This window comes from Cylindrospermopsis sp. CR12 (assembly GCF_001432185.1).
Lineage (GTDB): Bacteria > Cyanobacteriota > Cyanobacteriia > Cyanobacteriales > Nostocaceae > Raphidiopsis > Raphidiopsis raciborskii.
On record NZ_LMVE01000042.1, the window covers coordinates 112,627 to 169,567 of the forward strand.

A 56,941-nucleotide genomic window follows, 5' to 3' on the forward strand; every position below is an offset into this window, starting at 1 on the left:
TAGAGACTTGAATGGCGATCGCACTTTTGCTGGATTTGGTAAATATCATACTAGGGAGTTTGCTGACACCTGCTTAAAGGCCAGTGATTTACCTGAAGAGTTGTTTAACGAAGCGGATTTTTTAGTCTTGGGAACATTAGAATTGGCCTACCCCGAAAGTGAAGCCGCTACTCATCAAGCTTTAAAACTAGCGGAACGGTATGACTTAAAGATTATTTTGGATGTGAATTGGCGACCTGTGTTTTGGCAAGACAGCGAGTTAGCAAAGCAGAAGATTCACCAAATATTACCCAATTGTGATTTTATCAAGCTGACTAAAGAAGAGGGCGAGTGGCTATTTAATACTAGTGATGCCGGGGCAATTACTTATAGAATTAACTCTTTAGAAGGGGTTTTAGTAACAGATGGAGAAAATGGTTGTTCCTATTGTTTGGCGGAAAATGAGGGCAAACTACCAGCCTTTTCCGTACCCGTGGTGGATACCACTGGTGCGGGAGATAGTTTTTTGGCTGGGTTTGTCCATCAGTTAAACCAGTATGGCATTCAAGCTTTAAGCGATCCGCAAATTGCCAAATCTGTTATTACCTATGCCAGTGCGGTAGGTGCCCTGACTACTATCAACCCAGGAGCGATCGCATCTCAACCAACTGCACAGGAAGTAGAGACTTTTCTCCATCGATTTAACCCCGAATGACAACGATTGCTCTACCCCCTGGACTGACCACTTCTTCTGTAGTCGTGCGTTCTTCAATGGGAAGTAAACCAGGACGGCGATCGAAGATGACTAACCAACCTGTATGGAGTCCCAGTCCCGCGAGATATTTGTCTAACTGTTGGAGTCCCTGGGGGAGTGGATCTTTCTTACCCGGTTTCCACACCTTCAGTTCCATCCCCATCACCACTGCACCGTAGCGCAAACAAATATCCATGCGACCTGAGCCGATCGCGTACTCCCGCTCTAACCTACCGCCACCATTCAGTACGCGATGCAAAAACGCCATTAACACCAGATGAGGAGCAATTTCATGGTAAGGCGCACTTTTCAAAAGAGGTTCCCCATGTTGTCGCCAAAAGTCCAGAAAAGACCCCAGTAGTGCCTCTGGATTCAGGCTACGATCAGGGTTTAGCCAATGGGGATTAAGAGAAGGTGCAGGTAAGGAAGCAGTGGTTACATAAGCCAGCACCCTGGGAATAATCTCTTTGTAAATTGGGTTAGCTACTTGCAAGCCACTGCCATTTTGCAAGCGGCAAAGTCCTAAATCCAGTAACAGTTGTACATCATCCTCTGGTATATTCCCCAGTTCATCACCAGATAACATGGGTTCAAAAATAGCCTGAATTTCAGGCTCTCGCAACCGCTTCACTAAGCTATCTAGGTGGGTTTCTTGACGTTGAATAATCAATTCCTTCGCCTGAGCAACCTCTGCAACGGTAATGGGCTGAGTGGGATCAGTGACTAAGACTTCCACCAGTTGACGAGCGATCGCATTGACTAACCAGGGTTGCCCTTGGGTTAAATGAAACACTAACGCCACGGCTTCTGGTAAAAACACCTGTCCCGTTGCGTCCGTGTGTTGCTGGTAGAGAGTAGTCACCTCTGAAAGGGTGAAGTTACTGAGGGTAAAGGACTCTAGTTTTATATTAAAGGGGCTAGCAGTATTGAGGCGAAAACTACCACCAGAAGCAACCTTGTAATCCCGTACATCTCGCACCCCAATCAAGGCTAGGGAATGGGGAAAACCGTGGGGACGGAGGGGAAAACCGGCTCGTAACTGTCGCAGCACTGTAATCAGGGTTTCATCTTCCAGACTGTCAATTTCATCTAAAAAGACCACCAGAGGACGAGGAGAAGCGAGAGTCCAAGCCTGAAGATAGGTTTTAATATCCAAATCACTGGGGTCAAGTAAACCCATTTCTTCTTGAATGTCTCGCAACTTGGGTGGTTGTAGTTCCCCAGGTAAAGTTACCTTAGTCGTGCCAATCCAACTCCGAATAATATATTTTTCAGCCAGTATAGGGTCATGTTTGAAGGCGGATCCGGTTTCTACTGACAGAACAATCGCTGTGTAGTTACCACTTTCTGTTAACTGCTGTGCGAGGGTCATCATAGCAGTGGTTTTTCCCGTTTGACGGGGAGCATGAATGACAAAATAACCTCGCTGATCAATCAGGTTCCCTAAGGTGGGAAGACGATCGAGGGATGAAAGCATATAGTGGATGTCGGATTGGCAGGGGCCAGCGGTGTTAAAGTGTTTGGGCATGGTTTAGCAATGTCGATGACAAACTTCTACTAATGTGCTGGTAAAATTAGGATAGGAAATAGCTGCTGCTTCAGCACGATGAATGGTAGTAGTACCAAGAGCATTTAAAGCTGCGATCGCCAAACTCATGCCTATTCTATGATCTGTATAACTATCCACCTCTGTACCCACTAAATTAGTACCGCCAGTAATTTCCATACCATCAGGTAACTCAGTTACCCTAGCACCCATTTTATTCAACTGTTGTGCCATTACAGTAATGCGATCGCTCTCCTTGACTCGCAACTCTGCTGCATCTCTTATTATAGTTGTTCCCTTAGCAAAGGTAGCAGCAACGGACAAAATAGGAATTTCATCAATTAGTCTAGGTATAATATCGCCAGCAATGGTACAACTTTGTAGTTGACTAGAGCGCACATGCAAATCAGCAACAGGTTCTCCTGCGACTTCCCGCTGATTTTCTAATTGGATATTTGCTCCCATAATAGTCAAAGCTTCCAGAATTCCTGTGCGGGTGGGATTGACACCCACATTTTCTACCACTAAATCAGATCCAGGAACAATAGATCCAGCAACCAACCAAAAAGCAGCAGAGCTGATATCACCAGGAACAATCACCTTCTGACCATAAAGTTTAGCGTTACCCGTAATAGTCACACTATTGCTTCCTGGGTCTATGGTTAAATCCGCTCCAAAAGCCTTTAACATTCGTTCACTGTGATCTCGAGATAAAGCTGGCTCTGTTACCGTAGTTTTTCCTTCCGTGTTCAAACCAGCAAGAAGAATACAAGATTTGACCTGAGCTGAAGCAATGGGGGAGTGATAATGGATGGGTTTAAGAGATTGCCCTTGAATAGCTAAAGGTGCTAAAGTATTACCCTTTCTACCCCAGATTTGAGCTGACATTTGTTGTAAAGGCTTGACCACACGGGACATGGGACGCGATCGCAAGGAATCATCACCAGTCACAGCGAAAAATCTGCCAGGATGGGAAGCTAACAAACCCAACATTAGGCGAATAGTCGTACCCGAGTTGCCCGCATTTAAAACATCGAGAGGTTCTTGGAAATTCCCTAAACCAATACCCTTAACCCGCACCAACTGGGTGTTCAAATCAGAAATTTCCGCACCCAGAGAACGAAAACAGCTGGAGGTGCTGCGGGGATCCTCACCCAATAGCAGTCCTTGAATTTCCGTTTCTCCCTCAGCAATAGCTCCCAACATCAAAGCGCGATGAGAAATAGACTTATCACCGGGAACCTGAATGCGACCTTGTAGAGACAAATCGGAATCAGATCTGTGAATAATTAAGTTATGAGAACCAGTTTCTTGAGTTTCTAAGGTTATAATATCAGCTGACATTAGAGTACACTAGCTTTGGAATAGGTGGGAATTTTTCAGTCGCTTCTGTTGCTGTCACTGGTAAATTCCTCCCCAATATCCTACCCCTTTTTAGGTCCTAGTATCCAAGTTTCTAACAAAACATGCTCTCCCATATAGCTGCGGCGATTGATCATGCTCACTCATCACCACAAACCCGTTTGTTTATCTATTATTTCCACCGATTTACCAGTTTGGTCAGTGGTGGAAACTCCTGCTACCCTATATCAAAAAGATAGTGAAAGGTTTCACCTACTTCTAACAGCACCCCCCTTAATTAGTTGTGAAGCAGACAATATGTCCACTACGGAAAATGCGATCGCTCCCATCCACAAACATTTGCAAACCCCTCCCAGTCCCAGAGTTTTATGGTTAGAGATTTCACCCTACCGAATAACCATGACCATGCAGGGTAATACTCAAATCAGTTACAGGCATTTTTGGGAGAAAGGGGTTTATGGAATTAGTCGCTATTGGCTACCTCTGGAATCTTTACAACCATGCCAACCCATTCGCTTACGTAATTTTACCACTAATCTAAAATTAACTGGAAAAATTTTGCCAGAAAATTTACGGATTGAATATGAATTGTGGTCGCAAAAGTTGCAATTGGGTCGATACATTCTCAACTTGGAAATTCATCATTGATCTGTTCATATGACACCAGAAGTTAAAATGGATAGATTTAATTACATTGCAAAGTATAAAAGCAATCAATTGATTTACGGTCATGGAAACACAGCAGTAGTAACTGGTTGGACCGTAAAAGAAGCCCTATGTAAACGTCTACAACCATCCGAGTATGCAGTTATTGGACAGTTGTACTCACCAACTAGGGGGATAAATATATTAGTTCGCAATTTGTTGTTAAATCCCCATGTGCACTATTTAATAGTTATAAATGCTACTAAAGAAGATAAAAATGCTGGTGCTATAGAATGTTTGCTAGATTTTTTTGCTCATGGTGTGGAAGAAAATTTTAGTGCTAGTGGTCGCAGGTCTTGGGTAATTTGCTCTTCTATTACTGGATATATAGATATTGATATTGACCTGAATGCTTTAGAAAAACTACGTCACAGTATAGAGGTAGCAACAGCAAAATCAATTTCCCTAGCGGTGGAAAAAATTAAATATTACGCCCAAAAACCTATGATTGCTCCTTGGGGTATGGCACTAGAATTTCCCATATCTCAGTTTGAAACCACAATTTTACCGGGGGTACGCTACGGCCATAGAATAGAAGGTAAAACCATAGCTGAAACCTGGGTGAAGATTATCCATCGGATTAAAACCACAGGGATAATTAGACCTAGTGCTTATGATAGTCAATGGCAAGAATTAATCGATTTAATGGCAATTATCACCGATGAACCTGATGATTTTTATTTTCCTGAGCCTAATTATTTACCCATCGAAAGAAGCTATTTACCAGAATATATTTCCCAGGTTTTAGATGATGCTCATGACCAAGAAGGTGTCAAATATACTTATGGGAAAAGATTACGTTCTTGGTTTGGCAAAGACCAAATTCAACAGGTCATTGATAAATTAATTAATGATCCTGATTCTGCTAGAGCAGTCATGTCTTTATGGGATGCGGTCAAGGATGAGCATGACAGTCCACCCTGTTTAAATCATATTTGGGTGAGAATAGTAGATGATCAATTATCTCTAACAGCAACATTCCGTAGTAATGATATGTTTTCTGCTTGGCCAGCCAATGGGATGGGATTAAGAGCTTTACAAAAATATATTTATGATGGCATTGTCCGGGGATCTGATATTCATCAGAACCTCCAACTTGGACCGTTAATTACTGTTAGTCAAAGTGCTCATATTTATGATGAATGCTGGGAACATGCAGAAAATGTAATTGCTTCCCACTACCACAAAATATGCCAAAAAAAGGATTACTATGACCCAGCTGGCAACTTTATTATTTACCTCCAAAATGGTAGCATTATAGTGGAGCATACTACTCCTAATTCAGGCGAAGTAGTTAATTGTTATTCTGGTAAATCCTCCACTCAACTCTCCCGAGAAATAACATTAAATTCTCCCGGACTACAAGTTGACCACGCTATGTATTTGGGTTCGGAATTACAAAAGGCCGAAATAGCTCTATCCAGTGACTATCACCTGATTTATCAACAGGATAAACCCTTGAAGTTTAGTCTGAACCCGGCTTAAACCTGATAGTATTCCCTATACCATTTAACAAACTGTCTCACTCCCACCTCGATAGGAGTATCAGGCTTAAAGTTAACGTCTTGAATTAAATCATCAACATCCGCATAGGTGATAGTCACATCTCCAGGTTGTAGGGGTAGCATATTTTTTTTGGCTTTTATCCCTAGGCACTGTTCTATAACTTCAATGAAGTGCATTAACTCTACCGGACTGTTATTGCCAATATTATATATTTTGTATGGCGCTCTACTGCTACCAGGATCAGGAATATCACTAACCCAGTTAGGATTGCTTTGAGGGATAGTATCTATAACTCTTACTACCCCTTCGATAATATCATCAATATAAGTGAAGTCACGCTTCATTTTACCATAATTAAAAACATCTATGGGCTGTCCGGATAAAATAGCTTTGGTAAATGAAAAGTAGGCCATATCTGGCCTTCCCCAAGGACCATAAACAGTAAAGAAGCGTAGTCCAGTAATGGGTAATTCATACAGATGACTGTAAGTATGTGCCATTAGCTCATTAGCTTTTTTAGTAGCTGCGTATAAACTAATAGGATGATCCACATTGTCATGGGTAGAAAATGGTATTTTGGTATTAGCTCCATAAACAGAGCTAGAGGAAGCAAATACTAAGTGTTTCACTCCATAGTGACGACAAGCTTCTAAAACATTAGTAAATCCTATGATATTACTATCAATATAAGCGTGAGGATTTTTTATGGAATATCTGACCCCAGCTTGAGCTGCTAGATTAACAACCACATCAAATTGGTGTTGGGCAAATAAATTGTTGACCCTCTCGCGATCAGCTAAATCTAGGGGGATGAAGCTAAATAGTTTATTGTGGGGTTCTAATTGCACCAATCGAGCTTGTTTTAAAGATACATCGTAGTAGCTGTTCAGATTGTCAATTCCTACCACATAGTCACCCCGATTTAATAGGTAGTTACTCAGATGGAATCCAATAAAGCCTGCTGCGCCAGTAACTAAGATTTTCATAATACTTCCTAATGATAATAATGGTTATCCCCCATGAACATAGATATTGTTATTATATGGTTTAATTGTTATATACTTATATACCCCCAGGGGAATTCGAATCCCCGTTACCTCCGTGAAAGGGAGATGTCCTAGGCCTCTAGACGATGGGGGCGCTGGACTTCACTCTTATTAACCTACCCTATTATTTCGGGAATGTCAACTAGTTTAAGAAAAATTTTTTTTGCTAACTTTTTTGGGTAAGAGTAAACCTCTTAATTGCAGCAATTGCACATCTTTCAATCCAAGATTTCCTCACATTTCCGACATAATATGCCCAGCGGGTGGCTAAATCCGGAAAAAACATGTAATATAGGGAGCCAAGTAGAAAAAACGCCCTCGGATTCGTCATGACGGGAATGTTATTTAGACTTGTAAACTTACACTTGTAACTATTGAAGAGGTTAATTAAAGGATTTTGAGGCCAAGATCACAAAATCCACAACATGGAAACATCTTTTCAAATCACTTTACAAATGGTACTAACGGTTCTGGTAGGTATTAGTGCCCAGGTGATGGCTGCACACTTCCGTCTGCCAAGTATCGTACTACTACTCCTCTTGGGCATCATCCTGGGTAATGATGGTGTGGGAATATTACATCCTCAATTATTAGGTATCGGATTAGAAGTGATTGTCTCCCTAGCAACGGCAATCATCTTATTTGAAGGTGGACTGAAATTGGACTTCCGTGAGGTGGGTAGGGTTTCAGTGAGTTTGCAACTGTTAGTAACCCTGGGGACTTTAATTACCTTGCTGGGTGGGAGTATGGCAGCCCATTGGCTAGGAGAATTTCCCTGGAACTTGGCCTTTCTTTACGCCTCCATAGTTGTAGTTACTGGACCAACTGTTATTGGACCATTAGTTAAACAAATTAATGTAGATAAGCAAGTTGCTACCCTATTAGAAGGGGAAGGGGTTTTAATTGATCCTGTGGGGGCAATTTTGGCTTATGTGGTGCTGGATACCATTGTTAATGGCGATCCGGATCCCATGGGAGCAATTATGGGTCTAATAATGCGACTGGGTGTGGGAGGGATTATTGGAGTTCTAGGCGGTTTAGTCATGAGCATGGTCTTCAAACGTGCCAACTTCCTCTCCTTTGAACTGAAAAATCTGGTAGTTTTAGCATTGCTATGGGGTCTGTTTACCATGGCGCAAGCCATCCGCAGCGAATCTGGGGTAATGACCACAGTTGTAGCGGGTGCGGTATTTGCTAACTCATCCGTTCCCGAAGAACGCTTATTACGCAGCTTTAAAAATCAACTGACAATTCTGGGCGTTTCCGTACTGTTTATTTTATTGGCAGCGGATTTATCTATTGCTAGTGTTTTTGCCCTAGGTTGGGGCAGTTTATTTACCGTCCTGGTATTAATGTTTGTAGTGCGTCCAATTAATATTCTTTTGTGTACTTGGAATAGTGGTCTGAATTGGCGGCAAAAGTTGTTTTTAAGTTGGGTTGCTCCCAGGGGAATAGTTTCCGCCTCTGTAGCTTCATTATTTGCCATTTCCCTAACCCAACATGGAATTAATGGTGGAGATGCCATTAAGGCTTTAGTATTTCTGACTATTATTATGACTGTTTTTTGTCAGGGTTTAACAGCTTCATGGCTCGTGAAATGCCTAGGAATTACTTCAGAAAATTTAACAGGAGCCTTGATAGTTGGCTGTAATCCCCTCAGTTTGCTGATTGCTCGCTTTTTCCAGGAACGGGGAGAGAAGGTAGTAATAATTGATACTGATTCAGAATATTTAGCTCAGGCGGAAGCTCAAAACTTGCCTGTGGTTGTGAATAGTGCTTTAGATGCTCAGGTTTTAGAAAATGCGGGTATTGCTAAAATAGGTACATTCATAGCAATGACTAACAATGGAGAAGTGAATTTTGTTTTGTCCCAGCGGGCAGCAGAAGAGTTCAATCCACCTCGAGTTTTGGCCATATTCCCCCGAGATCCTCATGGTAATGTTTCAGTTCATAGTAGGGTCAGTCAGGCTTTTGTTTCTGACCTACCAATAAAAACCTGGAATGAGTATTTGAGCGGTGGTAGGGTGAAATTGGGAAATACAACTTTAAACGAAGAAGAATTTGAAAGTCAACAGCAGCATATTCAGGAAAAGATTCGCACTGGCGTACTAGTGCCCTTGTTATTGGAAAGAGAAGAAAGGTTACAGGTAATATCGGTGAATGAAACTTGGGAAGTGGGCGATCGCATTATTTATCTGTTGTATGATTCCCGACCAAGTCTGTTAAAACTTCTCTCTGGATCCAGTCAGTCCGGGGTTTTAGCCTTAGAAACTTTACCAGAGGTGGAGGAAAAAATGCCTATGAGCAAATTCTTTTGATAGGTTGATAGGTGGACAGTTATTATTTGTAGAATAGATGAAGCCACATTTGGAAAATGGGAATATAATTTAAGAAATCAAGTTTCTAGTTGGGCATGGCACAAATGGCTGTGACTGCAAACCCCAAGTAAGTTATGTTAGTTGCCCGCCTTTTGCCTGCTGGAACTAGCTGACAGCAACTAAGTCGAGTGAACGATTCAGATTATGTCTTACGTCTCCGTCCTGAAAAGCATTCCAGAAATATTAGGCCAGCCCACAGGAATAGCTGCCATAGCTTCTCTTGGTATCCATGGGGCTATTGCCTTGATTGTGCCATTAATGCCCATTGATTCTAATCACAATCAGACTGCACGAACTGACACGACTAAGGCTGTGGGACTAATGGAATTGAGTCCTGCTGACCAAAATAGACTGCCACAGTCTACTTCAGCCCAAATAGCCGCCCAGCTCCCCCAACTGGCCTTACAATCCCAAATTCCCCTGGGTGGTTTGAGTGTTGCTGGACAAGAACCTCCTGTTCAGCCAGTTTTACCCCCTCCCCTCTTACCTCCTATCCCTACCTCTTCTTCTAACTATAATCTTTCTGTATTGCCTCAAAGGCAATCACTGCCAAGGATCCCCGCCACTAGTGTAGATAAAGCTAGTAATTTACGCTTCAAAGATAAATTTTCCCCTTCATCAACATCTGCTTTTGTCAATAATATAGATGCCCAAATTAGACTAAATCAATCCAATGATAGTAAATCACCACAAGCTGATAACCAAGTAACCACGGAAATACCAAGTGAGCCTTTAAATAATCCTTCTACTGCTAAGATTGATAGTGACCCTAGTGGCGGTGCGCAAGACACTGGGGTAATAGCTCAAAACCAGTCCCCAGCTAACTTTAATCCACAGCAAAATGTAGCTGATTCCAATCCATCTTCTCCTTCACCTACTGCAGGCCAGTTAGGTGGGCCCCTTGCGGTTGTTCCAGACAAGCCAGTTCCAGATATTCCTACAAAGTTACAGGAACAAGCGCCTAGTTTGCCTAGTTCCCAACCAGAAGTGCAAAACCCTGTATCTCAAGGGAATGATGCCAGAACTCAAAAAAGACAACAATTACTCGCTAGGTTGGAATCCTATAACAAACTCAGACAAACCATTCTTAAGGAATACCCTAATTCTAAAGAACAGTACCCAATCCGCCAAAGTGTGTCTGTGAACAACCGGGATATGGAAGGTGTAGTTTTCGGTCGTTTGGTTGTGGACCCTGATGGCAAGGTTTTGGATATTAAGTTTCAAGACCAATCGGTGTCTCCCCAACTCCAATCTCAAACCCGGGAGTTTTTTAACGCCAATCCCCCTAAAGGTGAACAGAACATTAGTTCTTATCCTTTCCAACTCCGTTTCAATTTGGTCAATAATGCCAGTGAGAACGTTCCTCAAACTCAGGGCGCAACCCCAAAGTAGGTAGGTAAAATGAGCATGGCTTGTTTAGTGGTGGTCATCACATCATAGTTTTGATCTCCACTAAATCTACCATCCTGTTTCTGCCATTTGAAAAACATAGAGACCCACCTCTAGAATTTCTTCCTTGGTTAACTTGTTCTTAAAAGCAGGCATGGCACTTTTCCCATTCTGAATTTGATTCACAATCGCTCCAATAGGGTCAGTGTCATAGTTTTCTAAGTATTTTTTCATGGCTGATGTTTGTAGAGTTTTATTTTCAACGAGTATGTTACCACCCCCTACATGGCAGGAAGCACATTCGGTCTTAAAAATAGCATGACCTCTACTTATTTCTGCTGATAAAACTGGTTCGATAATAAGTGTGAAGCTAAAAAATACGGCGATCGCTAGAATTAAAACTAATAACGGTAGAGGTCTAGACAAGAAATTTTCCTCCCAATAATCACTACTTGATTATACGTCAATGGCACGCTGGGCGTGCCATGGATTTACTCTAACCGTTTTTAAAAACCGAAGCTATATCTTTTAGCTGGCAACAGTTATTTTACCCGCCATACCGGCGCCACGGTGGGGACCACAGTAAAAGGTATAGTCACCAACAGGTGCATCTGCTGGAAAGGTTGTGGTCACACTTTGACGAGTATTCAACAATAATTTACTGTGGGACAGAGATTTTGCTAAGGCTTTATCCTTGCCAGGGTTTTTAACGGGATCAAATACAATGTTATGGGGGGGAACTTTATTGTTAACCCATTTGATTGTGTCCCCGGGTTTAATTGTTAACTTACTGGGTTCAAATTTTAAGAGTCCTCTGTCAGTACCTAGTTTGATGGTGTAGGTTTCAGCTGATGCGGTGGGGGTAAACAGGACTAAGGTGCTAACGGCTAGAACCAAAGTCAGCACAGTCAAGGTTAAACGCTTCCAATTTGCCATGATTAGTTTCATAATTCTCTCCCGAGATATAGTTTTATTTTTCCAATCTCATGTTATCTATATTTAACACTAAATATGACAGCTTGTCATATAAAAATTTATTTTTCCGGTTATTTTTTATGGATTTAGCCAGCTGCAAGGGATAAACGCTTTTTTTTAGTTGTACTTATTAAATAATTCCTAGACCGGAGTTCGTGAAGCAGATGAGAATTTAATCAAGTTAAACCCCCATACTCTTAGCAAATCAGGACTAGGAACTAAAACTATTTTAAAACAAAAATGTGCGCATTAGAGAAAGCTACCGACTAGAGATGTTTAGTAGTATATTTTACCACCACCCCAGCGAGTACCAACGACTTTGGGTTGGATAAGAATGTAGGCCGATATCTCTTTTAAATCATCCTCTGTGAGGTTTTTCATTTCCGTAAAGATATCCGCGCTCTTGAGACCAGGATGTATTTCCGATATATCCTCTTCACCATCGTAAGTTTTAGGTTCCTTGAGAAAGTCCACCAATCCTTCAATGTTGTCACGTGCTGGGACAGCACCCGCCAAAGCTTCTGGTTCCAGACCCACATTCTGGTTGGTTTTAGTTACACCACCAGCATGACATTGAGCACATGTGTCTTGAAATAGCCTTTTTCCTTCTTGTAACTGCTTAGGGCTAATAACTATTGTATCACCAGCTTCATTCAGTTTGACGGTTCTCGTGGCTTCATCTAGCTCTACTGCGGTTGCACTACCCATAAAAAGATGAAACGACAGCAAAACAGTAGCCAAAACAACGCTTATCAGTCTTATAAACATATTTCCCCATCATTAACATCAGCATGAATCAGTTTACCATTTAGGGGATTTCAGATTTCAGATTTTTGATTTATAGCTGGTGATTGATGGGTGGGGGTTGTGGCTATATTCCCACCCCGGTTTCAATTTTAGGTTCCAGCTAATAAAACCATATTTACTGCTGTGGGCACGGGTTGGTGTAAGGATATCAGTTGGGTTAGGATATGTTTTAACTGGGTTCGAGGAACAATTTCATCTACAAAACCGTGTTTTAGCAGATCTTCAGCGGTTTGAAAGTCTTCCGGGAGTTTTTCCCGCAGGGTTTGTTCAATTACCCTTCTACCAGCAAAACCGATGGTGGCCTTGGGTTCGGCAATAATTACATCCCCTAACATGGCAAAACTGGCAGTAACACCACCGGTGGTAGGATTGGTCAAGACGGGAATATATAGTAAACGGGCATCCTGATGACGCTGGAGAGCGGCAGAAATTTTAGCCATTTGCATTAAAGATAACATTCCCTCCTGCATTCTGGCACCACCAGATGTACAAACTATTACTACCGGATAGCGTCTTTGGGTGGCCTGCTCTATTAAACGGGTTAGTTTTTCCCCTACCACTGAACCCATACTCCCTCCCATAAAACGGAAGTCCATCACTCCTAAGGCAATGGGTAAACCGTTGATTTGTCCTAATCCGGTTTTGACCGCATCCGTTAACCCGATTTTTTCCTGGGTCTCTCGCAGGCGATCGCTATAGGGTTTGCGATCGCGAAAACCCAAAGGATCTGTGGGGCGTAAGTTTTCATCCATAGATGTCCAGGTATTGGCATCTATTAATTGTCTAATGCGTTCATCGCTATGGACACGATTATGATGACCACATTCTGAACAAACCATTTGATTAGCTTTGAGATCTTTAGTATAGGAAAGAACTCCGCATTCAGGACATTTGTGCCACAATCCATCAGCAATTTCTCGTTCCTGACGATCCAGATTTGTATTCCCGGACTTACGACGATTCGCAAACCAATCTAATAAAGACTTTAAACCGCGTGATTCTTCGTTGTTTGCCATTGTTATCTTATGGTTGTTGAACTTTTGTTAAGGGATTTGATCAGATTTACCACTTTGACAGATTTTTAAGAAGTTTATAACTCTAGCTATAACTATTTAAACTGTCAATTTAAATTGTGAATTACAGTAATAGTTTTGTTGTTTGGAATATTCTTTGAATAGTATCACAATACATACATTTCACCTCAAGAATGGGATAGTACAAAGCGTAGGTAATGATCCAGGATGACCTGACCACCAAAAATAGAAATCAGCGCTCCCCAGGCTAAAAATGGTCCAAAGGGCATTTTTTGTCCTATTTGACCATCAGAGACAATAATTGCCCCAAAACCTACTAACACCCCAGAAAAGCAGGCTATAAAACTAGCTATTAATAAGTATTGCCAACCGAGCCAAGCACCCATCATTGCTGCTAGTTTACCATCACCACCACCCATAACTGGTTGGCCATAAAACACAAATCCCAAGTTGGCAATAATGTCAAACAACCATATACCTAAAACCATGCCACCTATTCCCCAGATTAACTGCCCAATGGTCCCAGACCAGGTGTTATGTGTTACATAACCTAAAGTGGTTTGAAATATTAAACCCAAGACCAGTCCTGATTTAGTCAGACTACTCGGTAGGATCATTGTCTCCCAGTCTATTAAGGATAAGGCTAGTAACCAACTACAAAAAACCCAATAGCCAATAGTTGGCAGTGAAAATTGAAATACCCAAAATACAATTAAAAATATTATTCCCGTCAATAACTCTACCAGGGGATAACGATGGGAAATTTCACCTTGACAATAAGCACATTTTCCCCTTAGCCATAGCCAACCTAAAATGGGCAAGTTGTGATATACTTTCAGCTGGTTCAAGCAGTGAGGACAACGGGAAGGAGGCCATAGTAATGACAATCCCCTGGGTAGTCGGTAAACCACCACATTGATGAAGCTGCCAATGCATGCGCCCAATAATAAAACAACGACACTGCTAGTCACTAAAGTTAGCATCATATCAGTGATTAACTGTTGGGTTGATTATTGGTATTTGTTAGTAAACATAAGACTCTATTTGTTGTAAAGGTATAAAACATTCCTGTGGTAAAAGAACTGGTTGCTGGGTAAAAATGACCTTACCCCTATAGGTTGTGCGACTAATCGCCACCCCTGATACTTGACCGATAATTTCTGGATGGACTTGAGAATAGGTGTGATAAATTTGTCCTGCTGCTTTAATCACGGCGGGATCGATCAAAGCAGTTTGGTTGGGTTGGACACTGAAATTATTGAGATCTGGTTGTGAAAGGTACACTGGAACCCTTTGGTTATTATATAGATGGAGTTAGATTTAGTTTTAAGTGGGTGGGTGGAATTAAATATAAGATTAACGTAGGTTGGGTTGAAGTATGAAACCCAACACCACGGGTCTCGTTACTCGACCCATCCTACAAATAATTATGCCTCCCTACTTAGTTTATCGGAAACCTTTAGCAAGTAACGCTAAATTTTCCCTCATGGACTATCTAACTGTATAGACCATTTAACTATTTTTTTCCAGAATGTTCAGTAAGGCGTCACCCATAGCTCGACACCCTAAAAGATTCATTCCTGGAGACATAATATCTCCTGTGCGATCGCCTTGTTGTAAAACCTGTAACACTGCGTTTTCTATGCTGTCTGCTGCTGCTGGCTGATTTAACCCATAGCGTAACATCATAGCCGCACTTAGGACTTGTGCTAGAGGATTGGCTTTGTCTTGTCCTGCAATATCAGGAGCAGAACCATGGACGGGTTCATACACACCTGGACCGGAAGATCCTAAGCTAGCTGATGGCAACATGCCTATACTACCGGTTAGCATAGCTGCTGCATCAGAAAGAATATCACCAAAAAGGTTGCCAGTGACAATAGTATCAAACTGCTTAGGGGACCGAACTAACTGCATGGCAGCATTATCTACATATAAATGAGATAATTCTACCTGGGGGTATTCGGGAGCCAGTTTATTCATCCCCTCTCGCCACAACTGAGATACTTCTAAGACATTAGCCTTGTCCACCGAACAAAGTTTGCCACCTCGTTTTTGTGCTGTTTCAAAAGCAACTCTGCCAATTCTTTCTATTTCTGATTCACTGTAGACCATCGTATTTACACCACGTTTTTCTCCTGTTTCTGTAGTGAAAATACCTTTGGGTTTACCAAAATAAATCCCCCCTGTGAGTTCTCGTACCACCATGATATCCACACCCTCCACTACTTCCGGTTTGAGGGTGGAAGCACCTATTAACTGAGGGATTATTTTTGCGGGTCTTAAATTGGCAAATAGTTCTAACCCAGCTCTCAATCCCAATAGTCCTGCTTCAGGACGTTTATTTGCAGGTAAAGAGTCCCATTTATAACCACCTATAGCAGCTAATAAAACTGCATCACTGCGCCCACAAGTCTCTAGGGTATGGGATGGTAGAGGTTCTCCGGTTTCGTCGATCGCAGCACCACCGATTAGAGCAGTTTCAAACTGAAAATTCAACTTGAATTGCTTACCAACCAGTTTTAGTACATCCACTGCTACTTCCATAATTTCAGGACCAATACCATCGCCAGGAAGTAGGGTAATACTGTATTTTTGGGTCATGATTAGGGTTAGTTAGTCTTTTGATTAGCTACTGTTAAATCGCCTATCATATCATTTGAGGAGCCAGTTTTTAAAAAAATCATTACCTAATCAATACCTTAGCCAAAATCCTCAAACGCAATAAAATCCTAACGATATCAATAGGGTTTCAGACATATTTGGAAAGATTAGAGCGATTGCGATCGCTCTAATAATGTTAAATGTTAATTAATCCCCATTTCCCATTCCCTATATTTCTAAAGCTGCTTCACCTCGGAGACCAACTTAGCCACCATATCCTTGGCACTACCAAATAACATAGTTGTTTTTTCCTTATAAAACAACTCATTATCCACACCAGCAAAACCCGTACTCATACCTCGTTTAATCACAATAGTTTGCCTAGCCCTATCAACCTCTAAAATGGGCATTCCATAAATTGGACTGTTAGCATCACTGCGAGCTGCAGGGTTAACCACATCATTGGCACCAATGACCAGAGCTACATCAGCTTGTTCAAATTGGGGGTTAATATCCTCCATGTCATATAACTGAGTATAAGGCACATTAGCTTCTGCTAACAATACATTCATATGTCCTGGCATTCTACCAGCTACTGGATGTATGGCGTATTTAACATCTACACCCATGCGCTCCAGTTGATCTGCTAACTCGCGAATGCTATGCTGGGCTTGTGCTACAGCCATACCATAACCGGGTACTATGACCACAGAACGTGCATAACCCAACATCATAGCACCTTCTTCAGGATCAATACTCCGCACAGTTTGATTACCAGTAGCAGTAGTAGCTCCACCACTAACAGTAGAAACAGAACCAAACGCACTAAATAGAACACTGAACAAAGACCGGTTCATGGCCTTACACATAATTTCCGTAAGGATAATTCCAGAAGCACCAACTAAAGCACCAGCAATGATTAACATGTTATTCATCACCACAAAGCCTGCTGCTGATGCTGCCACACCTGATAATGAGTTTAGCATAGAAATTACTACTGGCATATCTCCACCGCCAATGGGTAATACGAACATTACTCCAAGCACCAGGGAAACGGCCACCACTGCCAAAAATACTGGTAAACTATCGGGAGAAGCGATTAAATAGGCACTCCCTGCTAGATATGTACCTAAAAGCAACAAATTCACAGGTTGTTGCAGGGGAAAAGTAATGGGAGTCCCACTAACTAAACCTTGCAATTTAGCAAAAGCTAGAAAACTACCAGTAAAAGTCACACCACCGATTAACACATCCAATAGCATGGATATGTTGATATCCAAAGGTATAGATTGGCCAGCATCCAAAAGACGCCAAAACTCAGCAACAGCTACAAGAGCGGAAGATGCTCCACCTAAACCGTTGAGTAAACCCACCATTTGGGGCATTTCTGTCATTTGCACTTTATAAGCTGCAATAACCCCAATAATGGAACCAATGACTAGACCCACTAATATCATCTCATAATTGAGAACCTTTTGGTCTAGTAAGGTAGCAACTACGGCTAATAACATTCCCACTGCTGCAATAACATTACCATTGCGTGCAGTTGCAGGAGAGCCTAGTTTTTTCAAACCAAATATAAATAGGGATGCGGCCAGCAAGTAGGTGAGCTGAATACTGGTAGGGATAAAACTGGTCATGCTTTAACCTCCTTTTTCTTAAACATCTGCAACATTCTGTCAGTTACCAAAAAACCCCCGACAACGTTAACCATGGCTAATATGACCGCAATTAAACCAAGAATTACGGACAAACTCGTATTTTTCTCCCCCGCTGCTAAAATCGCACCAATTACGGAAATTCCTGAAATGGCATTGGAACCAGACATTAGAGGAGTGTGTAGTGTAGGGGGAACTTTGTTAATGACTTCAAAACCTATAAAAGAAGCCAAAACAAGTACAGACAAAGCTGCAAGTAGTGTTTCAGTCATTTTGATTTGAGATTTATTTCACAGATTGTTAGTTCGAAAATGGTCTTTCAAAAATTAAACCGTAACGGTCTGTAGTGCATCCTTAATGCGTTGATTTCTGATTTCACCATTGTGGGTAATACAAGCAGCATCAACAATGTCGTCTGCAAAGTTAATATTTAGGGCTTTATCTTTAACGACCAGCTGCATTAATGCAGTAACATTCTTGGCATAAAGTTGACTAGCGTGTACAGGCATTGACGAAGGCAGATTAATCGGTCCAATAATAGTCACACCGTGATAAACTATATCCTTACCAGGTGCTGTACAAGCGCAGTTTCCTCCCTGTTCCGCCGCTAAATCCACAATTACAGAGCCAGGTTTCATTCCTTTTACCATATCCTCCGTGACTAGGATGGGGGCTTTTCTACCTGGTACTTGAGCTGTGGTGATGACTATGTCCGAGTGTTTGACGTGTTCAGCAACCACCTCTTGGGTGCGTTTTTTGCTATCTTCAGAAATCTCTTTGGCATAACCACCTGCTGCTGTGGTTTCTTCTGTTAATTTAATCTCTACGAATTTCGCTCCTAAGCTTTGTACCTCCTCCTTCACTGCTGGGCGTATATCAAAAGCCTCCACTAAGGCACCCAGTCTACGAGCAGTAGCTATAGCTTGTAACCCAGCTACTCCTGCACCCATAACAAACACTTTAGCAGGCGCAATAGTACCTGCTGCGGTAGTCAACATGGGAAAATACTTAGGTAGTGCTGCTGCTGCCAATAATACGGTTTTATAGCCAGCTATGGAAGCTTGAGAAGACAAGGCATCCATGCTTTGGGCCCTGGTAGTACGGGGTATGAGTTCCATACTTAGAGCAGTGATTTGCCGTTGTGCTAATTTTCGAGCTACTTCCGGATTACCCAGGGGGTTGAGAAAACTAAGTAACACTGCTCCTGGTTTGAGCAGGTCTATTTCGTGCCGACCATCTTCCCTTTCCTGGGGTGGACTCACCTTGAGCAGTATGTCAGCTTCACCCCATAAGACAGCAGCATCAGTAATAATTTTTGCCCCTGCTGCTTCATAGTCCCCATCACTAAAGTATGCTTTTTCTCCTGCACCGGTTTCCACAGAGATTTCTAGTCCCTGTTTGACCAGTTTGGCTACCATGTCAGGAACTAATGACACCCGCCGTTCACTTACTTCTATTTCCTTAGCAACTGCAATTTTCATTTAGTCTCCTCAAGATGAATAAGATCAATACTCAATATTTCCTAACATCCTTTTTTAGCTTCAGGTTTAACTTTCATGGATTACCTTTGGTGCTATACCAGAGGGAATCTCTAGCTACGGACGTATAGTCCTGGACATTAGCAAGCTGTTGTACTTGATGTATACTTGATGTATATACTATGTGTCAGGTATTGTGTGTAAGTTTTCAGATTATCTTAGGGATTTTTTTTATTCATATTACTGAGTATATTATTGTGGTTCGAAACAAGTAGCTAGGTTGTTGAGATTGTTTTTCTCATTTGTTTAGGGTATTCTAGTGGGTTAGTTAAAGCTGTGTCCAAAATCGAAAAGAAACTTAACGTCCGTAAAAATTGCTTGATGATTGCTGGCACCCTTATGCCAGTTCCTACGTCATACCAATCAAATTTGTCATCGAATGGTTAAAATTATGAAGCGTTTACTCCCGGCTTTAGCCCTATCTAGTTGCCTGTTAACTGGTATTTCCACTACCACCCTAGCTCAAAGCCTACCGGGCTTAACACTATTTAGTGGTGTTAAATCAGAAAATCAGCTGTCCTTTTTCTTGGATTTTGGCGGACAAACTAATAGCACAGATAGATATAGACTAAGAGTGCCTGCCAATAAGATGAAATTGCCAGTATCTCAATTTAATATTACCTATCCTGAACACTACAAAGGTAGCTTCGACACAAAAGAAATAGAAGTTCGAGTTAAAGGTAAAAGTGTAGGTTTAAAAGAAGTTAAATGGGATAAAGAAACAAGAGTAATTGAGATAGTGACCCAAGAACCCGTGCCTGCTCGTAGTAAAGTTGAACTAATTCTCTCCAACGTGCAAAACCCAAGTTTTGGCGGGATGTTCTATTTTAACTGTCAGGTTCTCTCCCCTGGTGGGGTGCAAATTCCTCGCTATCTTGGAACCTGGATCATTAGCATATCCTAAATCTAGTACCTGCAAAATATGTTCTGATCTGGAGTAAAGTGCTAAGATAAGAGATTGTGACTTTTTATAAAATTGCCTAAGAGGAGAAAACAATGCAAAGAACACTGGGTGGAACTTGTCGCAAAAGAAAGAGAACTTCTGGGTTTCGCGCCAGAATGCAAACCCCAACCGGTCGAAACGTAATTAGATCCAGAAGAAAAAAAGGTCGTCATCGTTTGAGCGTTTAATAGGAACCTAGCTAACACAAACCTATTGTGCCGTTGCCAAAAGCATACAGACTAAAATCCCGTGGCGACTTCCAGGCAGTTTTCCGGGAAGGAGTCCGGTGTCATAGCTCTCATTTCACCCTGAGAGCTTTAAAACCCCTATCTCCAACTCACCTGCACTCCTCTTCTATAAATATACCTGCTAACACCTGTGAAAACTTACCTAATACTAAAATTGGTATTTCTATTAGCACTAAAGTTAGCAAAAGAGCAGTGGTTCGCAACCGTATCAAAAGACAAATTACGGGTGTTTTGTACCAATTATTACCGAAGTTATCCAAAGGATGGCGACTGGTGGTAATTGTCAAGCCAAAGACAGGAGAATGGCAGTGCATAAGCCAACAATTTCTGCGAGAATTAGAGCAGTTGTTGGTAAAAGCTGAGGTGATAAATGGGCATTCGTGAGGAAGTTTATTATGAAGGTGGTCCCCACATTGGGGATTTAATTCTCAATCTACTAATTGGCCTGACCATAGTTGGCTTGCCATTGACAATTGGGGCGATTATTAGAGCTTTGTGGTTGCGTTTTAAGATCACTGATCGGCGAGTTGCTGTGATGGGTGGTTGGATGGGACAAAATCGCACTGATGTGATTTATTCAGAAGTTGTGAAGGTGGTGAAAGTCCCTCGTGGCGTTGGTCTATGGGGTGACATGGTGTTAACCCTGAAAAACGGTAGTCGTTTGGAAATTAGGGCTATTCCCAACTTTCGAGAGGTTTATGAATATATCAATGATAGGGTTGCCGCTAAGAATCCTCAATATACTTCTAACCCCTCTTGATCTACCTATTATCTTGTAGGTGCGGCTATCCGTAGCTGGTGATAGTCGCCAGTAAATCACAATTTAGATAAATTAGATTCAGTTTACGTTTACATTACCTTGGGTTGGATTGAGAATAATGGATTTTGGTATTGGGTTTCTCTCGAACAATGTCATGTTGCCAATCATAGACTTTTTCTATGGCGTTTTCCCCAGCTATGGATTGGCAATTGTGGCTTTAACACTAATCATTCGCTTCGCACTCTACCCTCTGAGTGCTGGGTCTATTCGCAGTATGCGTCGCATGCGAATAGTACAACCTTTGATGCAAAAGCGGATGGCGGAAATAAAAGAGCGCTATAAAGATAATCCGCAAAAACAGCAAGAGGAAATGGTAAATGTCCAAAAGGAATTTGGCAATCCCTTAGCTGGATGTTTGCCACTGCTGTTACAAATGCCAGTGTTGTTGGCTTTGTTTGCTACTCTCAGGGGTTCGCCATTTGCGGGTGCTAATTACTCAGTTAACCTACAAATTGTGCCCTCAGAACAAATTGAACGCATTCAACCTCAGGCTTTTGCTACCTCTCCTCAAAACATTTACGTTGCAGACGGTGTGCACACTAAAATCACCGCCATTCTTCCTGGTGGCAATAAATTGGCAGTAGGGGAAAAAACCAAGATCCAATATCAAACTATGGAGGGTAAACCCTTTGATGCACTCTTATTGGAATATCCCCAAACAAAGTTGACCCCCGAATGGAAAATCATTAAGGGAGAAGACCGCATCAAGATTGACTCAGAAGGTAATGTTGAAGCTCTGCAACCAGGGGACGTGACAATTCAAGGCACAATCCCTGGACTAGCTGCCAATAGTGGATTTCTGTTTATTGATGCGTTGGGTAGGGTGGGAGCAATTGATCCCGATGGCAAGGTACACTGGGACATTGTTGGTATGATTATTTTCTTTGGCATTAGCTTATACTTTAGCCAAATGCTGTCTGGGCAAAATTCCAGTGGTGGTAACCCTCAACAGGAAACCGTCAATAAAATCACTCCTGTGATTTTTTCTGGGATGTTTTTGTTCTTTCCTTTACCTGCAGGTGTACTCATGTACATGGTAATTGGTAATGTTTTCCAAACCCTCCAGACCTATATTCTGTCTCGGGAACCTTTACCAGAGGAGCTGCAAAAGATTGTAGCAATACAGGAAAAAGAAAAACAAGCAGCAACGGTAGATGTGAAGACCTTACCCTTTGAACCAAAAGGTTCCAAGAAAAAACAGCCCAATAACAAAGAATCTAAAACCTAAGTAACCCAACTTATGAGTGACATTTCTATGCAGCACAGTGAACAGTGGTTAAAACAATTGCTGCAGTTAGCTGGAATCTCTGCTAATGTTTACAGTCAAATGGGTGCTGCACCAACTTTAGAAACAGCTCCCCTGGAACCAAATAGCTATTGGTTGACAATTGATGACTCTAATTTAATGCCCGAACAGATACGGGTATTGATAGGTACTAGCGGATCCGTTTTAGATGCTATACAGTCCTTGGCTAATTCTGTGTTGAACTTACATCACCAGGAACAGGAACAAATATCCTATATCATTGAGTTGAATGGTTATCGTGTCCTAAGACAAGCAGAAATCAGTACTTTGGTGAAAACTGCAGCTCAGGAAGTGCGGTTTTCCGGAAGGGAGGTGGAAATTAGATCTCTGAATTCCGCTGAGAGACGACAAGTTCACAGCTTCTTGAAGGAATTTCCAGATTTGGAAACCTTTAGCCGTGGTCGGGAACCTAATCGCAATCTGGTGATTCGTTTAGCCACTCAATCGCCAGCTAATTCTGATTACTCAAGCTAAAATGGGGTTAAATGCGAAGGTTTAACAATACTTTCCAATTGGGTAAATATTGAAGTGTATTCATAAGTATCATGGATGCTATTTTTCTGCCACAACTAACTAAGGCTCCGCAGTGTACAGAAGAGATTCAGGTTGATGAATTTCTACCGGGGCTAGAAACTTTAACACCCGTGCGTGGTGTTGTTCGTTTGCAACACCATGGTAATTACTTAGAAGTTTCTGGTAAAGCAGAATCTATAATTACTTGTAGCTGTAACCGATGTTTACAACAATATAATCAGAGGTTGGCTATTAAGACTAAAGAAATTATTTGGTTTGACACTAATTCTAGTCCGGTAGAAGATTTACCCTTGGAAAGGGAAGTTGCTATGGAGGATTTGGTAGAAACCATTGCACCTGATGGTTATTTTGATCCTGGTGAGTGGGTATATGAACAGATGTGTTTAGCCATTCCTCAACGCCAGTTATGTAACTCAAATTGTCCGGGAATTATAGCTACTGGTGTTAATGAAAGTTCAGTTGATAGACGTTGGTCAGCTTTAGAGAAATTGAAAAATCAACTTTCCTAGGGTTTTGATTAATTGGAAATAGGTAAAACTTTTTCCAATTACTTTTCAATTTTAGTCACCAGGTCAATCCCAACTGATGTAGTAGTCTTTTTAAGGGGGATTCTCTTTTCAGTTTTAACGCTAGTATTTGGGTGCTTTGTAGTCTATTAAAGTTGTTATCACCCACCAAAATTAGAGAAATATTGCCATCGGATAATTTTGGTCCGATAGTTAGTCCCTCTATATTATCTAAGGGTAGGGGTAGGGTTTGCAAATCTAGAAGTAATTTTTTCTCAACTGGTTTGATTTTGCCGATGTCAATAGCTTTAAGACTAGGGATATTCTGAATATCATCAGCATTGTTCAGAGACACTTCGAATAGGGAAACTGCAAAGCCCACACCGGTAAAGCTTCTTTCTAAACTGAGAAAGTTTCCTCTATTATCTAAAGCTACTAAATCCGACAGTCCACTATAAAATCTATCCATGAAGTTAAATAGGGGTGTAACTGGTTCCATAGGGTAGAGAAATTCTTTTTGCGGTTGATTATAAGTGAGGTTATATTGTAGAATTCTACACAGAGTGCCAAATTTGGGTTTAGCAGCTTCACCATCTTGAACTAGGGCGTTTTCCGTAGCTGTAAACAACATTTGATTGTTAGGTGTGATTGTCAAACTTTCAAAGGTTAAACTATTATGCACACCCCGTTGATTTTTGCCATCGGGTAAAAATTTCTCTGGTATGGGTAGACTATTAATTGCGTTCCCTGAAGCTAGAGAAAATTCCCGAATAAACGGATTAATTGATTGACTGACATCCCCCTCTGAAGAAATAAAGACGGTGGATTTTTTTGTCACTGCAATACCCTCGGGATCAATTCCCCCAAGGGCAAATTTTCGATTGTTTTCATCTAGTAGAGTTGTGACACCTACAGGTAGTACTTTGCTTTGGTCTAACTTACCTTTACTTAGGTCAATTTTGAAGTTATAGAACCGAGGTGGTCCTTTTTGTCCCCGGTTATCGGAAACAACATAGTAAAGATCGTGATCAACATCATAGGTAATTCCTGAGAGTCCACCTATTTCAGTATTTTGAAAGGTATATCCCGTGGGTAAAGTAGCTACACCAAGAAATTCTATGTCCGTGATTATAACGCTTGCAGTGGCTATCTGACCTAAAAATAAACCTATAATACTAACAATGACCATGGTAATAATACCATAAATGACCATTCTGGGATTTTTCCATTTGGCTTTTTTGTGTTCTTTCATCTTGAACTCACATTCTGCAGATAATCCAGAGCGATGACCCATCTTAACATATACTTAATAGATGACTATTATTTATTTAGGTAGTGTTCAGCGTGAGAAATTCCCCCAGCTTAGATCCTGATTTGAGGAAAAACTTAGTAGTAATCTTTACATGTGGTTTGTTGTTTTGGTCAGCTTTGGCGTCCCTATTGCCCACACTGCCATTATACATAGAGTCCCTAGGGTCAACAAAGCAACAAATTGGTATTGTTATGGGTAGCTTTGCTGTGGGAGTATTAGTGTTTCGCCCCCAGGTAGGAAAATTAGCAGACCGTCAGGGGAGAAAGCTAGTTTTACTAATTGGTATGGTAGTAGCCACAATTGCCCCTTTAGGTTATTTAGCAGTAAAATCCCTGGTGGGATTGATGCTAATTAGAGCCTTTCATGGTATAAGCATTGCAGCATTTGCTACAGCCTATATTGCACTAGTATCGGATTTAGCTCCGGATAACCGTCGTGGCGAAGTTATTGGGTATATGAGCTTAGTCAATCCCATTGGGGTAGCTGTTGGTCCTGCCCTGGGTGGATATTTACAAGCCATAGCGGGTTACACCCCATTATTTATTTTCTCCAGTTTACTAGCTGGTTTAGGTTTAATCTGTGTGATTCCTATAACCAATCCCCCCACATGGAAAAATAACAAACAAGAAACAGGGGATGATTTCTGGGGAATTTTAATTAGTCCTCGAGTTCGTGTCCCAGCAATTATATTATTGATCATAGGTTTTTCCATTGGTACCATACACACCTTTATCGCTCTGTTTATTAAATCAATAGGAATTGATTTAAACGCTGGCTTATTTTTCGCTGCTGCGGCCATTTCCAGCTTTGTTATTAGATTATTTGTAGGTAGAGCTTCAGACAAATATGGTAGGGGTTTATTTGTCACTCTTAGTTTAATCGGTTATGGCATAGCCATGCTAACTATTTGGCAAGCCAACAGTTCTCCAATTCTCCTATTGGGAGCAATTGTGGAGGGTGCTGCTTCTGGTATTGCCATTCCCATGATTTCCGCCATGATGACTGATAGAGCCCTACCCCATGAACGAGGGCGCATTTTCAGTGTATCCCTGGTGGGATTTGATCTGGGACTGGGTATAGCTGGTCCAGTGGTGGGTTACATAGCCCAATCCACTAGCTATCGTCATGTTTTTGGTCTTAGTTTTGGTTTAACCCTCCTGGCTATTTTAATCTTTATGTCCCAATCTAATCATGGGGTATTCCAATCACTACGCTTTGCCCTAGGTCGTAGTAAGGATGTTTATCAACGATCAGCAAGCGATTCTCCAACCTTATCTACCAATACCTAAATATTGGAAACCAGCGTTAATCAACATTTTTGGTTCTAGAAAATTTCTGCCATCAATCATTACAGCATGTTTCATCAGTTTCGCCATTTTTCCATAGTCCAAGCTGATAAATTCTTGCCACTCTGTTACTAGCACTAAAGCATCACAACCATCTGCCAATCTTTCAACATCGGTTTCCACTAACACCCCGGAAAGACCATGGCGCATACCAGATTGGGAAATGACCGGGTCGTAAGCTTTTACTTTTGCGCCTAAACGATTTAGCTCCTGTATAAGTTTAAGCGCAGGGGCATCCCGTAAATCATCTGTATCTGGTTTAAAGGTTAGACCCATCAGTCCTACGGTTTTACCTTTGAGAATTTTTAACGCCTGTTGCAATTTTTCTATGGCAATTACCCGTTGTCTTTCATTTACACTTACCGCAGCTTTGAGTATTTGGGTATCATAACCATAGTCATCAGCAGTGTGAATTAGAGCTGATATATCCTTAGGAAAACAAGAACCACCCCAACCAATTCCAGCTTGTAAAAATTTGCTGCCAATGCGGGAATCTAAACCTATGCCTTTTGCTACTTGAGTAACATCCGCACCTACGCGATCGCAAATATTTGCTACTTCATTAATAAAGCTAATCTTAGTGGCTAAAAAGGCATTTGCCGCGTATTTTACCATTTCAGCTGAACTCAAATCCGTCACCAACAAGGGTATGGGTGGTAAGGATTTGTCCACGGCAAATTTTCTTTCTATAATTGGGGCGTAGAGTTCTTTCATCATACCAATAGCTTCTGGACTACTTCCTCCTAGAACAATTCGGTCTGGGTTAAAAGTATCATAAATTGCCGAACCTTCCCGTAAAAACTCTGGATTGCTAACCACATCAAACTCAGGGGAATTTACTCCTTCTACCAAGGATGCTTGGCGTTCAGCAAGGCCATCTAGCACAATCATTCGTACCCAATCACCAGAACCAATAGGTACGGTAGATTTATTCACAATCACCTTATAACCATCATTCAAACTTGCTCCAATACCACGAGCTACTGCTTCTACATATCTAGTATCACTTTCACCATTTGGTAAGGGAGGTGTTCCCACTGCAATAAACAGAATTTCCCCATGGGCCACTCCTGCGACTAAATCTGCTGAAAAATGAATATTACCGCTATTTATGGCAGATTGCATAATTTCCGATAGTCCTGGCTCAAAAATTGGCGATTGTCCAGACTTCATCATTTTAATTTTTTCTTCGTTGTTATCTATACAAATAACATCATGTCCAATGTGTGCTAGACAGGCTCCCGTTACTAACCCTACGTAACCGGTTCCAATTACACAAACGCGCATCTTTCAACTCCTAATTTTTTCTAATTTTTGTATAATTCAATATTTTTAGTCATTAGCATGAATACGGGAGTAGAAGTCTTCCACAGTCATCTTTAACCCGGTTTGTAGAGAAATTGTTGGTTCCCAATTTAACCAGGTTTTGGCCCTGGTGATATCGGGACGACGACGACGGGGATCATCTGCGGGTAGGGGTGTAAATTTAATTTGCACCTCTGGATTAATCATGTTTTGTATTGTCTGGGCCAGTTCTAAAATTGTGTATTCTTCTGGATTTCCTAGGTTGACAGGACCAGTGTAATCACCATTCATTAATTTAATTAAACCTTCTACTAGGTCTGAAACATAGCAGAAACTCCGAGTTTGTTGACCTTCCCCATATACAGTTAGGGGATTACCCCTCAAAGCTTGAACTACAAAATTACTAACCACCCGACCATCGTTTTCTAACATCCTTGGTCCATAAGTGTTAAAAATTCTAGCTACCCGAACATCTACTTTATTTTCTCGGTGATAGTCAAATGTTAATGTTTCAGCAACCCTTTTACCTTCGTCATAACAGGAACGAATCCCGATGGGATTTACACTACCACGATAGTCTTCCGTTTGGGGATGGATTTCTGGATCTCCATAAACTTCGCTAGTAGATGCCAATAAAAATCTAGCCTTGACTCTCTTGGCTAAACCTAACATATTCAAAGTTCCCATTACATTTGTCTTGACAGTTTTAATGGGGTTGTATTGGTAATGTACTGGGGATGCGGGACAGGCTAAATGATAAACTTGATCTACTTCTAAGCGAATTGGTTCGGTAATATCATGACGAATAATTTCAAATCTAGGATTATTTAACCATGACAGCAAATTTTGTTTACTTCCTGTGTAAAAGTTATCAAGGCATATAACTTCATGATTGTTGGACATTAGACGGTCTATAAGATGAGAACCTATAAAACCCGCTCCACCAGTGACTAAAATTCTCATGGTTGTTTGATTATTATTACTCCTATAGGATATTCATGCTGGTTGCAAATTGAGAAGTGTGCCAGCCAAATTTGTTCGGTTCTAACTGTTCGTTCTAACTAGGGATGGATCTGACCAAGAATAAATCTTAATTGATCATAATCGTCCTTTAAAAGTAAACTTAGGTAGCGACAGGCTTTTACAAGCCATTCTCTGTCTAATTTACGTAATTTATAAACTTCACGAATCGCGGATGCAACTAATGATTCTACTGGTGCTCCGGGAACTAACAGTAAGGTTCGCAGAAAATCCATATTGTCCGTAAATCTAAGTATAGATTCTGGTCTACACTTATACACTGCCTGATGAATTTGAGGTGGACGTTGAGGTAAATAGTGATACATTTGTCTTTGAGTAGATATGTCCGATGGTGCCTCAAAACCAACAATAGCAGCTTTAAATTCTGTTTTCAACATGGCAAATATTTGGGGTTGTTCCTGACGTAAATTTTTTAGGGACAACCCCAGGGCCCGCGCCCGGTGCACACTGTCTATGGGAGCAGTAGTGGCATAGTATACTACAGCATATATTTGATTATCGGATTCTTCATCAAAGGCGGAAATCCAGCTACCAAAAGCTGGCATTAGGGGAAATCTTAAATCTTCCGGATCCAAACACTGAGCCAGAAACTCGGTAGAGCTGGTTTCAATTACCTCAGCAATGTGGTCAGGATGACGATCTTCTGTGGCAAACTGTGGTAAAGGTAAAAACATGTTGATACTGGTATAAGAGAAGAGGGTGGGTGACAATCGTGAGTATAAAATCCCCACCCAAACTTCATGGTCATTTTCCTTTTTTTGTGGGTATAGTTTCCACTACTTCTAATTCCGGAAGGCGAAAGGTGATAATTTTATCCCAGTTACCTCCTTCAAAAAGAACGGCAACTTTACCATCGCTAACCCGTTGTACAAGTCCTTCATAACGATAATAAGTGTCTGCAGTATTTTTGACGCGAACAGTAGCTCCAGGTAGAATCATGTTTTTATCCTCAAATTTTGTTGTTAGCTTGATCATATAGTAATCCTAAACTATTGGGTATTGGGGGGGGGAAGATCAATTTAGTAGTATTTTTGTTGCTGACGGAAAATGGCTACAGATTCCACTATTCCTAGACTGATAAAGTTAGTCAACATTGCTGAACGTCCATAGCTCATCCAGGGTAAGGGTATACCCGCCACCGGTGCTAAACCCAGAGTCATACCAACGTTGACAATCAGTTGAAATACAATCATTGACAATACACCAATAGCTATTAGGGAGCCAAAATTATCTTTGGCAGTTTTGGCCACATGGAGCAATCGGAAGCAAATTAAACAGTACAGGGATAAGACTATTAAACAACCAATAAAACCAAATTCCTCCCCAACTGCGGAAAAGATAAAATCTGTGTGCTGCTCGGGAACAAAGTTTAATTGAGTCATTGGACCTTTAAATAATCCCCATCCCCACACTTCCCCTGCACCAATAGCAATGCGGGATTGCACCAGGTGATAGCCAGCTCCTAGGGGGTCGTGGTCAGGGTTCATAAACACAGTCAGTCGGTTTTTTTGATATTCTTTTAAGACATGATTCCAGGCAAAAACCCCCAGTTCACCACCTAACATGTTTAAACTAAAACTGGTGATCGCACCAATGTTAAATTTCCGCCAGGGTAAATTTAACCACCCTAAAACCCCCATGGCGATCGCCCAGAGTACTCCCAGGGGACTAAAAATGAGTTCTTTAAAGAGTATAATTGGTTGAGACAAGGGCCAAGAGGTACTAAACAAAATAGCAGATATTACTGGGGAACCCATCAGGATTAACCAAGCAGGGTTAGCATCCGCCCAGTAGAGCATTCCTATAACTATGGAGGCGAATACTAGTGAGGTAGCTAGGTCTGGTTGTAAAAACACTAGTAACCAGGGAACTCCTGTAAATGCTAAAGCTCGAAAAAAATTGTCCAGACTGGAAGCTGTGCGCTTGTGCAAGAGAGCTGCTAGGGTTATAATAATTCCTATTTTAGCAAATTCCGAAGGTTGTACATTAAACCCTAAAACGCTAATCCATCTTTGAGCCCCTTTAGCACTTGTACCAACTATCATCACTAAAATTAGGCTGAAAGTAGTCAACCCGTAGGTGAACCAGTGCCATTCTATTAGTTTTTCATACCGAAACCGAGATAGACACAAGGCTATAATCGACCCAATACCGGTGATCAGCCAATGCCACCACCAATCAGTAACAGGTTGATTGCGTTCTGTACTAAATATCATCAACCCGCCAAATAAACTAGCTGCCACAGGTAGACATAATAGCAACCAGTCCATTTGTTGCCAGGGTTTTATCCAAGAATGCCAAGTAAATTTTCGAGTTGAACGTTTTAATAACATTATACTAATAAACAGTAGATGTTAACACTAATCATGTTAGAGCTGCTATAGAAACCTTAGCAGCGATCCCTTGGGCGATCGCCTTCAGGGACTGAGCGGAAACTGAGTCTGGGTGAGAAATGACCACAGGTATACCATTATCTCCACCAATTCTGATAGACATTTCCAAAGGTACACGCCCCAAAAGTGGTACTTGCAATTCTGCAGCTGTTTTAGAACCACCACCGGAACCAAAGATGTCATATTGTTTATCCTGTTGATCCGGAGGGATAAAATAACTCATATTTTCCACAATTCCCAACACGGGGACATTCATCTGTTGGAACATCCGTAAACCCTTGCGGGAGTCCAACAAAGCTACGGTTTGAGGTGTGGTAACAATCACTGCACCTGATATAGGCACTGCTTGACTTAGGGTTAATTGGGCATCTCCCGTTCCAGGTGGCATATCCACGATTAAATAGTCAATTTCACCCCATGCAACCTGATATAGGAACTGACGAATCACACCATTGAGCATGGGACCACGCCAAACAACTGGCTGATCCCGGTCTATTAAAAAGCCCATGGATACTAACTTCACACCGTAATTAAAAGCTGGTTCCAGGATTTCCCCGTTTTCTGAGGAGCGCACGGCAATTTCTGCATCTGCTAAACCTAACATAGTTGGGTCATTAGGACCGTAAATGTCAGCATCTAATAAACCCACTTTAGAACCTGCTTGTGCTAAAGCCACAGCCACATTGACAGCTATAGTGCTTTTACCAACTCCACCTTTACCACTAGAAACAGCAATTATATTTTTTACTCCCTGGATACCAGTCCTGTCCGGTAGAGATTTCTGTTGGGGTATTTCCGCTGTTACCTCGACTGTTATATCTGTAACACCTGGTAAATTACGAATAGCTTTTTTACAATCTTCTACAATAAATTCTCGTAATGGGCAAGCGGGAGTAGTCAAGACTAAAGTAAAGCTAACTTTGCCACCATCAATTTTTACGTTGCGAATCATATTTAGTTCCACCAAACTTTTGCGAAGTTCTGGGTCTTCTACTGGACGCAACACTTCCAGCACTGACTGGGAATTGAGGAGATTGGACATAAATACCCGCCTTAATCAAATTTAAAAGACTTTAATTTTTACTAATTTAAATCTTAACCTTCTGTGGTTAATAGTTAAACATTAGATCCCTGGGACATTTCCGCTGCTTCTACTAAACAGCGTGCCACCCGATCTATATATGAACCAAACAATGACCAAATTATCGGGGATAACCAACCACGTAAGTCCACTGAATAGGATAAATAACTACCACAGAGAGTAGACTCTATTTGATAAGTTACTCTTTCTTCTATACCAGGAACTGCCAAAATACGAACGCTTAGCAGTTGTTTAGGATTTACCCGTTCTACGAAAATATGAATAGGAACTGGCCAAAATCTTGACACTGCCTGAAATATTAATCCTGGCTTGGGCACTAAACCTAGGGGTACATTAGTGCTTTTAAACAAGGGATGCCAGGAAAAGTCTGTGAGATCTGACACCTTGAACCACAATTGATCTACGGAAGCAGAGCTGATTTGTCGATAGGTTCTCATTAGGGAAACGCAAACTCGACGATGCTTACGGTGGAGGAATTTGGATAACCAATCTTGCACTCTTATCTCTCCTATCTACAATTTGTCTGTTTAATGGTCAGCGGTGCATCCTAGACACATTTTCATTTTCCATTTCATTGTAGAACATGGGAAGCATCTGATATGCACAATCGGCCCTTTTCTCACCTGGGTGAACTTAATTTATTCTGATATAGTTTCTGATATAATTTTCCCAAACGATTTGTCGTTTTGATTGACGTAAAACTTCCAACTTCTGTAAAAATTGTAATCTTTAGGTTCGGGAATCTATGTTGACTAACTCGCAAACCCCCACTCTCTCAGCAGAATTATCCAAATTTCTTCCCCCCCCTGACTCTCAAACTAGAGCCAGTCAGTTCATGAAACAACTACAAGATAAAATTACTACTGAGTTAGAACTATTGGATGGTGGGAGCAAATTTACTGAAGACTCCTGGGAGCGTATAGAAGGTGGTGGTGGGCGTTCCCGTGTCTTGCGTGAAGGGACAGTTTTTGAACAAGCTGGTGTTAATTTTTCCCAAGTGTGGGGCGATCAGCTGCCACCATCTATTTTAGTTCAGCGCCCAGAAGCTGCAGGACATGGCTTCTATGCTACTGGTACTTCCTTAGTTTTACATCCGCGTAACCCATACATACCTACTGTTCATTTGAACTATCGTTACTTTGAAGCAGGTCCGGTATGGTGGTTTGGCGGTGGTGCTGATTTAACTCCTTACTACCCTTTTGCTGAAGATCCTATTCATTTTCATCAAACTCTTAAAAATGCTTGTGATAAACATCATGTAGATTACTACCCAGTGTTTAAACGCTGGTGCGACGAATATTTCTATCTTAAACATCGGGGTGAAACCAGAGGTGTGGGAGGCATATTTTTAGATTATCAGGATGGACAGGGTGATATTTATCGAGGTCCTGATTCCCAGGGGGAAGCTGCTAACTACAGTCGAAATTTGACACCGCTACCCCGTCGTACCTGGGAACAAGTGTTTTCTCTAATCCAAGACTGTGGTCAAGCATTTATCCCAGCTTATGCACCTATTGTGCAACGTCGCCGAAATACGGAATATGGCGATCGCCAGCGTAGTTTCCAATTGTACCGTAGAGGTAGATATGTAGAATTTAACCTAGTTTATGACCGAGGTACGATTTTTGGACTACAAACTAATGGACGCACGGAGTCCATTTTAATGTCCCTACCTCCTTTGGTTCGCTGGGAGTATGGCTATCAACCACAACCAAATTCTCCCGAGTCCGAATTGTATGAAACTTTCCTCAAACCCCAAGACTGGCTCAATTGGAAGTTACAATCTAGTCATTGAGTGTATGTAGCATTGGTATGGGCTGGTATAATAATATGGCAGCAAGACAGCAGCTTTTTAATATTCCAGCCTCAATTGGTAAAAACTGCTAAAACTATTAGACAAGAATATTAACAAATATGCTCTCTATACAAGAAAAAAGCTATCAGACTAAAAGCGATGAAACTGTAATTGTTTTAGCACCAGCGGGTCGCCTTGATATTACAACTGCTTGGGAATTTAGATTAAAGTTACAGGAGTGTATTAGTAAGAAGAATTGTCATCTAGTGGTGAATTTGGGAGGAGTAGATTTTATTGATAGCTCTGGTTTAACTTCCTTGGTAGCTGGAATGCGTGATGCAAACAAGTTAAATAGAACTTTTCGCATTTGTAATATTCATCCAGATGCAAAACTCGTTTTTGAGGTCACCATGATGGATACTGTGTTTGAAATCTGTGAAACAGAAGAGGAAGCTTTTGCTATTCCTTTTTGAATGCACAACTGAATCTAAGAAAGGACGGCTTTTTGTTAGAATAGGAAATAACAATACATTGCCCTTAACATTTTCCTTGTGAATAACTTCCGTACTGTCTCTGATACAAAGCGAACTTTCTATAGCCGTCATACCCGCCCCATCAACACTATTTACCGTCGGGTAGTAGAGGAATTGATGGTAGAGATGCACTTGCTGTCAGTCAATGTAGATTTTAGCTACAATTCAATCTATGCCTTAGGGGTTGTCACAACTTTTGACCGCTTTATGCAGGGCTACCAACCATCCAAGGATCTAGTATCTATTTTTAATGCCATCATTTGTGCTGTGGAGCAGGATCCCCAGGTGTATCGCCAGGATGCAGCCAAGCTCAAGGCTATAGCTAACTCTTTTTCTGTAAAAGACTTAATTGCTTGGTGCAGTCAAACTACCCCATTGGATCAAGATGCTAATCTGCAAGCGGAACTACAAGCTATAGCCCAAAATCCTAATTTTAAATACAGTCGTTTGTTGGCTATTGGTTTATTCTCCCTATTGGAATTGTCAGATCCTGAATTTGTTAAGGATGAAACTCAGCGCAATCAAACTATTGCAGTTATTGCTCAAGGTTTAAAATTGTCTGAGGATAAACTAAATAAGGATTTAGACTTATATCGTTCTAATCTTGATAAGATGGAACAAGCACTAACAGTTATGGCGGACATGCTGGCTGCGGACAGGAAAAAGCGTGACCAGCGTCAGCAGAACTCTGGTAATCCTCCTCTGGCTCCAACTAATGAATAATTAGGGGCGTCATTGACGCTGAAATTCCCCGCGTTTATGCGTGGGGAATCTCAAAATAAGAAAACTCCCCTGAACTCGTTTGGTTTACAATCTAATAAAGAGTTTCAGGGAAGCAAAAAATAGGTTTTTAAAAATCACATCTTACCTTTGGGGTACAGGTGTTTGGGGAATAGTAATAGGGGGAGAATTCCCAGCAGTTGGTGGTGTGGGAAGGGCACTTGGTGGATTCAACCCAGGATCAGCACCAGGAACCGTGGGTAAATTTAGTGGTGGTACAATCGGAGTCCCAGGAAGGTTTAGTGAATCAATCACCGGTTGAGAAGCTCCGGGGATAATTCCCAAGGACACTCGGTTTCCCCCCACTTGTCTGAGTAAATCTAATGTTTGAACCACATCATTATAGGTAGCTGTGCGAGAAGCATTCAGAACTAAAATACCCTGGGGATTTCCAGTAATATACTGTTTTAATCGCACTTCCAATTGTTCCCTGGTCACCGGATCCTTTTCAATGTAAGTTTTACCTACAGCATCAATAGTAACTGGTAAAATGTTACTTGGCTGGGAACTAGCAGCGGAGGTAGTACCTGTGGTAGCTTTGGGTAAATCAACATTAATTGCCTGCTGTCTGGTAAATTGCAGTGCTGCTAATAGGAAAAAAGTCAGGATGCAAAAAACAACATCAATCAAAGGAATAATTTGAATCTGAACTTCTTCAATGGGGGTATGCAGGTTAACTTTCATTTTCTGGCTCTGATTCTGAACTGGTCACAGGATTTTCAATAGGGTGAGTCAACTCTTCTTCCACTGGAGATTCTTCTGTAATGAAAACAAATTCTCTTTTCTTAGACTCAGGTGGAGATTGACGATACAACAACTCTAAATCATTGCCAGCTTTATTAAACACTTTCACTTGATTAACCGCAAAGGATTGAAATAGACGATAAAACACTAAGGTGACAATGGCAACTATCAAACCAGAAGCAGTGCTAATTAAGGACTCACCAATACCTGTGGTGACACCCGCTGTAGATTCTGTACCCAGATCACCAATTTTAATTGCTCGCAAGGATTGAATTAAACCTAAAACCGTACCTAATAATCCTAAGAGTGGTGAAAGCGCGATTACAGATTCTAGAAGTTTTTCTCCCCTTCTCATTCCTGCTATTTCTTCTGCTGCTGTAGACTCCAAGGCTAGTTTAAAGGTTTCAGCATCACTTTTTTGCAACCGCAGTGGGGCGTATAGAAAACGACCTATGGGCTGATCAGTGGCTTTTTGGGCAATTTCTGTGGCTATTTCCCAGCTATCTATTGCAGCATCTAGCACTCTTTCTACTACTTGTTTTTCTTGGCTCAAAATTCGTAGCCAAAACCACAAACGCTCAAAGATTACACTTAGAGATAGTACGGACAGTACTAACAGCGGCCACATGGCTGGACCGCCTTTCTTGAACAAATCTAAAATATCCACTTTTCCAGTCTCCTCACTACACTAAATATAGCAATTATGCTAGAACATTTTTCTTAACCACTAAATTCTGGAAAAAAATATGAGCTTTTCCGTACAATCACTTTACTCTTGGTATGGCAGTTTGATCCGTAAACCTAAGTACCGCTGGTGGGTAATTATGGGAACTATTGTTTATTTGGTTAGTCCCATTGATATTGCCCCCGATTTTATCCCTGTTGTTGGTCAAATTGATGACTTGGTTTTATTAACATTATTGGTATCGGAAGTGTCTAAATTGGTTATTGAGGGCTGGAAGTCTTCTAAAGCTAAAACTAACTCCCCTATAAAGGATGTTGATTCAAAAGATGTGGTAATTGAGGTAACCAAACAATAAAGCTGGTTCCCGGAAGAGAAGAGGATGCGCTATCAAATTCTACTGCAGGGCTGAAAACCTCTATTTCTCCCTGCATTTGTGCTATCAGTTGTTTGGCGATCGCCATTCCTAAACCTGTGCCGGGAATGTCAGTATTAGCTTGTACTCCTCTGTAATTTCTTTCACCCAAACGATCCAGATCCTCTTTGGGTATACCCGGACCTGTATCGCTAATAGCTATACCCTGAAAGTCTGTATTTTTTTGTAGAGACTGAATGGAGATTTTTCCACCCACAGGGGTATATTTTATGGCATTATCTATGATGTTACTGAAAACCTCTGTGAGTGCCTTAATATTGGCTTTTACTGGTGGTAAATGGTTGGGAATGTCTATTAAAAGTTGAATAGTTTTTTCCTGAGCTAGGACTTGTGCAGATGCTAGTAGGGGTAGTAGTATATCTTTTAAATGACAACTAGTAGGCTCTTCTCCCGTTCCTGGCAACAACAGCGGAGCTGTTTTCTGGGGAGATGCTTCCACTGTAAGTGCTAATCCTAGTGTGGGAATAGCTGTTGTGTCTCTGTTTTTTGAGTCTAAAACCTGATCAAAGTTTTGCAATAACTCCTGCAGGCGATCGCTTTGGTTGATAATATTTATGGCTACTTCCCTATTAGTATCATTAGATCTTAATCTTTTTAAAAGAAGTTTACCAAAAGTACGAATAGCAGTCAGAGGATTACGAAACTGATGTAAAAGATTATCTAGTAAGTCCCCCTGCTCCTTTTGTAAGGCTTTTTCCTGCTGTAGTTGGTGTTGTAACCAAACTTGACGCTGATCCAATATACAGGCGATCGCTAAAGTTGTAGCTATGCGGCGAACTTCTTCTTCTTCCACTTGTTTCCACTGACGATCTTCCCTTGCTGTCAAAAGCAGTCCCACCATTAAACCTTCATATACCAGGGGTAATACAACTTGGTACTGTCCAAATAGATATTTATCTTCTAAGTTAAGGGACTTATTATAATCACTAGTATAAGCACCAGTTGATTGGGGAGATGAGGGAATATAGTCTAATCTTGGTGCTAACAGTTTTTGATCTGGTAATGACAACACATAACTAGAGTCGCTCAAATTTTCTAAATTGCCAAATTTGAGGTTGTTAACTTTTATTCTACCCACGTCCTGGGAATAATTTAATCGAGAAGCTTCTGGATAAACCAGAACGGGAATTAATAACCCTTCTCCACTGGGGTGGTCTACCAGTTCCTGTGTTAAGTAGACTACACTTGAAGACGCTCCCAGTCCCTGGGTTAACAGTGATACTTGCTCTTGACATAGAGCAATAAAATCAGAACTGGCAGACATTAACATTTTTTGAAATTCACTGAATAAGTGTATAAGTGCTACGGATGCCTATCAACTATTTTGTAAGCATTTTGGCTAAAGCTATAACAGAAATTAGAATTTAGAGGTTATGTGTGTAAGCTAGTTATGTTTTATCAATGGGCGCCCTTTTGCCATCTTGTTTATTGGTATCCGTTACCTATTCTAATTCCTAATTGTTAAGTGAAGTGAATTTATCACCATTTATTATTTTATTACTATTTTAATATTACTTCAGCTATCATATAACACCTTAACTACTACGATTTGCGTATTTATTAATATTTAATATACACAAGTTATTTTAAAATTACTGAGTAATTGATCCCAGTTGAGGAATAGATTGATAGAGATGTATCGAAAGGTTAAAAACCATTGATTTTTTCTGGCAACCCGTATATAATTACCACGAGTTTTGTAGCTGTGACTACAATCTTCTAGCTTGAAAGAGGAGGACAATAAGTTGGCAAGGAGACGTAAAAGAAAAAGCCGTCGTCGTCAGGAAGGACGACGGATTCTGGAAAATGTGCCTCAGTACAGCATAGAAAGCGGCGAAGACAAACCAGTGACAGCAGCGAGAAAGTTTATTCACGCTGAAGGTATCTTGCCTCCTGCCTTGCTATTAGTAAAAAGGAACGAACACACCACAGACCGTTATTTTTGGGCGGAAAAGGGTCTGTTTGGTGCTCAATACGTAGAAGAGAACCATTTTTTATTCCCTAGCTTGAGAATGTTGGAAACTCCAGCTAGTGCAGAACAACTAGTGAATCTGGCAAATCGCTAGGTTCTGGAATGGTTTTTTTACGCATTCAACTTCTTACTTCTGACCCCAAAATCAATTAACTGGCAAAATTGAACAGTTGACGCAAAAATTCAATTTTTTTTTAGTTTGTGGCCGAACTGACAGTGGTGCTAATCAATTGGATAATTAAACCTGGTACAGCAGAGAGTGACAACAAAATCAAGCGAAGGGTATGTTACTAAAATAACTGAGTTAAGTTGATTTCTTAGTAAGACCATTAATACAAAGTTTGTTATGTGCTCTCTGTTTTCCGGTTGGAAGTAGGTAATTGGTGTCAGGGTGTTAGGTTATCACATCGACAATTTTTACTTGTAAAGCTTTTACTTGTAAAGCCCTTTTTAACTCCGCGAGTTCATCTCGGTGAGCAGTGACAGTGATTATACTTGAGGGGTGTTGTTCATTTTGGCAAAACTCCATTTTGAGTAATACCTTCTCAATTCTTCCGGATTGGCGCCAGTAGAATATACCACTTAATGGTGCTACTAAAACCAAAAAAAATGGATTCTGACTGGAAAAAAGCTGGGCTAAAACTAGTCCTAGACAAGCAAGACCTAGAGCAGCTAAAACAGTCAGAAACACAGCTAAAAACCAACTAGGTTGGACAAAGCCCTCGAAAATGACTTCCTTTTTTTCTGGATCTGCGGAAACCACTCGATAAGCACGGGATTGGAAATAGTCCTTGAGTTGACCCATCAGGATGGTTTCATCGTCTTCAGAGGCTATTTTTGCTTGTTCAGTGCGATCTTTGGTGGAAGCACGAATAAAGAAAAACAACCCCACAAGCAATAACAAGGTGAGGAGAAGGGTGGATGGAATGATAGCAGTATCCATGACTTTTATTTTTTTAAATGAATCCCACCTATTTATTATTAATGATTGTTGATCTATTCTGGAGTCAAACCAGTCAAGTGGGATTTTTGATAGTCACTAAGAGATAAGCTACTAGATCTATTGACTTTTATAGAAGTTTCTTAAAGAGTTTATTGATCCTACTATGGGAATTATTTAAATATGACGAAGGACTTGGAAATGCAATCCACTAATATAAGAGCGATCGCCCAGATGTTTCGCTTAGCGGGTTGGATTAGTTTTTGGATACAACTAGTATTAGGTGTGATATCTGGGATAATAGTATTGCTATATGCCTTTTTTAGTCAGAGACCGGGTAGTCCTAATAACAATCCGGGCACGGGATTTGGCATATTTTTGGCCGTATGTGGATTAATAGTTTTAGGTGCGGGTATTTATTTAGGTTACAGGTATACAAGAATTGGTAAACAACTGGACTCATCCAATCCTAGCAATCGTCCACGAAAACTAGAGAGTGTACAGGTGATTAGACTAGGCGTATGGATTAATCTAGGAGGTATTTTAGTGACTTTATTAGGTGCTCAAGCAATTGTAGGCACATTGGTTGCCCGATCAATTTCCCCCCAAGCAGTTACAACCCAGCTATTTGATCCAAATCGAGTGATTAGCGGATTGGATATGTTAGTTGTTCAAGCGAACACCAATACAATTTCAGCTCATTTTGCAGGGCTTGTTTGTTCACTGTTTTTACTAAATCGAATCACAAGATAGTTGATCGAAAATTTTTCAATCTTTTTTGGAGTGATGACCAATGCTGGATATTAAACAGATTAGAGAAAACCCACAACTGATACAGAAAAAGCTGAATAGTCGCGGTGGTAAATATGAAATTCAGCCCATATTGGATTTAAGCCAAAAACAACGGGAGTTGGAATTAGAGCGCAACGAATTGCAAGCTAGAAGTAATGAAATTGGTAAACTGGTAGGTCAAAAGGTAAAAACAGGAATTAGTCCTCAAAGTGAAGAACTTCTCTCGTTAAAGGAAGAAGGCAATCTGGTTAAAACTAAACTAAGCGATTTAGAACCTAGAGAAAAAGAGTTAAAAGGGCAAATTGAACAGTTGTTATTAGCACTTCCCAATCTTCCCAGCGACAGTACCCCCATTGGTGAAAGCGAAGATGATAATCCGGAGATTAGAAGATGGGGAGATGAATATAAACCCCAAAATGCCAATATATTACCCCACTGGGAAATAGGAGAAAAGTTAGGTATCTTAAACTTTGAAAGAGCAGTAAAGATAGCTCAAAGTAGGTTTGTGAACTTAATAGGTGCAGGGGCTGCTTTGGAACGAGCACTAATTCAATTTATGTTAAGCAAGCACATAGAAAACGGTTATATTGAGATTAGCCCACCCTTATTAGTAAATACGGATTCTCTGACGGGAACTGGACAACTGCCCAAATTTGCCCAAGAGAGTTTTAAATGTGCAGAGGATGAGTTATGGTTAATTCCTACAGCAGAAGTTCCCGTCACTAATTTATATAGAGGGGAAATTTTGAACAAAGAAGATTTACCAATCTATCATACTGCATATACTCCCTGTTTTAGAAGAGAAGCTGGTAGCTATGGTAGGGATATGCGCGGTTTAATTAGACTGCATCAATTCAATAAAGTTGAGCTGGTAAAGATAGTGAGCCCCGAATCTTCTTTTGAGGAATTAGAGAAATTAGTAGGGAGTGCGGAGTCAATTTTACAGTCTTTAAAATTACCGTACCGAGTAATTGAACTATGTACTGGTGATTTAGGGTTTGGAGCAACCAAAACCTATGATTTAGAGGTGTGGTTGCCATCCTTTAACAAATATAGAGAGATTTCCAGTTGTTCTAATTGTATTGACTTTCAAGCTAGGAGAGCAGATATTCGGTTTAAAGAGGCTGGTAAAAAAGGAACGCGTTTTGTACATACACTAAATGGTTCCGGACTAGCTGTAGGAAGGACAATGGCAGCGATTTTAGAGAATTATCAGCAAGCTGATGGAACAGTTAAAGTACCAGAAGCGTTGCAGAGCTATTTAGGTAGAGAAGTTTTGTAATACTCTGACATAAATAGCTCCCATGGTTTCCCTATCTATAGTCATAGATACATTTGCAGCTTTAATAATAAAAACTGGCAATTTTTGCTCAACCATGATATTAGTTCCTGTCCTAATACCCATTGAAATCAACTTTTTTTTAATGATTTCATTTTGGGGTTGACAGACTGTAACAATTCCCTTTTCTCCAGTTTGAAGTAATTCCAAAGAACAACCAACCACAGTAAAAGGAGTAAACATTGTCAAAATACTCACAGAAATTGAAATAGGAGTAATCTTCTAACTTGTATATGGTCCAGAACGCTAGGGTTGATGATTAGGTAGGCGTTCTGGTTCGCCTTAGCTATACAAGATTTGCTTCTTGATGGGTTTTAATTGTACAGTTAGAGCGAGGATAGGTAACACATAATAGGGCAAACTTCTTAGATAATTGGTCATCATCTAAGAAATTTTGATCATCTTGGTTAATCTCACCTTCTATAATTTTGCCCACACAACTAGAGCAAGAACCAGCGTGACAAGAAACAGGCAATTCAATATCTGCTTCTGCTGCTGCATCAACAATTGATGTCTCTTCATCACAGTCAATTGTAGCATCTAAACCTTGCTTTTCGTTAACCAATCTGACTTTATAGGTAGCCATAGTCTTTCTCCTGAAAATTGAATAGAATTTGTAGTTTAGGTAGATGCTACCCAGACAAAAATGTGGAGAATGTTCACGGTTGTAAACTGATGCGATGGAACTAGTTTCCTTATTTATTTTTTCCCAAATTCCAAATAGTTTTAGCTGTAAGGTACACCATTGGGTGAACAATCTCCCGATTTGAAAGACTTACCACAACCACAAGTATCGGTAGCGTTTGGATTAGAGAACTTAAAACCGCTATCCATGACTCCTTCAATAAAATCAATTTCCACCCCTTCTAACAAGGGCGCACTTTTAGCATCAATATAAAGCAACACATTTCCCTGTTTAGTAACAATATCATCAGGTTGGGGTTGACTGGTGATTTCAATACCATATTCATAGCCACTACAACCACCATTTTTTACAGAAATGCGTACACCTGACTGATTTTCTTGGGTAGCAGAAGTTTTTAAAAACGCCCGCAAACGAAATTCCGCCTTTTCGGTTAAAGTTATAGTCATTTTTTTTCCTATTGGCTAAGATTTAGATTGGCTGATGGTTTATTTCTCAATTCCATCATCAAGTTCATGAAGTTTTAGGAATAAATCTTTAAACAGATAAAGACTGAGATTGGGAATATCGCCAAGGTGCAGTGTTACCACAAACTGGACAATTACGATCTCTCTGGGAACGACGCTTAACAAATTCCATTCTGGAAAAATTAATTGTTAGCAGTTCTGACAACAATGGTTGACTAAAACCTGTAATGAGTTTAATAGCTTCCAGAGCAGTTAAACAAGCTAAAGTTCCAGAAACAGCACCCAAAACTGAAAACCCACGTCTATCCCAATCCGGTTTTTCTGGAAACAAACAGGATAAACAGGGAGTAACACCGGGAATAATTGTTGTTAGGTATGCTTCCATTCCATCCATAGCTGCTTCTACCATTGGTTTGCGCCAACGCACACAAGCTGCATTTAGTAAATTCCGCTCGTTGAAATTGTGAGCACAATCCAGGGCCATATCAGCAGATTGCACTAAAGAGTCTACATTTTCTGCAGTGATATAATCATGAACTGCTTCAATTTCCACATCGGGATTAATAGCTTCGAGTGTTTCCTTCGCCTTAAAAATTCTTGGTTTACCTACCCAATCATCGGTCATTAAAACCTGGCGATTCATGTCATCCAGACGTAAATCACCACCACGAACTAAAATCAGACGCCCAACACCTGCTACTGCTAAATAAAGAGCTGCAGTACCACCTAATCCCCCCACACCAGTCACCAGAATCGTCGCTGATTTAAGACGATTTTGAGCTAGTTCACCGAAATTTGGCAGCATCATTTGGCGACTATACCGCTCTAATTCCTTAGGCGTTAGACTCATTAATTCATACCTCCTAATCAGATATAATGTCTGTTAAAGTAACTACATTTTTCGGTTTATCATTGAACACCTTGAACAGTTTTTGTTCATGGGGTGTGGATTCCATAAAAACTTGATATGCTTGTTGCAGTGCTGTACTATATTTCTCCAATCTTTCTGAATCACTTAAATTGGGATATTCTTGATTAATTTCATACATAAATTGAGAAAACTTCTTCAAAATATGTAGACGATTAACATTAACAAAGTGTTGATCGTAAGCCAGATTAAAAAATTGAAAATATGCCTCCGCATCCACAATTTGTTTAAATTCTTCCATAGTTCTATTCATTAACTTGTCTCCATAGTTTTTAGTTGTTGTTTTAGCCGATCTAATTCTTTGTATATTTCATAGGTTTCAGCTGCAACAGTCATCAATTTTTCGTAATCTGTTGGCAGTCCTTCCGCTAAATCATGCAGATCCATTTTCATTTGACCTGCTTTACTATTTAGCCTTTTGATTGTATTTCTTAGATCTTCAATTGTCATTGCAATAGATGATGAGTAATTAGTAGACTGAGCATAGGTAGTTATGGAAAAGTTATTGAGAATCTCAAACTACAAGTTACCAACTTGTGGAAAACGTTGAGCTAAATCAATTCCTTTTTGGACAAAGTTTTGCCCCTCTTCATTTAACTTTTCCAGAGATTCAAATCCAAAACGATGGGCATCTCGTAAAGTTTTGATAGCCAACAATAGTCGCCCAGAAAAAACTAGCGCCCAACCAAAACCCTCATGACCTAATTGAATCACCACATTAGAAATCATACCAGTTTCTTGCTCAATACTAGCAGCTACAGCTCGAAAAAAGGCATTAATTCGAGCAATAGTTGCCGGATCGATTTCTCCTTCTACAGAGATTTGTTTTTTGTTCTGCTTGGTCACAACAAAGGGTTTGAGAATTAATTCATCAGACCAATTTCGATAAAAACCATAGCTATCACTAGCTCTGATCTGTTGTACCAAAGTTTTTAAAAACGGGGAGACTGTACCATTTCCGTTCACACTATTATTTTGACTCATATTGCAGCTTCGTTTTCTACTTCCTCTAAAAAATTAGATTTCTTTTGACCTAGAGCCTTCCGTAACCAAGGTGGAGGATTCCCTTTTAAGGTTTGCACTAGTTTATTTAAGATTTCGGCAATTTCTTCCTCTTCAGATTTGGCTTTTACCGGAGTCACACCATGTTTAATTAGTTTAGCGGCCGCACTACCACCAATTGCCAGAACATAAACTATAGTACAGTCATGTAAGGCCTCAAGTTTAGGGGTAATTTTATCCTCATTGCCATCTTCCTTTAACTCACCATCAAACCTGAGAGTCTCCCTAAATTCATAGCCTTGATCGGAAATTTCATAAACATCAATTTCCTTAGCCCATCCAAAATGGGCATTGACGTGAATTCTATCACTGGTCGTAAATGCAATTTTCACTTTCATTTGTCCTTTATAACTAACAACTTGAGAATTTGATTTATCCCCTATTCATTACATGTTGCCATTGTTGCATCATTAATGACTCTTCATGTTCTATAAACAGGTTGCCAATGGCAAACAGAACTTCCATAGTTCCTCGATAACCAACCTTGGTAAATAATCCATTTCCCAATCTGTCATAAATTGGTATTCCTAAACGATAAAGGGGAATACTCAGACGTTTGGCAATGGTATTTACATTAGAGTTGCCAATCAATAAATCAGATCCAACAGCTATATCTGCCAAATCTTCTAAATCCCCAATGGTGACACTTTTAATGGGTAAAATATCTAATAAGGGGGATTTAGTGGTGCTCACAGCTCCATGAATACAAGCACCCATAGACTGTAAAAACCTAATCATAGACCACATTAAATCTGGCTCTAATGCTAAAGAAATTCGTTTGGCACCTAAATAAAAATGAGTGTCTAACATCCCATCTTGTAATTGACGACGTTGACGACTATATTTTTCCGGAACCGGATTTCCACTTAATACCGACAAAGCTTGCAAAAATTCATCCACCGGTTCTAAACCTGTTAAATCTCGAAAGACCTCATAATCGGTATTAAATCTTTCTTGAAGAATTTTTGCTGCCCCGCGCATACTTTCACCCAATGCAATAGTAAAAGCTGAACTACCCACAGCACGCAGTTCTGGGAGAGTAGTCCCACTCACTGTTACCGCACGATAATCATCTTCCAGATGACCGTCTAGAGAAGCACCTAAATTGGGTACAAAAATAGGTTCTAATCCAAAGGATTTGACCATTTCTTCAATTTCTTGAATGTCCCCAGGAGTAAAAGCAGAACCGGCCAAAATGGTAATTTGCTCTGTTTTTACCCCTCCAGCTTTAGGTATTTGCTGGACAATACTTTCCACAGCAACTGCAAAACCATCTTGTAATGCACCTTTAAAATCAGGAGTAGGGGCAAAAATAATTGGTAAATGGTCTAATTCAGGATGACGTTTTCTAATTTCCTTCAAAAAACGTTCAATATCATCCCCCCTAGTTTCTGTTAATCCAGTGGTACATAATCCAATAATTTCCGGTTTAGCTTTTTCCACCAGAGTTAAAATTGCTTGTTCCACATTTTCCTCTCCCCCCAAAATGGTGGTGACTTCTGTCATAGCTGTGGTAGCTAAGGGAATTGCTTCCCGAAAATGTCGTACTAATACAACCTTAGCAAAAGCTGTACAACCTTGGGAACCATGAAATAAAGGCATTGTTCCTTTCAATCCCAGAAAAGCCAAAGCAGCTCCCAAGGCTTGACTTTGTTTTAGGGGATTAACCGAAACTGGTTTATTAGGAATAGTGACTATTGCCATAAATGTAATCTTTAATAATTAAAATGTTTCCCCATTATCCCATGGTGCTGGTTTGCGAATTTGTTCCCAGATGGGACTATATAAAGCTTCGTACAATTCTCTGGCCATTTCCACCATTCCCATATAACCAGCATAGGGATGATGACGCTCTTGATTAATATCTAAAAAGGGAATTCTTGCTTTTAATGCTGTGTACTGATTTCTGCCACCAGCTATTAACATATCAGCTTTTGTATCCCTCACTAATTTTAATAATTCCTGGGCATTACCTTTTTCTAACATAATGCCATCATTGCCTAGTAATTTCTTGATTTTAGCCTTATCCTCTTCCGTACTTTTTCTAGTACTTGTTGCCACTACTTCTATCCCTAAATCTTTAGCAGCAGAAATAATTGACCAACTTTTTACTCCCCCAGTATATAGTACCACTCGTTTACCCTTTAGTCTTTCTCTATAAGGTGCTAGAGCAATATCTAAAGCAGCAGTTTCTTCAGCAATTAATTTCTTAGTCCGTGCTTGTAATTCCCCATCTCCTAATTTAGCCGCCACATTTATTAGACAATGATTAATATCATCTATCCCATAAAATGACTCTTCAATATAGGGAATACCATAGCGTTCCTCCATTTTCCGCGCCATATTTAATAATGCCCGCGAGCAGATCATCACATTTAACTTAGCTCGATGAGCGTATGTAATTTCTTGATAACGAGCATCACCAGTAATTTTGGCAAGGACTCGAATCCCCAATTTCTCAAATAAGGGCAAAACACCCCACATTTCTCCCGCAATATTGTACTCACCAATCAAATTAATATCATATGGTGTGGTATGTTCTGGTTCACCAGTTCCCACCACATATTCCAATAAAGATTCACCTGCAAATCGATTTCCCAAATTTTTACTGCCAATAAATCCAGGAGAAATTACGGGAATCACTGGAATGCCAATTTTTTCAGCTGCTACTTTACATACTGCTTCCATATCATCGCCAATCAAAGCAGTTACACAGGTAGCGTAAACAAATACAGCTGATGGTTGATAACGTTTGTGAATTTCTAGAATGGCTTGATATAATTTTTTCTCACCTCCAAAAATTACATCATTTTCTGTTAAGTCAGTGGTGAAACCGGTCTTATACAGCATTGGTCCAGAAGACAAACTACCTCGACTCCCCCAGGAATTTCCCGCGCACGCAATTGGACCATGGACTAAATGTGCTGCATCAGTGATGGGCACTAAGGCTATCATTGCACCATCAAAAGCACAACCACCTTGAGCAGCACCGGGTTGAGCTTGTTGGGTGCAGGATTTATTTTTCTTTTGTGCTTGCTTTTTTTGATTATGTTCACACCCTGATTCATTCAGCAGTTCGTTAATTTTGCCTTGGGTCATTTTCATATTGATGTCTCGCTTTATGTCTGGTCTTGACAGTTTTTATAATTCAGTTACTTTCCAAAACTTCAAGGTTGGAAATATCTATAGACTTACTGCAAAATTCCTCTTCACATTAGATTCACACATTTCAATTCTCAAAAAAAGATATCTATTTATCCGTAACTGAATTTTTATAACAGCAATTCTTGATAATTTCGGTACTGGAGAATTTTTCCCTTGGTTTAATACCAGGTGATTCATTGAAATAGGGAATTGGGTTAATACCCAATCCCCATCCGATACTAACTTAGGGATTAGTGGCCTCAAGATGATGCTTGACAACTAAGTAGGTGGGTGGAATTAAACATGAACGTAGGTTGGGTTGAGGAACGAAACCCAACGCCCCCATGGGTTACCCTACCACTAACCTATCCTACAAATAATTGTGCCTCCCTACTTAACCGTTATTTGTCTAGCGAATTAAGTCGTAAGAAATATCTGTCTTACCAGGAACATTGGTATTGCGGTCAATTTCTTCAAAGATAGTGTTAACAATCCAGCTCAACAAGTTAATAACACCCTTGTAACCAACGGTTGCATAACGGTGGTAGTGGTGACGATCCATGATGGGATAACCAATTCTAACTAAAGGTACACCACAATCACGCCACAAATACTTACCGTAGGAGTTACCAATTAATAGGTCTACGGGTTCAGTAAACAATAGGGAACGTAAGTGCCATAAGTCCTTACCACCCCAGATTTTAGCTTCTTTACCGAATTCACTAGAATCTAGAAGACCTCTCAATTCTTTCTCAAATACTTCATTAGTGTTGTGAACCAAAATGTGTACAGGTTCAGCACCCATTTCTAGCATGAACCCAACAACACTATACACTAAGTCAGGATCACCGTAGATAGCAAAACGCTTACCATGTACCCACGCATGGGAGTCAGTCATAGCGTCAACTGCACGACCACGTTCTACTTCTAATTCAGCAGGAATTGCTTTACCAGTTAACTCGCTGAGTTTCATCAAGAATTCGTCTGTACCCTTAATACCCCAAGGACGAGAAACTTCAACTTTTTGACCCCATTCCTTAGCGATGTAGTCGCGGGTTTTGCTGGTGGAGTAAGCTTGGAGAGCAACAGTAGCTTTAGCGTTGATGGAGTCCGCTGCGTCTTCTAGTTTTGTGCCACCTGGGTACATGTTAAATTCACCATCGTTAGGTGAGTCAACATAATCACTGTTGTCAGATAACAGGGTGTAGTTAATACCCATTAGGTCAGCTATACGCTTCACTTCACGGTTGTTTTCTACATAAGTGTCGAAACCGGGGATGAAGTTGATTTTACCATTACTGGTGGCTTTCTTTTTACCTGCTGTTAGGTTAGAAAGAATACCCTTCATCATGTTGTCATAACCGGTGATGTGGGATCCTACAAAACTAGGTGTGTGTGCAAAAGGTACGGGTAAATCCTGGGGTACAGAACCAGCATTCTTAGCATTGGTGATAAATGCACCCAGGTCATCACCGATAACTTCCGCCATACAGGTGGTGCAAACTGCAATCATTTTAGGTTTGTAAAGTGTGTATGCATTTGCTAAACCATCAATCATGTTTTGCAGACCACCGAAAACCGCAGCGTCTTCAGTCATGGAAGAAGAAACGCCAGAAAATGGTTCTTTATAGTGACGGGTTAAGTGTGTACGGAAATAAGCAACGCAACCTTGAGAACCTTGAACGAAGGGAAGAGTGCCTTCAAAACCCACCGCAGCGAACATAGCACCCAAAGGTTGGCAACCTTTAGCAGGGTTAATGGTTAAAGCTTCACGAGCGAAGTTCTTTTCACGATATTCCCAGGTCTTTGTCCATTCTGCAACCCGTTGAACTTCTTCAGGGGTGTGACCATTTTCAAATTCTTTCTTGTTTTGGAACAGTTGTTGGTATTCTGGTTGGTGGAATAGTTCAACGTGATCCTTGATTTTTTCCGGATTCTGAGGCATTTCTAGTTCTCCAAGATTGCTGTATATGTTGTGTTTCTGTGGCGATATCAGTTAATTGCCCCTTTTTAAGTAGGGGGTCAGAAATGTTGCCCAAAATTCAGAATGGAAAATTCAAACTTGAGAACTTTTAATTTTGAATCTTGAATTTCTCACCCCCACTTTGCCCATATTTTCACTTATATTGGTCAGTGCTTATAGGATACTGTTTAGTATTTATGGGGGCAATTTACCCTGATATTTTCTTTGCTTAGACTGCTGCTGTAGCTTTTCTTAAAGCTTTCTTGGCAGATTTGTTCCAGGGAGCACCGATTAATCCCCAAGTTGGACTGTTGAGTGCCAAATCCATGTCACGAGCGAAAATGGCAAACCCGTCGTAACCGTGGTAAGGACCAGAATAATCCCAAGAGTGCATTTGACGGAAAGGAAGACCCATCTTTTGGAATACGTACTTCTCTTTTACTCCAGAAGCAATTAAATCTGGCTTCAGAGCTTTGATGAATTCTTCAAATTCAAAGGCAGTTACGTCGTCATAAACGATTGTGCCATTGTCAATATAGTGAGTGGTACGTTTATAGTCGTCACTGTGAGCAAACTCGTAACCTGTACCAACTAACTTCATGCCCAAATCGTTGAATGCAGGTACGACGTGACGAGGACGTAAACCACCAACCATCATGGCTACGGTTTTACCTTCCAAGCGAGGACCGTATTTAGCAATAATCGCATCCATGGAAGGCTGATACTTAGCAATTACCTTTTCAGCATTTTCTTGAATCTTAGAGTCAAATCTGGCTGCGATCGCTCTTAAAGATTCAGCAATCTTGGTAGGTCCGAAGAAATTATACTCCATCCAAGGAATACCATAAGCTTCTTCCATGTGACGACTGATATAGTTCATAGAACGATAACAGTGAATGAGGTTGATCTTCACATTAGGAGTCAACAACATTTCATTAATAGTACCGTCACCAGACCACTGAGCAACAACACGTAAACCAAGTTCTTCTAAAAGAATACGGCTAGCCCAAGCGTCGCCACCGATGTTATAATCACCAATAATTGCTACGTCATAGGGGGTAGATTCAAACTTGAGACTACCGTCTTTTTTAGCTTGATCTGCTCTGGGGAATACCCAGTCACGGATTTGGTCGTTAGCGATGTGGTGTCCCAAAGACTGAGATACCCCACGGAAACCTTCGCAACGGACAGGAACCACTGGTTTACCCAGTTCCTTAGCAGCTGTCTTAGAAACCGCTTCGATATCATCTCCAATCAAACCAATAGGACATTCAGATTGGACAGAAACACCACGGTTGAGGGGGAACAATTCTTCCAACTCTTGAATCAACTTCAATAACTTCTTGTCTCCACCAAACACAATGTCCCGTTCTTGGAAATCAGAAGTGAAGTGCATAGTACCAAAGGTATCAACACCTGTAGTACCTAAATAATAGTTACGACGACCAGACCAAGACCAGTAACCACAACCTACAGGACCATGGCTGATATGAATCATGTCCTTAATAGGACCCCAAACCACACCCTTGGAACCTGCATAAGCACAACCACGGGCGGTCATTACACCAGGTAAAGATTTGATGTTAGATTTAACACCACAATCTGTTTTACCTTCTTCATGTACATTCAGATGCTTCTCACGCTTCTTAGCAGCTTTTTCAGGGTAAGCTTGGAGAACTTCTTTAATCAGTTCTTTTCTTTCTTCAACAATCTTCTTGTTGTCTTGAGGTGTCATGTCTGTTTGCTCTTTCTAGTATTGTTTAGGTAGGGGAATCCCCAAATTTGCCAAAGAAAGGTAAAAAGGAAATTAATGTAGAGCATTCCTTTTTCCCATTTCTCAATCAATAAATACTACTTGCTTGCAGAAGCAGGCTTGCCAATTACTTCAGCGTTTTTGCTGTCATCATCAAGAATACCATACTCAATCAACAGAGCTTCTAACTCATCCATTTCCATGGGGGTAGGAATAGTTAGCTTGGTGTTATTGATGATCTTTTGACCCAATGCACGGTATTCATGAGCCTGGTTACTATCAGGTGCATACTCGTTAACTGTCATACGACGCAACTCCGCGTGTTGAACAATGTTATCACGAGGTACGAAGTGAATCATTTGGGTGTTTAAACGTTCAGCTAAGTTTTCAATCAATTCAGCTTCACGGTCAACCTTACGGCTATTACAGATTAAACCACCTAAACGCACACCACCGGAGTGAGCATATTTCAAAATACCACGAGCGATGTTGTTTGCAGCGTACATCGCCATCATTTCACCGGAGGTAACGATGTAGATTTCTTGTGCTTTACCTTCACGAATGGGCATAGCGAAACCACCACATACAACGTCACCCAATACGTCGTAGGAAACGAAGTCTAAATCTTGGTAAGCACCATTTTCTTCTAAAAAGTTAATGGCAGTGATAATACCACGACCAGCACAACCTACACCGGGTTCTGGACCACCAGATTCCACGCATTTAACACCACGGAATCCGGCCAGCATTACTTCTTCCAATTCCAGGTCTTCTACAGCACCTTTCTCAGCAGCCAAGTGCAATACGGTAGTTTGAGCTTTAGAGTGCAGCATCAAACGGGTAGAGTCAGCTTTGGGGTCGCAACCCACAATTAGAATGCGTTGGCCCATTTCAGCCATAGCTGCTAGAGTGTTTTGAGAGGTGGTAGATTTACCAATACCGCCTTTGCCGTAGAATGCTATCTGTCTAATTCTTTCGTCGCTCATTTTTCCTAGTTCCTAGTCTGAGTGGTTTACCGGTCTTTTGTGTGTCGATTTCTCACGCCTTGTATCTACGGCAGTGAGCGTGTATAGAACGTCGCGGTTTAATGGTGGCGAACGCTCTACTAGACATAGTGCTGTTCTGTTTTTCATAATATTTATTAGAATGTAAGTATTTGGCAGCAAAACTAAACTGCTTCGACGATAATTTCCTTGTTGACGCGCTCTCGTAATCTTGATTCAATGGCTATCTTTAATGTAGCGGTACTGCTAGAACATGAACCACAGGCGCCTTTAAGAATGACTTTGACCTTATTACCTTCTATGTCATACAATTCTACGTCTCCCCCGTCGGCAATTAAAACAGGTCGGACCTCTTCATCTAATACTTTTTGAATCAGAGCAATTTTCTGTACATTAGTTAGTGGTTTTTGTTGCTCTAACTGCTCTCTTAAATTATCACCTAAAGCGGAAAATTGTTGGTGACTTACCGTACCATTTCCAGAGCCTATTTCTAGAGCAAAATCCTGTTGTACTTGTTTAATTATATCATCAATTTTTGCTAAACAAGAACCGCATCCACCACCAGCTTTTACATAATTTGTAACCTGTTCGGCGCTGAACAGATTGTTTTGTCTTACTGCTTTTTTTATCTTAGCATCTGTGATGCCAAAACAACTACAAATTAGGACACCTTCATCATCGTCCTCATGGGATGCTAGTGGAATACCTCGATAATTATAAATAGCTGCTTCTAAGGCTTCTTGTCCCATGACTGAACAGTGCATTTTAGCTTCAGGTAATCCACCCAAATATGCTGCTATTTCCTTATTGGTTACTCTTAAAGCTTCATCTAAGGTGAGACCTTTCACCATTTCGGTTAACGCACTAGAAGAAGCAATGGCACTGGTACAACCAAAAGTTTGAAAACGAGCATCGAGAATTTTATCCGTAGCTTCTTCAACTTTCAAATGCAATCTTAAAGCATCACCACATGCAATACTTCCCACTTCACCAGTAGCTATCTTAACTCCAGGTTCCCTGTTATCTTCTATTGTCCCCTGGTTTTTCGGTTCGTAAAACAATTCTAATACTTTGTCTGTATAGTCCCACATAATTGTTGATTAGAGTGTTAGATTAGGAATTTGTGGATTTACCAATGACTACTTACTACTTACTAAGGATTGCTGTTGTAACCATTGTGCTTCATCATTTTTGAAGGGAGATAAGCTGCGGAGTTTTTCCACAATTTCTGGCATGACAGCTACTACCTGATCTATTTCCTCTTGGGTAGTATAGCGAGAAAGACTAAAACGAATTGAACCATGTAAGGTAGTATAAGGTAAACCCATAGCTCTTAAAACATGAGATGGTTCTAGAGAACCAGAAGTGCAAGCAGAACCGGAGGAGGCACAAATACCATGCTTATTTAAAAGCAGCAGTATGGCCTCACCTTCAATATACTTAAAACCAATATTAGAAGTATTAGGCAAACGATGATTAATATCACCATTAACTGCACAATCAGGAATTTTAGTTAATAAACTTTGTTCCAAATTATCCCGTAGTTTTCTTTCTCTTTTAGTTACCTCTTCCAAGTGCAATAATTCCAATTGAGCAGCCTTTCCTAAACCAATAATTCCTGGAACATTTTCTGTCCCTGCTCTTCTTCCCCTTTCTTGGTGTCCACCAATTAAAAAGGGACGAAATCTCACACCACGTTTTACATACAAAGCACCAATACCCTTAGGAGCATGAATTTTATGACCAGACATAGTTAACATATCAATTGTACTAGTCTTCATATTCAAGGGTAATTTTCCTACCGCTTGTACTGCATCAACATGAAATATGGCTCCATACTCTTTTACTCTAGCACCAATTTCTTCAATTGGAAATATAGTGCCGGTTTCATTATTGGCATACATAATAGTCACCAAAGCAGTGTTTCCAGTTAGGGATGCCTCTAATTCATTCAAGTCTATTTGTCCTTGACTATTAACAGATAAATAAGTAACTTCATAACCTTGGGTTTCCAATTGTTTACAAACATTCAAAACCGCTGGGTGTTCTACTTGGGAAGTGATGATATGGCGCTTATCTGGTTGAGATAACAAAGCTGCTTTAATAGCAGCATTATCACCTTCAGTTCCACAACTTGTGAAGATGATTTCTGACTCTTGAGATCCCAATAAAGCTGCAACATTTTCTCTAGCTATTTTCACATTTTTAGCCAGTTGACCCCCGAAACTATGCATACTAGAAGGATTTGCATAGTAGTCTGTTAAATAAGGTAGCATGGCTTCCAAAACCTGAGGATCTACCTTAGTAGTTGCATTATTATCCAGATAGATACAATTTTTCAACATTTCACTCATTACTTATGATTTATTGTTTATGGCTAATAAATGGTAACGGCAAATAGAAAATGTATAGCTTGGGTATTTTACTATCTACCAATTACCATCGAGTACCTAAGCTACAATTTGATGCTTCTTTAATTGCTCCCCTAACTTCTGGGAATAGGTGTTATACCAACATTCCCAATAGTCCTGTTTGTTTGTCAGTTTAGCTATGATACGATTGTAGGTAGAAAACCAAATTTCCCAATAATCTTTCGGTTGTTCTACACACCCACTAGCTGTAGGACAAACTGCTTTACATTGAGGTACAGTGTAAATTGTGTTGGCGCAGTTTGTACATCGTTGGGCATCAATAATGTGCTTACCTTCAACTTTTTCAATTGCACCATTTGGACATGCAGATACACAAAGATTGCAGGAAATGCACTGGCTAGTAATAGTGTAAGCCATGATTATTTCTCCTTGGAGATTTTGGGCTCTAACATATAGCTTTTTCCAGAACGCCTAGGAAAAGAGTTGATGGCTAAATTGCTGGATAGGCGTTCTGGTTTGGCTAGGGCTATAAATTAGCCCTTAGATACTGTTCGTAAAATTCTAGGGCAACTTTCTCAATTAAATCGTATGATTCCACAGTCTGTATACCCGCTGCATGCAATTTCTCTTTTGGACAGTTGCCAATTTTAGCAACTAAAACTGCTTGGCAATCAGCAATTGCTTTAATTATATTTTCAGCTGTTGCTTCTTCACCGTATCCACCCTGACAATATTGATCAATTCTGCGGTGACTTACATAACGAACTTCATTTCCATCCACCTCGTAGACCTGAAATTCCTTAGCATGTCCAAAGTGTTGATTAACTAACCCACCGCCTTTAGTTGCTACAGCTACCAGAATTTTTAGCTGATTGGGTATTTTTTTACCAACAGTAACTTTTTGTCTTGCCAGTTTCAGTTCTTCTCTGAATTTCTCAATACCTTCTTGCACTTGTTGACGTTTTTCTAGATCGTATTCTGGAGACATTTCCAATAATTTCTCTTTGGTAAATTCTTGGCTGCGATCTTCTCCTAATAGTCCCACCGCATCTGCTCGACACTGACGACAGTGACGCATCATTTTCATGTTGCCAGAACATTGATCTTGCACTTCCTTGAGTTCTTTATTAGTCGGACCTGGTTGACCGTTTAACCCAAAATATGTACCATGTTCTGGAGCAGAAATCAGGGGCATAATGTTATGCAGGAATGCACCTTTTTCTCTAATTACTTTGTTAACTTCTACTAGATGTTGATCATTAATTCCAGGAATCATCACGGAATTAACTTTACATAAAATATCAGCTTCTTTTAAAGCCTGCAATCCTTCCATTTGCTTCTCTAGCAAAATTCTCGCACCTTCCACACCTTTATAACGCTTCCGCTTATAGTGAACCCAGGAATAAATTTTGGCACCTATTTCTGGGTCAATGGTGTTCAAGGTAATAGTTACGT

Annotated in this window: 62 protein-coding genes and 1 tRNA gene (2 of these 63 running past the window's edge); 20 read left to right on the top strand and 43 right to left on the bottom strand. The window is 40.5% G+C overall.

All coding sequences use genetic code 11. The features are described from left to right. A protein-coding gene (locus tag ASL19_RS04995; RefSeq protein WP_057177496.1) for a carbohydrate kinase crosses the window boundary here: on the top strand, window positions 1–694 show its 3' portion. 287 nt of this gene lie to the left of the window's left edge; 694 of the gene's 981 nt are visible here — the last part of the coding sequence; its start codon lies beyond the left edge, outside the window; its stop codon occupies window positions 692–694. Here the strand turns inward: ASL19_RS04995 and ASL19_RS05000 are convergent. Continuing rightward, window positions 681–2,261 carry an AAA-like domain-containing protein gene (locus ASL19_RS05000; protein ID WP_057177497.1) on the bottom strand — a complete coding sequence of 527 codons (1,581 nt, stop codon included), beginning with the start codon at window positions 2,259–2,261 and terminating at the stop codon, window positions 681–683. The genes ASL19_RS04995 and ASL19_RS05000 overlap by 14 nt on opposite strands. Window positions 2,262–2,264: 3 nt before the next feature. Next, the gene (gene aroA / locus ASL19_RS05005) at window positions 2,265–3,623 is read right to left on the bottom strand and encodes a 3-phosphoshikimate 1-carboxyvinyltransferase (RefSeq protein ID WP_057177498.1); all 1,359 of its coding nucleotides are present in this window, start codon (window positions 3,621–3,623) and stop codon (window positions 2,265–2,267) included. A gap of 153 nt (window positions 3,624–3,776) precedes the next feature. Here aroA and ASL19_RS05010 point away from each other — a divergent pair, with 153 nt between their 5' ends. Then, entirely contained in the window at window positions 3,777–4,289 is a 513-nt protein-coding gene (locus ASL19_RS05010; protein ID WP_057177499.1) for a hypothetical protein, read from the top strand. A gap of 9 nt (window positions 4,290–4,298) precedes the next feature. After that, entirely contained in the window at window positions 4,299–5,831 is a 1,533-nt protein-coding gene (locus ASL19_RS05015; protein WP_057177500.1) for a thymidylate synthase, read from the top strand. Here ASL19_RS05015 and ASL19_RS05020 read toward each other — a convergent pair. Together ASL19_RS05020 and ASL19_RS05025 are read right to left on the bottom strand one after the other, a co-directional pair. After that, the gene (locus ASL19_RS05020; RefSeq protein ID WP_057177501.1) at window positions 5,828–6,838 is read right to left on the bottom strand and encodes an NAD-dependent epimerase; all 1,011 of its coding nucleotides are present in this window, start codon (window positions 6,836–6,838) and stop codon (window positions 5,828–5,830) included. The genes ASL19_RS05015 and ASL19_RS05020 overlap by 4 nt on opposite strands. Window positions 6,839–6,919: 81 nt before the next feature. After that, window positions 6,920–6,992 (bottom strand) — tRNA-Glu (locus ASL19_RS05025). A gap of 331 nt (window positions 6,993–7,323) precedes the next feature. Here ASL19_RS05025 and ASL19_RS05030 point away from each other — a divergent pair. Together ASL19_RS05030 and ASL19_RS05035 are read left to right on the top strand one after the other, a co-directional pair. Further along, entirely contained in the window at window positions 7,324–9,216 is a 1,893-nt protein-coding gene (locus tag ASL19_RS05030; RefSeq protein ID WP_057177502.1) for a sodium:proton antiporter, read from the top strand. 204 nt (window positions 9,217–9,420) lie between these two features. Continuing rightward, window positions 9,421–10,668: a hypothetical protein gene (locus ASL19_RS05035; RefSeq protein ID WP_057177503.1), complete on the top strand. Its 1,248-nt coding sequence runs from the start codon at window positions 9,421–9,423 to the stop codon at window positions 10,666–10,668. A gap of 66 nt (window positions 10,669–10,734) precedes the next feature. Here the strand turns inward: ASL19_RS05035 and ASL19_RS05040 are convergent, their stop codons facing one another. The 10 genes from ASL19_RS05040 to ASL19_RS05085 all read right to left on the bottom strand — a co-directional run bounded on the left by ASL19_RS05040 (window position 10,735) and on the right by ASL19_RS05085 (window position 19,224). Beyond that, complete coding sequence (locus ASL19_RS05040; protein WP_057177504.1) at window positions 10,735–11,091, bottom strand: c-type cytochrome; 357 nt, start codon at window positions 11,089–11,091, stop codon at window positions 10,735–10,737. A 102-nt stretch (window positions 11,092–11,193) separates the two neighbouring features. Beyond that, window positions 11,194–11,613: a plastocyanin gene (petE, locus tag ASL19_RS05045; protein WP_057177505.1), complete on the bottom strand. Its 420-nt coding sequence runs from the start codon at window positions 11,611–11,613 to the stop codon at window positions 11,194–11,196. A gap of 303 nt (window positions 11,614–11,916) precedes the next feature. Continuing rightward, a complete protein-coding gene (psbV, locus tag ASL19_RS05050) occupies window positions 11,917–12,408 on the bottom strand; it encodes a photosystem II cytochrome c-550 (RefSeq protein WP_040008552.1) in 492 nt (163 codons plus the stop codon). Between the two features lie 128 nt (window positions 12,409–12,536). After that, on the bottom strand, window positions 12,537–13,463 hold the full coding sequence (gene accD, locus ASL19_RS05055; RefSeq protein ID WP_006276581.1) for an acetyl-CoA carboxylase, carboxyltransferase subunit beta: 927 nt from the start codon (window positions 13,461–13,463) through the stop codon (window positions 12,537–12,539). 185 nt (window positions 13,464–13,648) lie between these two features. Next, the gene (locus tag ASL19_RS05060) at window positions 13,649–14,464 is read right to left on the bottom strand and encodes an A24 family peptidase (protein WP_057177593.1); all 816 of its coding nucleotides are present in this window, start codon (window positions 14,462–14,464) and stop codon (window positions 13,649–13,651) included. Between the two features lie 40 nt (window positions 14,465–14,504). Continuing rightward, a complete protein-coding gene (locus tag ASL19_RS05065; RefSeq protein ID WP_057177506.1) occupies window positions 14,505–14,765 on the bottom strand; it encodes a hypothetical protein in 261 nt (86 codons plus the stop codon). A gap of 228 nt (window positions 14,766–14,993) precedes the next feature. Then, window positions 14,994–16,085 (bottom strand): 3-isopropylmalate dehydrogenase, encoded by a 1,092-nt coding sequence (leuB, locus tag ASL19_RS05070; RefSeq protein ID WP_057177507.1) that lies wholly within the window; start codon window positions 16,083–16,085, stop codon window positions 14,994–14,996. Between the two features lie 236 nt (window positions 16,086–16,321). Beyond that, window positions 16,322–17,725 carry an NAD(P)(+) transhydrogenase (Re/Si-specific) subunit beta gene (locus tag ASL19_RS05075; protein WP_057177508.1) on the bottom strand — a complete coding sequence of 468 codons (1,404 nt, stop codon included), beginning with the start codon at window positions 17,723–17,725 and terminating at the stop codon, window positions 16,322–16,324. Continuing rightward, window positions 17,722–18,015: an NAD(P) transhydrogenase subunit alpha gene (locus tag ASL19_RS05080; protein ID WP_006276576.1), complete on the bottom strand. Its 294-nt coding sequence runs from the start codon at window positions 18,013–18,015 to the stop codon at window positions 17,722–17,724. The genes ASL19_RS05075 and ASL19_RS05080 overlap by 4 nt, the downstream gene beginning before the upstream one ends. A gap of 54 nt (window positions 18,016–18,069) precedes the next feature. Next, window positions 18,070–19,224 carry a Re/Si-specific NAD(P)(+) transhydrogenase subunit alpha gene (locus tag ASL19_RS05085; protein ID WP_057177509.1) on the bottom strand — a complete coding sequence of 385 codons (1,155 nt, stop codon included), beginning with the start codon at window positions 19,222–19,224 and terminating at the stop codon, window positions 18,070–18,072. A 448-nt stretch (window positions 19,225–19,672) separates the two neighbouring features. On the opposite strand from ASL19_RS05085, the gene ASL19_RS05090 reads away from it, so the two are divergent. The 7 genes from ASL19_RS05090 to ASL19_RS05115 all read left to right on the top strand — a co-directional run bounded on the left by ASL19_RS05090 (window position 19,673) and on the right by ASL19_RS05115 (window position 23,641). Then, window positions 19,673–20,185, top strand: a complete 513-nt coding sequence (locus ASL19_RS05090; protein ID WP_057177510.1) for a DUF2808 domain-containing protein — start codon at window positions 19,673–19,675, stop codon at window positions 20,183–20,185. Window positions 20,186–20,277: 92 nt separating this feature from the next. Beyond that, entirely contained in the window at window positions 20,278–20,412 is a 135-nt protein-coding gene (rpmH, locus tag ASL19_RS16635) for a 50S ribosomal protein L34 (protein ID WP_071985364.1), read from the top strand. 27 nt (window positions 20,413–20,439) lie between these two features. Beyond that, window positions 20,440–20,856 carry a ribonuclease P protein component gene (gene rnpA, locus ASL19_RS05095; RefSeq protein ID WP_057177511.1) on the top strand — a complete coding sequence of 139 codons (417 nt, stop codon included), beginning with the start codon at window positions 20,440–20,442 and terminating at the stop codon, window positions 20,854–20,856. Next, window positions 20,843–21,232, top strand: a complete 390-nt coding sequence (locus ASL19_RS05100) for a PH domain-containing protein (RefSeq protein WP_006278542.1) — start codon at window positions 20,843–20,845, stop codon at window positions 21,230–21,232. The genes rnpA and ASL19_RS05100 overlap by 14 nt, the downstream gene beginning before the upstream one ends. Before the next feature lie 118 nt (window positions 21,233–21,350). Next, window positions 21,351–22,520: a membrane protein insertase YidC gene (yidC, locus tag ASL19_RS05105; protein WP_057177512.1), complete on the top strand. Its 1,170-nt coding sequence runs from the start codon at window positions 21,351–21,353 to the stop codon at window positions 22,518–22,520. 12 nt (window positions 22,521–22,532) lie between these two features. Further along, window positions 22,533–23,072 (top strand): R3H domain-containing nucleic acid-binding protein, encoded by a 540-nt coding sequence (locus tag ASL19_RS05110; protein WP_057177513.1) that lies wholly within the window; start codon window positions 22,533–22,535, stop codon window positions 23,070–23,072. Between the two features lie 71 nt (window positions 23,073–23,143). Then, a complete protein-coding gene (locus ASL19_RS05115; protein ID WP_057177514.1) occupies window positions 23,144–23,641 on the top strand; it encodes a DUF177 domain-containing protein in 498 nt (165 codons plus the stop codon). A 55-nt stretch (window positions 23,642–23,696) separates the two neighbouring features. On the opposite strand, the gene ASL19_RS05120 is transcribed toward ASL19_RS05115, so the two are convergent. Beyond that, complete coding sequence (locus ASL19_RS05120) at window positions 23,697–24,890, bottom strand: esterase-like activity of phytase family protein (RefSeq protein WP_057177594.1); 1,194 nt, start codon at window positions 24,888–24,890, stop codon at window positions 23,697–23,699. A 92-nt stretch (window positions 24,891–24,982) separates the two neighbouring features. On the opposite strand from ASL19_RS05120, the gene ASL19_RS05125 reads away from it, so the two are divergent. Beyond that, window positions 24,983–26,239 carry an MFS transporter gene (locus ASL19_RS05125; RefSeq protein ID WP_057177515.1) on the top strand — a complete coding sequence of 419 codons (1,257 nt, stop codon included), beginning with the start codon at window positions 24,983–24,985 and terminating at the stop codon, window positions 26,237–26,239. On the opposite strand, the gene ASL19_RS05130 is transcribed toward ASL19_RS05125, so the two are convergent. The 7 genes from ASL19_RS05130 to ASL19_RS05160 form a co-directional block, all read right to left on the bottom strand. After that, window positions 26,222–27,583, bottom strand: coding sequence for a UDP-glucose/GDP-mannose dehydrogenase family protein (locus tag ASL19_RS05130; RefSeq protein WP_057177516.1), 1,362 nt, complete (start codon window positions 27,581–27,583; stop codon window positions 26,222–26,224). The two genes, ASL19_RS05125 and ASL19_RS05130, sit on opposite strands and share 18 nt — an antisense overlap. Before the next feature lie 45 nt (window positions 27,584–27,628). Next, window positions 27,629–28,564 (bottom strand): UDP-glucuronic acid decarboxylase family protein, encoded by a 936-nt coding sequence (locus ASL19_RS05135; RefSeq protein ID WP_057177517.1) that lies wholly within the window; start codon window positions 28,562–28,564, stop codon window positions 27,629–27,631. A gap of 98 nt (window positions 28,565–28,662) precedes the next feature. Beyond that, window positions 28,663–29,316: an HAS-barrel domain-containing protein gene (locus ASL19_RS05140; RefSeq protein WP_057177595.1), complete on the bottom strand. Its 654-nt coding sequence runs from the start codon at window positions 29,314–29,316 to the stop codon at window positions 28,663–28,665. Between the two features lie 70 nt (window positions 29,317–29,386). Then, window positions 29,387–29,581: an NAD(P)H dehydrogenase subunit NdhS gene (locus ASL19_RS05145; RefSeq protein WP_040009990.1), complete on the bottom strand. Its 195-nt coding sequence runs from the start codon at window positions 29,579–29,581 to the stop codon at window positions 29,387–29,389. Window positions 29,582–29,661: 80 nt separating this feature from the next. After that, a complete protein-coding gene (rodA, locus tag ASL19_RS05150; protein WP_057177518.1) occupies window positions 29,662–30,975 on the bottom strand; it encodes a rod shape-determining protein RodA in 1,314 nt (437 codons plus the stop codon). Window positions 30,976–31,006: 31 nt separating this feature from the next. Continuing rightward, window positions 31,007–32,077 carry an Mrp/NBP35 family ATP-binding protein gene (locus ASL19_RS05155; RefSeq protein WP_057177519.1) on the bottom strand — a complete coding sequence of 357 codons (1,071 nt, stop codon included), beginning with the start codon at window positions 32,075–32,077 and terminating at the stop codon, window positions 31,007–31,009. A gap of 74 nt (window positions 32,078–32,151) precedes the next feature. Continuing rightward, a complete protein-coding gene (locus tag ASL19_RS05160) occupies window positions 32,152–32,634 on the bottom strand; it encodes a hypothetical protein (protein WP_006278554.1) in 483 nt (160 codons plus the stop codon). A 248-nt stretch (window positions 32,635–32,882) separates the two neighbouring features. On the opposite strand from ASL19_RS05160, the gene hemF reads away from it, so the two are divergent. The 3 genes from hemF (at window position 32,883) to psb29 (ending at window position 35,188) form a co-directional block, all read left to right on the top strand. Then, on the top strand, window positions 32,883–33,932 hold the full coding sequence (hemF, locus tag ASL19_RS05165; RefSeq protein WP_057177520.1) for an oxygen-dependent coproporphyrinogen oxidase: 1,050 nt from the start codon (window positions 32,883–32,885) through the stop codon (window positions 33,930–33,932). A 119-nt stretch (window positions 33,933–34,051) separates the two neighbouring features. Then, window positions 34,052–34,405 carry an STAS domain-containing protein gene (locus ASL19_RS05170; protein WP_057177521.1) on the top strand — a complete coding sequence of 118 codons (354 nt, stop codon included), beginning with the start codon at window positions 34,052–34,054 and terminating at the stop codon, window positions 34,403–34,405. Between the two features lie 78 nt (window positions 34,406–34,483). Next, a complete protein-coding gene (gene psb29 / locus ASL19_RS05175) occupies window positions 34,484–35,188 on the top strand; it encodes a photosystem II biogenesis protein Psp29 (protein WP_057177522.1) in 705 nt (234 codons plus the stop codon). Window positions 35,189–35,329: 141 nt separating this feature from the next. On the opposite strand, the gene ASL19_RS05180 is transcribed toward psb29, so the two are convergent. Next, complete coding sequence (locus ASL19_RS05180; protein WP_006278558.1) at window positions 35,330–35,929, bottom strand: biopolymer transporter ExbD; 600 nt, start codon at window positions 35,927–35,929, stop codon at window positions 35,330–35,332. Further along, entirely contained in the window at window positions 35,919–36,656 is a 738-nt protein-coding gene (locus tag ASL19_RS05185; protein WP_057177523.1) for a MotA/TolQ/ExbB proton channel family protein, read from the bottom strand. Before ASL19_RS05185 ends, ASL19_RS05180 begins: the two co-directional genes overlap by 11 nt. Window positions 36,657–36,735: 79 nt before the next feature. On the opposite strand from ASL19_RS05185, the gene ASL19_RS05190 reads away from it, so the two are divergent. Then, on the top strand, window positions 36,736–37,029 hold the full coding sequence (locus ASL19_RS05190) for a YkvA family protein (RefSeq protein WP_057177524.1): 294 nt from the start codon (window positions 36,736–36,738) through the stop codon (window positions 37,027–37,029). Here ASL19_RS05190 and ASL19_RS05195 read toward each other — a convergent pair. Further along, complete coding sequence (locus ASL19_RS05195; protein ID WP_057177525.1) at window positions 36,977–38,377, bottom strand: sensor histidine kinase KdpD; 1,401 nt, start codon at window positions 38,375–38,377, stop codon at window positions 36,977–36,979. The genes ASL19_RS05190 and ASL19_RS05195 overlap by 53 nt on opposite strands. Window positions 38,378–38,852: 475 nt before the next feature. Here ASL19_RS05195 and ASL19_RS05200 point away from each other — a divergent pair, with 475 nt between their 5' ends. Continuing rightward, window positions 38,853–39,173 (top strand): DUF3155 domain-containing protein, encoded by a 321-nt coding sequence (locus tag ASL19_RS05200; protein WP_006278562.1) that lies wholly within the window; start codon window positions 38,853–38,855, stop codon window positions 39,171–39,173. Window positions 39,174–39,473: 300 nt separating this feature from the next. Here ASL19_RS05200 and ASL19_RS05205 read toward each other — a convergent pair whose 3' ends face one another. Beyond that, on the bottom strand, window positions 39,474–40,022 hold the full coding sequence (locus ASL19_RS05205; RefSeq protein WP_057177526.1) for a cofactor assembly of complex C subunit B: 549 nt from the start codon (window positions 40,020–40,022) through the stop codon (window positions 39,474–39,476). Between the two features lie 180 nt (window positions 40,023–40,202). Here ASL19_RS05205 and ASL19_RS05210 point away from each other — a divergent pair, with 180 nt between their 5' ends. Both ASL19_RS05210 and serS read left to right on the top strand, forming a co-directional pair. Next, window positions 40,203–40,772 carry a DUF3611 family protein gene (locus ASL19_RS05210; protein WP_006278564.1) on the top strand — a complete coding sequence of 190 codons (570 nt, stop codon included), beginning with the start codon at window positions 40,203–40,205 and terminating at the stop codon, window positions 40,770–40,772. A 40-nt stretch (window positions 40,773–40,812) separates the two neighbouring features. Next, window positions 40,813–42,093, top strand: coding sequence for a serine--tRNA ligase (gene serS / locus ASL19_RS05215; protein WP_006278565.1), 1,281 nt, complete (start codon window positions 40,813–40,815; stop codon window positions 42,091–42,093). On the opposite strand, the gene ASL19_RS05220 is transcribed toward serS, so the two are convergent. The 17 genes from ASL19_RS05220 to nifB form a co-directional block, all read right to left on the bottom strand. Beyond that, window positions 42,073–42,348, bottom strand: coding sequence for a FeoA family protein (locus ASL19_RS05220; protein ID WP_369814497.1), 276 nt, complete (start codon window positions 42,346–42,348; stop codon window positions 42,073–42,075). The two genes, serS and ASL19_RS05220, sit on opposite strands and share 21 nt — an antisense overlap. 88 nt (window positions 42,349–42,436) lie before the next feature. Then, entirely contained in the window at window positions 42,437–42,736 is a 300-nt protein-coding gene (locus ASL19_RS05225; protein ID WP_006278567.1) for a 2Fe-2S iron-sulfur cluster-binding protein, read from the bottom strand. A 140-nt stretch (window positions 42,737–42,876) separates the two neighbouring features. After that, a complete protein-coding gene (locus tag ASL19_RS05230; RefSeq protein ID WP_057177528.1) occupies window positions 42,877–43,242 on the bottom strand; it encodes an iron-sulfur cluster assembly accessory protein in 366 nt (121 codons plus the stop codon). Window positions 43,243–43,330: 88 nt separating this feature from the next. Continuing rightward, a complete protein-coding gene (locus tag ASL19_RS05235; protein ID WP_006278569.1) occupies window positions 43,331–44,110 on the bottom strand; it encodes a HesA/MoeB/ThiF family protein in 780 nt (259 codons plus the stop codon). A gap of 13 nt (window positions 44,111–44,123) precedes the next feature. Continuing rightward, window positions 44,124–44,441: a nitrogenase-stabilizing/protective protein NifW gene (gene nifW, locus ASL19_RS05240; RefSeq protein ID WP_006278570.1), complete on the bottom strand. Its 318-nt coding sequence runs from the start codon at window positions 44,439–44,441 to the stop codon at window positions 44,124–44,126. Beyond that, entirely contained in the window at window positions 44,441–44,638 is a 198-nt protein-coding gene (locus ASL19_RS05245) for a CCE_0567 family metalloprotein (protein ID WP_006278571.1), read from the bottom strand. Before ASL19_RS05245 ends, nifW begins: the two co-directional genes overlap by 1 nt. Window positions 44,639–44,707: 69 nt before the next feature. Continuing rightward, entirely contained in the window at window positions 44,708–45,172 is a 465-nt protein-coding gene (locus ASL19_RS05250) for a NifX-associated nitrogen fixation protein (RefSeq protein WP_057177529.1), read from the bottom strand. Beyond that, on the bottom strand, window positions 45,169–45,588 hold the full coding sequence (nifX, locus tag ASL19_RS05255) for a nitrogen fixation protein NifX (RefSeq protein ID WP_006278573.1): 420 nt from the start codon (window positions 45,586–45,588) through the stop codon (window positions 45,169–45,171). The genes ASL19_RS05250 and nifX overlap by 4 nt, the downstream gene beginning before the upstream one ends. 34 nt (window positions 45,589–45,622) lie before the next feature. Next, window positions 45,623–46,954, bottom strand: coding sequence for a nitrogenase iron-molybdenum cofactor biosynthesis protein NifN (gene nifN / locus ASL19_RS05260; RefSeq protein WP_057177530.1), 1,332 nt, complete (start codon window positions 46,952–46,954; stop codon window positions 45,623–45,625). Between the two features lie 18 nt (window positions 46,955–46,972). After that, complete coding sequence (nifE, locus tag ASL19_RS05265; protein ID WP_057177531.1) at window positions 46,973–48,355, bottom strand: nitrogenase iron-molybdenum cofactor biosynthesis protein NifE; 1,383 nt, start codon at window positions 48,353–48,355, stop codon at window positions 46,973–46,975. A 448-nt stretch (window positions 48,356–48,803) separates the two neighbouring features. After that, window positions 48,804–50,339, bottom strand: coding sequence for a nitrogenase molybdenum-iron protein subunit beta (gene nifK / locus ASL19_RS05270; protein WP_006278576.1), 1,536 nt, complete (start codon window positions 50,337–50,339; stop codon window positions 48,804–48,806). Between the two features lie 247 nt (window positions 50,340–50,586). Then, window positions 50,587–52,092: a nitrogenase molybdenum-iron protein alpha chain gene (nifD, locus tag ASL19_RS05275; RefSeq protein WP_057177532.1), complete on the bottom strand. Its 1,506-nt coding sequence runs from the start codon at window positions 52,090–52,092 to the stop codon at window positions 50,587–50,589. A 116-nt stretch (window positions 52,093–52,208) separates the two neighbouring features. Then, entirely contained in the window at window positions 52,209–53,096 is an 888-nt protein-coding gene (gene nifH, locus ASL19_RS05280; RefSeq protein WP_057177533.1) for a nitrogenase iron protein, read from the bottom strand. A 182-nt stretch (window positions 53,097–53,278) separates the two neighbouring features. After that, window positions 53,279–54,205, bottom strand: coding sequence for a Fe-S cluster assembly protein NifU (gene nifU / locus ASL19_RS05285; RefSeq protein ID WP_057177534.1), 927 nt, complete (start codon window positions 54,203–54,205; stop codon window positions 53,279–53,281). Window positions 54,206–54,253: 48 nt separating this feature from the next. Next, a complete protein-coding gene (gene nifS / locus ASL19_RS05290; RefSeq protein WP_040009945.1) occupies window positions 54,254–55,459 on the bottom strand; it encodes a cysteine desulfurase NifS in 1,206 nt (401 codons plus the stop codon). Window positions 55,460–55,564: 105 nt separating this feature from the next. After that, window positions 55,565–55,903 (bottom strand): 4Fe-4S binding protein, encoded by a 339-nt coding sequence (locus ASL19_RS05295; protein WP_006278581.1) that lies wholly within the window; start codon window positions 55,901–55,903, stop codon window positions 55,565–55,567. Window positions 55,904–56,012: 109 nt separating this feature from the next. Further along, a protein-coding gene (gene nifB / locus ASL19_RS05300) for a nitrogenase cofactor biosynthesis protein NifB (protein ID WP_006278582.1) crosses the window boundary here: on the bottom strand, window positions 56,013–56,941 show its 3' portion. It continues 505 nt past the right edge of the window; 929 of the gene's 1,434 nt are visible here — the last part of the coding sequence; its start codon lies off the right edge, out of view; the stop codon is at window positions 56,013–56,015.

What these genes read in the sequence shown, in the direction of transcription:
- ASL19_RS05115 (WP_057177514.1), top strand. Translation starts at nt 23,144, where the DNA reads ATGGATGCTATTTTTCTGCCACAACTAACTAAGGCTCCGCAGTGTACA.
- ASL19_RS05225 (WP_006278567.1), bottom strand. Translation starts at nt 42,736, where the DNA reads ATGGCTACCTATAAAGTCAGATTGGTTAACGAAAAGCAAGGTTTAGAT.
- ASL19_RS05075 (WP_057177508.1), bottom strand. Translation starts at nt 17,725, where the DNA reads ATGACCAGTTTTATCCCTACCAGTATTCAGCTCACCTACTTGCTGGCC.
- ASL19_RS05230 (WP_057177528.1), bottom strand. Translation starts at nt 43,242, where the DNA reads ATGACTATAACTTTAACCGAAAAGGCGGAATTTCGTTTGCGGGCGTTT.
- ASL19_RS05210 (WP_006278564.1), top strand. Translation starts at nt 40,203, where the DNA reads ATGACGAAGGACTTGGAAATGCAATCCACTAATATAAGAGCGATCGCC.
- ASL19_RS05035 (WP_057177503.1), top strand. Translation starts at nt 9,421, where the DNA reads ATGTCTTACGTCTCCGTCCTGAAAAGCATTCCAGAAATATTAGGCCAG.
- nifS (WP_040009945.1), bottom strand. Translation starts at nt 55,459, where the DNA reads ATGTTGAAAAATTGTATCTATCTGGATAATAATGCAACTACTAAGGTA.
- rodA (WP_057177518.1), bottom strand. Translation starts at nt 30,975, where the DNA reads ATGTTATTAAAACGTTCAACTCGAAAATTTACTTGGCATTCTTGGATA.
- nifW (WP_006278570.1), bottom strand. Translation starts at nt 44,441, where the DNA reads ATGAATAGAACTATGGAAGAATTTAAACAAATTGTGGATGCGGAGGCA.
- ASL19_RS05010 (WP_057177499.1), top strand. Translation starts at nt 3,777, where the DNA reads ATGCTCACTCATCACCACAAACCCGTTTGTTTATCTATTATTTCCACC.
- ASL19_RS05030 (WP_057177502.1), top strand. Translation starts at nt 7,324, where the DNA reads ATGGAAACATCTTTTCAAATCACTTTACAAATGGTACTAACGGTTCTG.
- ASL19_RS05100 (WP_006278542.1), top strand. Translation starts at nt 20,843, where the DNA reads ATGGGCATTCGTGAGGAAGTTTATTATGAAGGTGGTCCCCACATTGGG.
- psbV (WP_040008552.1), bottom strand. Translation starts at nt 12,408, where the DNA reads ATGTTTATAAGACTGATAAGCGTTGTTTTGGCTACTGTTTTGCTGTCG.
- ASL19_RS05135 (WP_057177517.1), bottom strand. Translation starts at nt 28,564, where the DNA reads ATGAGAATTTTAGTCACTGGTGGAGCGGGTTTTATAGGTTCTCATCTT.
- ASL19_RS05140 (WP_057177595.1), bottom strand. Translation starts at nt 29,316, where the DNA reads ATGTTTTTACCTTTACCACAGTTTGCCACAGAAGATCGTCATCCTGAC.
- ASL19_RS05015 (WP_057177500.1), top strand. Translation starts at nt 4,299, where the DNA reads ATGACACCAGAAGTTAAAATGGATAGATTTAATTACATTGCAAAGTAT.
- petE (WP_057177505.1), bottom strand. Translation starts at nt 11,613, where the DNA reads ATGAAACTAATCATGGCAAATTGGAAGCGTTTAACCTTGACTGTGCTG.
- nifX (WP_006278573.1), bottom strand. Translation starts at nt 45,588, where the DNA reads ATGAAAGTGAAAATTGCATTTACGACCAGTGATAGAATTCACGTCAAT.
- nifD (WP_057177532.1), bottom strand. Translation starts at nt 52,092, where the DNA reads ATGACACCTCAAGACAACAAGAAGATTGTTGAAGAAAGAAAAGAACTG.
- ASL19_RS05155 (WP_057177519.1), bottom strand. Translation starts at nt 32,077, where the DNA reads ATGTCCAATCTCCTCAATTCCCAGTCAGTGCTGGAAGTGTTGCGTCCA.
- ASL19_RS05130 (WP_057177516.1), bottom strand. Translation starts at nt 27,583, where the DNA reads ATGCGCGTTTGTGTAATTGGAACCGGTTACGTAGGGTTAGTAACGGGA.
- nifU (WP_057177534.1), bottom strand. Translation starts at nt 54,205, where the DNA reads ATGTGGGACTATACAGACAAAGTATTAGAATTGTTTTACGAACCGAAA.
- rpmH (WP_071985364.1), top strand. Translation starts at nt 20,278, where the DNA reads ATGCAAAGAACACTGGGTGGAACTTGTCGCAAAAGAAAGAGAACTTCT.
- ASL19_RS05235 (WP_006278569.1), bottom strand. Translation starts at nt 44,110, where the DNA reads ATGAGTCTAACGCCTAAGGAATTAGAGCGGTATAGTCGCCAAATGATG.
- ASL19_RS05170 (WP_057177521.1), top strand. Translation starts at nt 34,052, where the DNA reads ATGCTCTCTATACAAGAAAAAAGCTATCAGACTAAAAGCGATGAAACT.
- nifK (WP_006278576.1), bottom strand. Translation starts at nt 50,339, where the DNA reads ATGCCTCAGAATCCGGAAAAAATCAAGGATCACGTTGAACTATTCCAC.
- ASL19_RS05250 (WP_057177529.1), bottom strand. Translation starts at nt 45,172, where the DNA reads ATGAGTCAAAATAATAGTGTGAACGGAAATGGTACAGTCTCCCCGTTT.
- ASL19_RS05245 (WP_006278571.1), bottom strand. Translation starts at nt 44,638, where the DNA reads ATGACAATTGAAGATCTAAGAAATACAATCAAAAGGCTAAATAGTAAA.
- ASL19_RS05295 (WP_006278581.1), bottom strand. Translation starts at nt 55,903, where the DNA reads ATGGCTTACACTATTACTAGCCAGTGCATTTCCTGCAATCTTTGTGTA.
- ASL19_RS05080 (WP_006276576.1), bottom strand. Translation starts at nt 18,015, where the DNA reads ATGACTGAAACACTACTTGCAGCTTTGTCTGTACTTGTTTTGGCTTCT.
- nifN (WP_057177530.1), bottom strand. Translation starts at nt 46,954, where the DNA reads ATGGCAATAGTCACTATTCCTAATAAACCAGTTTCGGTTAATCCCCTA.
- ASL19_RS05145 (WP_040009990.1), bottom strand. Translation starts at nt 29,581, where the DNA reads ATGATTCTACCTGGAGCTACTGTTCGCGTCAAAAATACTGCAGACACT.
- ASL19_RS05020 (WP_057177501.1), bottom strand. Translation starts at nt 6,838, where the DNA reads ATGAAAATCTTAGTTACTGGCGCAGCAGGCTTTATTGGATTCCATCTG.
- ASL19_RS05195 (WP_057177525.1), bottom strand. Translation starts at nt 38,377, where the DNA reads ATGTTAATGTCTGCCAGTTCTGATTTTATTGCTCTATGTCAAGAGCAA.
- ASL19_RS05110 (WP_057177513.1), top strand. Translation starts at nt 22,533, where the DNA reads ATGAGTGACATTTCTATGCAGCACAGTGAACAGTGGTTAAAACAATTG.
- ASL19_RS05090 (WP_057177510.1), top strand. Translation starts at nt 19,673, where the DNA reads ATGAAGCGTTTACTCCCGGCTTTAGCCCTATCTAGTTGCCTGTTAACT.
- yidC (WP_057177512.1), top strand. Translation starts at nt 21,351, where the DNA reads ATGGATTTTGGTATTGGGTTTCTCTCGAACAATGTCATGTTGCCAATC.
- ASL19_RS05000 (WP_057177497.1), bottom strand. Translation starts at nt 2,261, where the DNA reads ATGCCCAAACACTTTAACACCGCTGGCCCCTGCCAATCCGACATCCAC.
- ASL19_RS05205 (WP_057177526.1), bottom strand. Translation starts at nt 40,022, where the DNA reads ATGGATACTGCTATCATTCCATCCACCCTTCTCCTCACCTTGTTATTG.
- ASL19_RS05190 (WP_057177524.1), top strand. Translation starts at nt 36,736, where the DNA reads ATGAGCTTTTCCGTACAATCACTTTACTCTTGGTATGGCAGTTTGATC.
- ASL19_RS05180 (WP_006278558.1), bottom strand. Translation starts at nt 35,929, where the DNA reads ATGAAAGTTAACCTGCATACCCCCATTGAAGAAGTTCAGATTCAAATT.
- accD (WP_006276581.1), bottom strand. Translation starts at nt 13,463, where the DNA reads ATGGCAAACAACGAAGAATCACGCGGTTTAAAGTCTTTATTAGATTGG.
- nifE (WP_057177531.1), bottom strand. Translation starts at nt 48,355, where the DNA reads ATGAAAATGACCCAAGGCAAAATTAACGAACTGCTGAATGAATCAGGG.
- nifH (WP_057177533.1), bottom strand. Translation starts at nt 53,096, where the DNA reads ATGAGCGACGAAAGAATTAGACAGATAGCATTCTACGGCAAAGGCGGT.
- serS (WP_006278565.1), top strand. Translation starts at nt 40,813, where the DNA reads ATGCTGGATATTAAACAGATTAGAGAAAACCCACAACTGATACAGAAA.
- ASL19_RS05085 (WP_057177509.1), bottom strand. Translation starts at nt 19,224, where the DNA reads ATGAAAATTGCAGTTGCTAAGGAAATAGAAGTAAGTGAACGGCGGGTG.
- leuB (WP_057177507.1), bottom strand. Translation starts at nt 16,085, where the DNA reads ATGACCCAAAAATACAGTATTACCCTACTTCCTGGCGATGGTATTGGT.
- aroA (WP_057177498.1), bottom strand. Translation starts at nt 3,623, where the DNA reads ATGTCAGCTGATATTATAACCTTAGAAACTCAAGAAACTGGTTCTCAT.
- hemF (WP_057177520.1), top strand. Translation starts at nt 32,883, where the DNA reads ATGTTGACTAACTCGCAAACCCCCACTCTCTCAGCAGAATTATCCAAA.
- ASL19_RS05120 (WP_057177594.1), bottom strand. Translation starts at nt 24,890, where the DNA reads ATGAAAGAACACAAAAAAGCCAAATGGAAAAATCCCAGAATGGTCATT.
- ASL19_RS05060 (WP_057177593.1), bottom strand. Translation starts at nt 14,464, where the DNA reads ATGCTAACTTTAGTGACTAGCAGTGTCGTTGTTTTATTATTGGGCGCA.